Raw genomic sequence first — 53,463 nt, forward strand, 5'->3', positions numbered from 1 at the left:
AGAAAAGCAATATATTTCCATAGGAGAAGAATTAGAGATGTTAAGGTTATACATGAACCTCGAGAAAATGCGTTTTGAAGATGGGTTTGATTATGAAATAATTGTTGATGAAGCTATTGATGAAGATTATGATGAAATCCCCTCAATGCTGATCCAACCTTATGTAGAAAATGCGATATGGCATGGACTAATGAATAAAGAGACAAAAGGAAAGATAAGAATAGGTATAGCTTTAAGGGAAAGAGCACTGTATTGTACAATAGACGATAATGGAGTTGGTCGAGCAGCCGCAGCCAAGTTAAAAGCTCGTCGTAAAATAAAAAGTAAATCAGTAGGGATGCGAATTACCAAAGATCGTTTGAATATCTTAAACGAAGATTCCAATATAAATGTTATTATTGAAGATAAAAAAGATGAAAAGGGCCAAGCTACTGGAACTAAAGTAGAAATTCGAGTAGGCTATACCAATTAAAAATGACAAGATACCTCATCTTCATATTGTTAGTCTGTTTTTCTTTGTTCAGTTTTGGACAAGGAGAAGGTTTCTACCGCAACTATACGGTAGAAGATGGTTTACCAAGTTCGGAGGTTTATTTTTCTTTTCAAGATTCTAAGGGGTACATGTGGTTTGCTACAGATGGAGGAGTGTGTCGTTTCAATGGTTATGAGTTTGAAGTTTTTAATACTACAAATGGCTTAACCGATAATACGGTTTTTCGAATTACCGAAGATGCTAAAGGCAGAATATGGTTTGCGTCTTTTAATGGGCAATTTTGTTATTATTATAAAGGAAAAATTCATCAATATATCCATAATGATAAGCTAAAAAATATAAAAGGAATAGCGAGGTTAGCTTCTTTTTATGTTGATACAGAAGATAATATTTGGTTGGGGACTTTATACCACGGCATTCAAAAAATAGATGCTAATGGGGATGTTAAACAGATGATCGTTACTCGACCTGAAAAAAGTATTATAAATGAGCAAATAAAGGTCGATGAAGAATATATTGTAGGAAGTTTGTTTATGAGCAACGAAAAGAAAACTTATTTTGAGGGAAACTATACTATTGCTTCTATATTTTCAGAGACAGAAAAATGTAAAGAACAAAGGCTGGAGAGTATATTGGGTAATCGAGGTGTTTATCGAGTGGCGAGTCATAAAAATAGTATGGCATATCTGGAACGAAAAAATCTCGTTTGGACCAATGGGGAGCAAATTGCCACTAAAAAAATAAAGCAATTAGAACAAGATCAAGGGATTTATATAAAAGTTGAAGATTCAATAGCTTATATTGGGATTGAAAACCAGGGGATTTCAGAGTACCATTATCATGAAAACCAATTGGAGGAAAAGAGAACATTTCTTAAAGGCCTTTCTGTTTCTTATGTTTACAAAGATAATCAAGGAGGAATGTGGTTTTCAACATTATCTAATGGGGTTTATTATTTACCCCATAAAGCTGTTTTAAAACATCAACAATTAGTATCGTCAGTGTATGATCTTGAAGTTGATACCTTACAAGGACTAGTATATATAGCCTTAAGAAATGGGGAGCTTTATGAGATGGGGAGGACTACTTTTCTTATACATCAGTTATCACAAAATATATTAAATATTTTTTATGATTATAAAAGTCGGTCGCTAATATGGGGAAAGTTTGATGAAGATGGTTTGGAATTTTATAATCAAAAACGAGAGAAAAAAGATGTCAAATTGATCTCAGATTCTCCAGGTAGTTTTAAAGTTTTATTGCTTGAGAATGATACAATCTATCATGCCAATCATACAGGTTTCGATGTTTATCACCAAAGTGGAGAGGGTTTTTACTCTTCTTACAAAGAAAAAAGTAAAAATATTTGGTGTACTAGCTTGTTGATGGATGGAGATAATATTTGGATTGGTACAAATAAAGGGATACTGATTTATAAAAAAAAGGCAAAAACTATAATTTCAATTGAACATCAGCTATTGTCTTCTGTTTCTGTTACGTGTTTAGAAAGGTTCAATGCTACAACTTTTCTTGTTGGAACTAAAAGTAAAGGAGTGTTAGTGATGGAAAATGGGCAGTTGAAACGAATACTTAATGAAAGTATAGGTTTACCAAGTAATTTAATTCGAACAATTCATGTAGATAATCAACAAACAATTTGGTTGGGTTCTATAAGAGGAGTTTCTAAAGTAAGTTTAGATGTAAATAATACAGTAGAGATCTTTAATGTATCTGAGAAACATGGGCTAATTTCGGAAGAGATTACCGATATAGAATCGATAAAAGACTCTATATATGTTGGTACAACCAAAGGTCTAATGAAGATGAACAAAAGCGAACTAAAAGTAAATGATTTGCCTCCTTTGACTTATATAGAAGCTGTTTTAGTTAACGATCAGTCAAAGCCTAAAGACAGTTTAGCATTATTAACTTATACTGAAAATAATATATCAATAAAGTATGAAGGGGTAAACTACAGAAGTCAAGGTGCGGTTAATTATCAATACCGTTTACTAGGCGAAGGTTTAGATTCCAATTGGATAGCAACGCAATCTCGTTTGGCTAGATATACCTTACTGCCTCCAGGCGCATACGAGTTTGAAGTAAAAGCAGAAAATGAAGATGGATTTTGGAGCGAAACACAAAAAGCCTCATTTACGATTCACCCTCCTTTTTGGAGAACTTGGTGGTTTATATTGTTGCTAATTTTATCAGGAGGTTTAGCGGTCTATTCAATTGTTTATACCTACTTTAAAAGAAGAGAAAAGGAATTACTACAAGAACAGGAAAAAGTCGCCATTGAAAAAAAGTTGATGGAATTAGAATTAAAAGCATTACGTTCTCAGATGAATCCTCATTTTATTTTTAATATTCTGAATTCTATACAGCATTTTATGCTAAAAAATAATTTTAAAGAAACGAACCATTATTTAACACAATTTGCCAAATTAATACGAAAAGTTTTAAGTGTTTCTGAAAAAAAGTATATCACAATTGGGGAAGAATTAGAAATGTTGAAATTGTATATGAATTTAGAGCAAATGCGTTTTGAAAATGGATTTGATTATGAGATATTTGTAGGAAATGAAGTTGATGAGGATTATGATGAAATTCCATCAATGTTGATCCAGCCTTATGTAGAAAATGCAATATGGCATGGATTAATGAATAAAAAGGAGAGAGGAAAAATAAAAATAGAAATAGAATTAAAAGAAGATGTTCTTTTTTGCGTTATTGAAGATAATGGTGTAGGATTGAAAGAAGCCGAAAAAATAAAAAGTAAAAGAAAAAAGGTGAAACATAAATCTGTTGGAATGCGTATCACGAAAGACAGATTAAGTTTAATAAATGAGTTTGATGGCGTTAATGTTACGATTAACGATTTAAGTGATAACTCAACCACCCAAACAGGAACAAGAGTAAGGATAAGAATAAAAATATAATATATAGCTGAAAATGATAGGAGGAGTGATTATTGATGACGAAACAAAGTCAAGAGAAGTATTAAAGTTTTTATTAAATGAATTAGAAAAAGAAATTTTCATTCTTGGAGAAGCAAATTCTGTAAAAACGGGAGTTGAACTCATTCAAACGAAAAGGCCCCAAGTTGTTTTTTTAGATGTAGAGATGCTCGATGGAACAGGGTTTAACTTATTAGAAGAACTTTCTGAAATTAATTTTAAGTTAATCTTTATTACCGCATACGATAGCTATGCTATTCAAGCCTTTAAATATAGTGCTGTTGATTATATCCTAAAGCCAATTGATACAGAAGAGTTGGAGTCTGCTGTTGACAGAACAATTCAACTGATCGAAAAAGAGATTTCCAATAATTATCAAATTAAGGCCTTGCTCAACAACATTAGTCATGATACCAAAAAACAAGTAGCGATATCTAGTTCTAATAAGATTAATATTGTGAACGAAGACGAAGTCGTTTGTTTACTTGCCGATGGAAACTACACAGAAGTAATCGTAGATAATATTCCTAAAATTATTTCAACAAAACCCTTAAAGTATTTTAACAATGTCTTTGAAAACAATGGCGACTTCTTTAGAATTAGTAAGTCATGTATTGTCAATAAAAGATACATTAGAGCCTTTAATAAAGCTAAAAGTTCTATCGAGTTATACAATGAAATGGAGCTTGAAGTTTCTCGACGAAGAAAAAAAGATTTTATACAAGAACTCAATATGATCTAAATAAAACGATTAGATCACCTACTAAATAAGAGCTGGTTAAGGTGCTTAACTGTTGAAAATTTCGTTGATGTTGTGCTTAATCTTTGCCGAAATCCCATCAGTGTCTAAATCATTCGCATCTTTTCCAAATGGATCTTCTATTTCTTCAGCTAATACTTCCATACTTACAAGGATGTAAAACATAAAAATTGCAATCAGTGCAGTGTAATAACCAAAGTTGGTAATAAACCCTAAAGGAAGGGTAGAGACATAAATAAAAATAAACTTTTTTAAGAATAAACTGTAAGAGTAAGGTATAGGCGTATTTTTTATCCGTTCACAAGCACCTAAGATATCCGAAAATGTTTTGAGGTTTATATCAAAACTTAAAAATTCTTCTTGTGTAATCTCTCCATTGCTCTTTAGTTCATGAAACTTTTTATACAACCCATTAATAATATAATTTGGATGGTGTTCTAATTGCTTTAAGTCTACTTTTTCTTGCTCAGTTAAATGGAGTTCATCCAATTGTTTATTGTTTCTTAAATGCTCTTTAAATGAATAAGAAAAATTACTAATCATTCGTTCAAAATATTGGCGAGCTTCTTGGTTAGTGATAATAGAGTTAATTTTTATGGATAAATTCCTAGAGTTATTAATTAATTCACCCCATTTTTTACGACCTTCCCACCACCTGTCGTAAGCAGTATTTGTTCTAAAAACAAGTAGAAGAGATAAAACAAAACCAACCAATGAATAGACGGAAACCAAATCCTTAAAAATCTTGTGGTTGGTTAAATAGTTCATTTCAACATAAGTTAATATGGTCGTCAGAATCCCAACTACTATTAACTCTTTCCAAAGGATGCTTAAGGTATCACTCTTGTGAAATTGAAAAATGTGTTTAAACCAAAGTTTAGGGTTGTATTTTATCATGTCAGTTTTATGAAATTATAGCCAATTGCTGTTCATTTACAAATGCTATATTAAAAAAGGACAACACGATTAAATGTTGTCCTTTTTTATGATTTTAGTTGTTGTTACTTTAATAATTTGTCAATCGCAATGTGTAAATTGTCTCCTCTTAAATTCTTACCAATAATTACTCCATTTTCATCGATTAAATAACTCATTGGAATTGAGTTTACCTGATAAATTTTAGCAGCTTCACTGCTCCAGAATAAAAGGTCAGAAACATGATTGTCCCAAACCAAACCATCCTGAGCAATAGCATTGATCCAATTGGCTTTATTTCTATCCAAAGAAACACTGTAAACCTCAAAACCTTTTGCTGATTTAAATTTAGTTTTGTTGTATTTATTGTAGGCACTTACAACATTAGGATTTTCCCTTCTACATGGACCACACCAAGAAGCCCAAAAGTCAATAAGAACAATCTTTCCTCTTAAATCAGAAAGCTTTCTTACTTTCCCATTAGGATCTTTAAAAGCCAATTCAGGAGCTGTATCCCCAATATTTAATCCAACTTTAAGTGCTGTATGTTCTTTCGCTTTTTTCCACTTAGGTGGCCAAGGAAAGGCAAAGCTTCCTAAAGTCAAAAGAGCAATGATCGCTAAAATGCTTATTTTTTTCATCAAATTTTTAGTTTAAGTTATTTTAATAATAGAAATAGTTAACAAAGACTATTCCAATTATTTAGTCAGCAAGATAAGTAATTCCTTACTAAATTCTTCTAATATCAGCCCCCAAGTTATTTAAACGCAATTCAATATCTTCATATCCACGGTCAATTTGCTCAATGTTGCTGATGATACTCGTTCCCTCAGCAGATAACGCAGCAATCAATAGAGAAACCCCAGCTCTAATATCAGGAGAAGTCATGTTAATCCCTCTTAAAGCAGTCGAACGGTTTAGTCCTATCACATTGGCTCTATGTGGATCACAAAGAATAATTTGAGCTCCCATATCAATCAATTTATCAGTAAAGAATAAACGACTCTCAAACATTTTTTGGTGAATTAAAACACTTCCTTTAGCTTGTGTTGCTACTACCAAGATGATACTCAAAAGGTCAGGAGTAAAACCAGGCCATGGAGCATCAGCAATAGTCATTACAGATCCATCAATAAAAGTTTCTATTTCATAGTTTTCTTGAGAAGGAATATAAATGTCATCACCTCTACGTTCCAATTTAATCCCTAGTCTTTTGAAAACTTCAGGGATTTGACCTAAATTTTCATACGAGACATCTTTAATGGTAATTTCAGATTGTGTCATAGCTGCCAATCCTATAAAACTTCCAATTTCAATCATGTCTGGAAGGACTCTATGTTCACATCCTTTCAATTCTTTTACCCCTTCGATTGTCAATAAATTAGAACCTACACCTTTAATTTTTGCGCCCATGCTATTCAACATCTTACACAATTGCTGTAAATAAGGCTCACATGCAGCATTGTAAATCGTTGTTGTTCCTTCAGCCATTACAGCAGTCATCACAATATTGGCAGTTCCAGTTACAGAAGCCTCATCCAACAACATATAAGTTCCTTTCAGTTGTTTAGCTTCAGCTTTGAAAAAGTTCGTTTTACTATCGTAATTAAATTCAGCACCCAATTTTTGAAACCCTAAAAAGTGCGTGTCTAATCTTCTTCGTCCAATTTTATCTCCGCCAGGCTTAGGAATATACCCTTTTCCAAAACGAGCTAAAAGTGGTCCAACAATCATAATAGAACCTCTTAATCCTCCACCTTTCTCTTTAAATTCCTCTGTCAACATATAGTCAACATCAATTTCATCAGCTTGAAAGCTATACTTTCCTTTATCTAATTTCTCAACCTTTACACCTAGAGCCTGTAAAAGATTAATCAGTTTATTAACATCAATGATGTCAGGTAAATTACTAATGATTACTTTTTCAGGAGTTAATAAAACAGCATTCAAAACTTGTAATGCCTCATTTTTTGCTCCTTGAGGAGTAATTTCTCCCTTTAATTTATTTCCTCCGTGTATTTCAAAAGATCCCATAGTTGATGTGTTTACTTTCTTCTGTAGTTAGATTTGTTTTTCTTGTTTCTCTTACGATTGTTGCTCGTACTAATAGGGTTGCTAATATTATAGTTTTTCTTAAAGTGGCTCAATATTTCTTTAGTATCCGTTAATTCCTCTGGGTTAATCGTTAATTGTCCTTTAGAGTATTCTTCTAAATGTCTTACGATAACTTCATCATTTACCGTGTTTCTATTCCAAAGTAAATAAGAGGTCTTTAAAAGGTTAGCAATACGTTTAATTAAGAATGTTTTTTCTTCTCCATCTTCTAATTTCACTGCAGCGGCAATTAAGTCCTCCATAATCGCTCCATAATGCCCATATTTGATTTTTCGATGAGGGTAAGGAATTTTTTCTGGTTTCTTCTCAAAAAAATCTGCAGAAGGCTTTGGGTAAGGAGAATCCACATCTAATTGGAAATTAGACATGATAAATAAATGATCCCATAATTTATGATCATAATCCTCCACATCTTTTAGTTGAGGATTAACTTGCCCCATAACCGTAATAATAGCTTGAGCACATTTGTTTCTTTCTTCCTTATCAACAATAGTTAAGCAATGGTTAATCATATTTTGAACGTTCCTCCCATATTCAGGAATGGTCATTTGAGGGCGTTCAGTATTATATTCTAGTGAAGTGATGTTGTCCATATTGAAATTATAATCTCACCAAAGATAACAAAACAAGAATAGGAATGATAATTCTCTTTTTAAAACAATTAACGCCCTTTTGTTACTTTCGTTGCATTTCATATATAAAGGAATTACTATTTTTGTAGTATAAATAAAAAGGAAGATGTTACAAAAGAGACTATACAGTATATTTAAACATAAATGTCCTCGTTGCCATCAAGGTGAATTTTTTGAATCTAAAAACCCTTATAACCTCAAAAAGGCTGGGAATATTAGAGAGTCTTGTTCGCATTGTGGGTTAAAATATTCTCCTGAATTAGGGTTTTATTATGGAGCCATGTATGTTTCCTATGCTCTTGGTATAGCGATGTTTGTAGCTGTTTGGGTAGCTTTATTGGTTTTGTATCCATCTTATACACCAATGTTATTAATTTCTTTATTATTTGTTTCATTAATTATTTTAGGACCTTATCTTTATGCTTTATCTAAAATAATTTGGGCCAATTTGTTTTTTCACTATGAAGAAGAGTATGCTCAAAAAGAAATAAAGCAGACAAATGATACTACAGAAACTAAAGGATAATTACGGTTTTCTTTTTGAAGAACCCCTAATAGAAGAAATTGCAGAAATTGGCTTTCACCAATGTATGAAACGCGGTGAAAAATTAATGGAGTATGGGAGCTATATCAAGAATATGCCATTGCTGCTAGACGGTTCTATTAAGATTGTTAGAGAAGATGAAGATGGAGGGGAGCTGTTGCTTTATTTTATAGAAAAAGGTGATACATGTGCTTTTTCTCTTACTTGCTGTATGGGAAATAAAAAAAGCGAAATTAAAGCTGTTGTTGTTGAAGATGCCGAGATCATTTTAATTCCCGTTCAAAAAATGGAAGAATGGTTATGCAAATATCAAACATGGAAAAACTTTGTGTTTGAAAGCTATAACATGCGTTTAGAAGAAATGTTGCAAACAATAGATACGCTAGCATTTATGAAAATGGATGAGCGTTTGTATAAATTTCTAACGGATAAAGTCAAATTAATTGGATCAACCACCATCGAAAATACACACCAAGAAATCGCCTATAACTTACATACCTCAAGAGTAGTAGTGTCTCGTTTGTTGAAAAAACTAGAGAAGGAAGGGAAGATTAAATTATATCGAAATAAAATAGAAGTGCTTGATTTTTAGATCGGTTATAACTTGATTTTTCGAGATAGCGTAACTATTGTTACTTCATAGCTAAAATAGCTAAGATATCTTTGCTTTAACACAAAAAGAACTTGAAAAAAAGTATGCGTTTACTAAAAAAATATCTTCCTATTTTAACCTGGTTACCCAACTACACTAGAAAAGATTTTTTGGCCGATTTACCAGCTGGGTTAACAGTAGGAGTAATGTTAATACCACAAGGAATTGCTTATGCTTTAATAGCGAAGTTACCACCGATTTATGGGCTCTATGCAGCGTTGTTGCCACAAATTATTTATGCTATTTTCGGAACCTCTCGACAATTAGCAGTTGGACCAGTAGCAATGGACTCTTTAATTGTCGCAGCCGGAATAACTGCCATCGCAAATGTCTCGGAAGAGCAATACATTTTTATGGCTATTGCGCTAGCTTTTATGATGGGAGCGATTCAGTTTATTTTGGGAGTATTTAGATTAGGCTTCCTAGTGAGCTTTCTTTCTCGACCAGTCATTAGTGGGTTTACCTCTGCGGCAGCAATAATAATAGGACTCAATCAAGTCAAACATTTATTTGGAACAGAAATAGAACGAAGTAATCAAATACATATCTTGCTGTACAATACCCTCCAAAAAGTAACAGAAATAAACCTCCCTACATTTCTTATTGGAATCATTACAATTGTTTTAATTGTAGTAATCAAAAAAATAAATAAAAAAATACCTACAGCCCTAGTAGTAGTAGTCCTAGGGATAATAGTCGTACAATTTTTTGGTTTAGATGCTTATGGCGTAAAAATAGTAAAAGATATACCAGAAGGATTGCCTGGTTTTAGTATTCCTACCATTGATATGAAGTTTTTCTCAGAGCTATTTACGCTGGCTGCAACCTTGGCATTAATTGCTTTTATGGAAGCAATATCTGTAGCAAAGGCCGTTGAAGAACGACATGACGATTATAAAGTTGACCCCAATCAAGAACTGATTGCCTTAGGTTTAGGTAATATTGTTGGAGCGATGTTCCAATCTTATCCCACTACAGGAGGCTTTTCAAGAACGGCAGTCAACGATGAATCTGGTGCCAGAACTAATATGGCAGCTGTAATTTCGGCAGCTGTAGTAGCACTAACACTATTATTTTTAACTCCTTTATTTTATTATTTACCGAAAAGTGTTTTAGCAGCAATTATTATGGTTGCAGTCTATGGTTTAATCGATTTTAAATACCCAAAAGAACTTTGGAACTATAAGAAAGATGACTTGTTGATGTTAATCACAACATTTATAGTAACGTTAACAATCGGAATAAAAGAAGGTATTTTAATGGGAGTACTGTTATCATTAGTATTGTTAATTTATCGAAGTGCTAGACCACATATTGCACAATGCGAACAAATAGAAGGCACAAACTATTATAGAAATAAAAATAGATTTGATAATGTTAATCAAAATCCAGAAGTGTTAATCATTCGGTTAGATGGGCAGTTGTATTTTGCAAATATTGAATATTTTAAAGATCAATTATTTAAAATGATAGCAGCAAAAGGAAAAGACTTAAAAATTATCGTTTGGAATGCAGAAGCTGTCAACCATATTGATTCAAGTGCTGTGCTCATGCTTCGAAATTTAATTGCAGAATTGAGAGAAAAAGACTTGCTGTTTGCTGTAGCGGGAGCCAATGGCCCTGTTCGTGATATTCTTTTTAAAAGTGGCCTGGCAGAAGATATTACAAAAGAACTCATGTTTGCAGAAGTTCAAAAAGCCTTAGAGTGCATCGAATCGGACACACATGCCGATTTACAGAAAAAATGTAAGCAAATTGCTTTGCAACGTAATTAAAAGGAATAATCTTTGTTAAAGTTACTTTTCAAAACAAAAAAGTAAATTAATGAAGATACTTATACTGTGCTTATCGATGTGCTTTACCTTGGGACATTACGCTCAAGAACTGGAGCTAGAATTAGCAGAAATAAAAAAAATAGATCATTTATTAGATTCCGCTTCAAGGAATACAATGAAAAATCCTCAACTTGCAGTTGAATTAGCAGAAAGTATCAAACCGCAAGTATTAACCAACGATAGAATCGATCGCTTAGGATTTTGTTATAGAATTCTTGGCTCTGCAAATATTTATCTTGGAGATTATCCTGTTTCAAGGAAAAACTATACACAAGCATTAAACATTGCTATTCAGCAAAAAGATACGATCAATATCATTTTAGGATATAGTGGTATAGGGCTGAGTTATTTACAAGAGAAAAACTATTCAAAAGTAGATTCGGTATTTCATATCGTTTTGCCAATAGCTAAGGAGAGTCAAAATAATGATCAGATTCTTCGAATTTTAGAGGTATTGGGAATCAATAACTTTTATCAACATAAATTTGTAGCAGCAATAAATAACTATAACGATGCCCTAGGTCTTGCTATTCAAGATGGGGATTCTAGTCATTTCTCCAGAATATACCTCAATTTAGGGAATGTTTATGTAAAAGCGAATCAATTAGATTTAGCAGCAGAAACACTCATCAAAGGGAAAAACATAGCCGAACAAGAAAAAGAATCTTATTATAAAGCGCATTATTATTCAAGTTTAGGGGAACTCTACCGCCTTCAAAAATTAAATGAATTATCAACTCAATATTATGTTATGGCTATTGATACTTTTGTCACTTGCCAGAACCCATCTGGTGTAGCAAACGCTAGTGTAAGTTTAGCAATAGCATTGGAAGAGTCTGGAGAAGATCAACAAGCAAAGTACTATCTCCAAAAAGCATATCAATATGCTCATCAAATAAACTCGGTAGAAATATTGGCTTATTGTTTTATTTTAAAAGGAAAGCTAGCGTTGAATAATAACGAACATGATGAGGCTTTATTAGCATTAGATTCTGCTCAGGTATATGCCGATCAAATAGATGAGATAAGTATAGAAAAAGATTGGTATGAAGTAAAGTACCAGGTATTTGAACAGCAAAAGAAATATAAAGAATCCTTTGAAATATTTAAAAAGTACCAAAAAGCCAAAGACAGCTTAGCAAGTATTGAAAATGCTTCAAAAATTGAAGCCATTGGATTAAAAAAAACGTTAGCAATTTTAGCTAAAGAAAAGGAACTACAAAGTCAAAAATTACTGCTAACTAAACAAAGAGAAAAAGACTATAAAGTTCAGCTCTTGCTTAGTGTAATAATATTTGTATTGGTAACAGTTTTATTAATTGGTTTGTTCTTCTATCGTATAATTAGGCTTAAAAAAGCCAAAGAAATTGCTCAAAAAAATGAGGCATTAGAAAAATTGAATCATGAGTTAATCGCCTTGCAACTAAAAGAAACAGAAACCGCAAAAAAAGAGCTAGAGACAGAAGTTAATGAAAAAAATAACAGAATAAAATCATTAGTACATGCCATCAATGAGAAAAATACTTTGCTAGATGACTTGTCTAAAGAAGCTATTTTTTCAGAGAAAAAAGGAGCGTTAAAAAAGCTAAAGCGAATCATCGATTCAGAGGAAGAACGAGCTTTTTTTAATGAAGAAATTAATCAAATGAATGTTAAATTTCATCAAAAGCTAAAGGCTAAGTATCCACAACTATCAGACAAAGACTTAAAACTATCCTCAATGTTAAAAATGGGACTAAGTTCCAAAGAGATGGCAACACTATTGTCTATATCTAGTTCTAGTGTGGATGTTGCTAGATCAAGATTGCGAAAAAAAATGGGGATTTCTAAAGAGGAAAATATTACGGATTTTATGAATGGTATTTAGTTGATATGCAGTTGTTTATGTATGATTGTTAAGAAGATGTATAGAACAGTTATATACTATGTATAGCCCCAAATATTGGAGAATTAACAAGTGTGGGATTCTTTTGTTAAAGAATTTTTAAACACACATTATGAGAAAAATATTATTACCAATTTTAGCTGTATTTACTTTTCAAATATCAGCACAAACTAATTTAAATTTTGAGACGTGGTCTGGAAATGAACCGCAAGGATGGTACTCTTCAAATTCCTTAACATCTTCCAGTGGAGGAGCTCAAACTGTATTTAGAGAAACAACTAATCCTATTGAGGGGAGTTCATCCCTGAAGTTAGTAACTGGAGCTTGCCCAGACTGCCCAGACTTTTTACCTAACCAAACATTTGGATTGATAGATTGTTCGCTTCCTAACCCGTTTGGTGGTACCGTAGAACTTACTAGTCTTCAAGAATCTGGAGTTCCATATACGCTTAGACCTTTATCTATAGATTTTAAATATAAATCAATGCCACAAAATGGAGATGCTGCTGGTTTTCATATGGAGTTAACAAGGTATAACCCTGTTGCTGGTGAGTCTGAAACCGTCGGGGAAGCGTATTTTGAGACCAATTCAACAGTTAATAACTGGACACAAATTAATGTACCTATGGTATATTACTCTAATTTAACTCCAGATACGATGAATATTTTTATTGCTTCGAGTATAGGATCTATAATGGATTGCAGTTCAAGTATGTTTATACCAGGTATGCCATCGCCATACAATGATTGGGGACTACCTTATCCACAAACAGGAAGTGAGTTTCATGTCGATGAAATTGTAATTAACTTACCATCATGTGCTAGTTTATCAGCAACAACTTCAGGTACAAATGAAACCTCTTTTGGTGCAGCAGATGGAACGGCGTCTGTAAATGTAACAGGTGGAACAGCTCCATATACCTACCTATGGAATACTTTAGAGACTACATCTTCAATCGCCAACTTAGCTCCAGGAGCATATTTTGTAACAGTAACAGATGCTAATCAGTGCCAAAAAACAGTCAGCTATGTTGTTGCTCCAGCAGGATGTAATATCAATGTTGCAATGTCGGGAAATAATTCATCAACGAGTTCTATACATTCTGGAAATGGATCAGTTACAGCCTCTGTTTCAGGAGGAAATGGACCTTATGAATTTGTTTGGAATAATGGAACAGAAGAAGTTCAAACAGCAGCATCATCCATCAATAATTTACCTGTAGGAAGTTATGCTGTATTAGTTGTTGAACAAAATAATCCTAATTGTGCAGTATGGGGGCATTATACGGTTTTGGGACCTGGAGGCGCAACGGCTATAAAACAAAACGCTTCAGATTTGTTTACTTTTTACCCCAATCCAGCACAAGATTTTTTGAAAGTAAATATTGCAGAGCAAGGAGCAGTGGAGTATAGGATTATTGATGTTTTTGGGAAAGTACATAAAAATGGACAAATCCTAAATTCTGAAGAATATATTAATGTGGAAACATTAACAATTGGAACTTATTTAATTGAGGTAAATATAAAAGGTGAAATGATTTCAAAAATATTCATCAAACAATAAATTTTAAACCGACAAAGACTATATACTAAAGTTTTGTTAAGGTTAAAGAAAGTTAAAAAGACAATGTGTAAATTCACACATTGTCTTTTTCGTTTATATTACCCAAAATTTTGGATATGAAAGTATTGATAACTGGTGGATCAGGTCTTATTGGAAGTCGTTTGACAGAATTATTATTAGCGAATAACATCGAAGTCGTACATCTAACGCGTTCAGCACATTCAAAATTTGGGATTAAAACCTACGAGTGGGATTGGAAACAAAAGAAAATAGATGAAAACTGTTTTCAAGGTGTTACAGATATTGTTCATTTGGCTGGAGCAGGAATTGCTGATAAACCATGGACAATGCGTCGAAAGCATGAAATAATTCAAAGTCGTGTAAATACAGCAAAGTTGTTGTTTGATAAAGTAAAAGAATTACAAATACCAATCAAATCTTATATATCTGCTTCAGGTATTGGATATTATGGTGCGGTTAATTCAGATAAAGTTTTCTCAGAACAAGACCAGCCTCATGACGATTTTATCGCTAAGAGTTGTGTTTATTGGGAAAATAGTGCAGATTTATTTCAAGAGATTGGCGCAAGAGTCGTCAAATTAAGAACAGGTGTTGTTTTGGCAAAAGATAAAGGCGCATTAGCAAAAATGGATAAAACAGTAAAGTTAGGAATCGGAGCTCCAATTGGAACAGGAAAACAAGCTGTTCCTTGGATACATATTCACGATATTGCTAACCTTTATTATCAAGTATTGCAAAATAAAGAATACAAAGGGGTCTATAATGCTGTAGCACCAGAGTTTGCAGATAATGAAATGTTGACCAAAACAATTGCAAAAACATTGAATAAAAAAATGTTTTTACCCAATGTACCAGGTTTTGTGTTGAGAACAATATATGGAGAATTGTCGGATGTAGTGCTAAAAGGAAGTGCCGTTTCAGCAGAAAAACTGTTAAAATCGGGCTTTGAATTTCAATACCCAATTTTAACAGATGCCTTAGAAAATATTTATAAAAAATAGAACTTTTGTAAACGGCATTTTGGATTATGCTATCTTGCTAGAACAACTTTTCCTGTTACCCATTGTTTGCCAATAGGGTATCTCAATAAATAAATTCCAACAGGATAATCTCCTAAATATATTCTGGTGTTTCTAGCGCCATTAAATTCCACTTTTTGGAGGAGTTTACCACTTAGATCAGTGACATAAATAAACTCAATTTCCTCTGAAGTTTCAACCGTAACATAGTCTCGAGTTGGATTCGGATAAAACTTCCATTCAATTGTTTCAATACTATTTTCTCTCTGTGTAACACGAGATGAATCTCTTCTTGTTGAATCAGAATGGCCTAAGGTGTCAGCGTCAACATATACCTGTCCCTGATCTAATGTATAATTAACAACACTATCAGGATAGTTTAAAGGTAAATGTGGGGTGATTTCATCACATTCTGGATAGTAAACAGCCGTTTTGATGACGTTCGTTAAACGCTCCGTTAGTAATTGTACATCAAATTCGTCTACAGTTGGTTTGATATGAGCTACACCTATACCACTGTGATCCGTTAAAAAAAGATAAGTCCCATTAGTGCATAAAGCTAACGAACGCATTAAATATTCTCCAGATTTGTTAATTCCACTACCTGTTATAGGAACAATTTTAATCCCTTTTTTAGCCGCTTTTCTAGCTAATTTTTCTAAACGCTGAATGGTGTTTTCATCCGAATGAGCAGGAGCATCTAAAATCACAAATAAAAGTTTCGTTCTTGCATTTTCAGACCAACTGAGTTGATCGATTGCAACCGCTAATCCTTCATCTAGAGCCTCTGGCATATCTCCACCTCCTTTAGCATATTGATCGTCAATAAAAACTAAAGCCTCAGATAAAACATTGGTAAAGTCTTTATGTTTGGTCATATAATCTTCTGTTTTATCTCTATAAAAAACACTCCCATATTTAATGTTTACCCCTTTAAATAAATTTTGAGCTTTATACATGACTTGATTTAAGTCGCGTTTAATAAAGTTTATTTCATCCCCCATACTTCCTGTAGCATCAATTAGAAAAGCTATTTCCACTTCATTGGAAGTTGCGCCACAGTCAATATCAAGTTTAATCTTATTAATCCCTTTAGTAAAAAGTTTAGGTCTTTTTATTTCCTTAGTCAACCCTAAGTAAGAAACTTCGATTTTTCCAGTTTCTACTGTAATATCATTGAGCTTTCCCCATAGTTCAGCCTTTCCTGTGTTGTCAGAAATGGCTTCCCATATCACCGAATTTCCTTTGTCAAAAAGTTTTATTGTAGCTCCTACAACAGGATTTTTTTCTGTATTTAAAACTTGAACTGTAAACCTAGCTTGAGGATTCAATTTCCATACCTTTTGGTATTTTAATAAGTCCGATTTTAAATAGTCGTTCCACAATTGCCACTTTGCAAAATCATTAATTTCACCAGCAGTTAACCCTTTCCCTTTAGTAATGTTATGAACTTGAGCATTGTTATTGCTCAAATAAGCAACCTCTCCCATATAGCGAGTGTCCAGTTTATATTCTTTTTCTTCAAGAACTCGAGCTTTTTTTGAAGCATCTTTGTTAAGAGAAAAATCATTGACTTGATCCTCAGTGATTTTAATGACCTCTTCCTCCACTTCATAACCCGCATACATGACTTTTAAATGATAGGTTCCAGTGTCTTTAAAATCCATAGAATAATTTCCCTCTTCATCGGTTAATACCGAGTTGATAAGCTTGTTGTTGCTGTCGTACGCTTGTACGTTCCCAAATCGTACATTACTTGGTCGTTCAGATTCCATCACCATTACTTCTGCTTTTCCTCTTAGATTTTGAGCAAAAGTTATTGCAGAGAAAAGTGATGAAAAAAGTATCAGTTTTATTTTCATGATTTGATCGTTTTTTAGTGGTTAATATGGCACATTAACATTCAGGTTTAAATAACTGAAGCTAGTCCATGATTTTTGTTTAAAAATTCAATAACTGATACAAGTGATTTTTTAAGAAGTTCAATTTTTTTTAATTTTTTTTTGAACCAATTTATTTTTTTGCTGTACGGGAGGGGGAATTTCAAATAATTAAACGATGAAAAACCTTACACTTCAGATGCTAACGATTACCTTGTTAACCCTAATAAATATAGGTTGTGTCACGACAAATCCAGATAAGGAAGCTACCAAAAAAGAAAAAACAATAGAAGTTGTTGGTAGCTCAGAAATATTTATTCAACCCAACCAGATCGTGTTGAATATAGGTTTAAAATCGAGAAGCAATACCTTAAAAAATAAGTTGCTAAAGGTTTTAGAAAAGCATAATATTTCAGAGCATCAAATTACATTAAATACGATAAATAATAACTGGGATTGGTATTATTACTCCAATAGAGAGTATTTAAACTATGATGTGCAAATAGATAGTACGGTTAACTCAGAAAAACTAATGTATGATTTAAAACCTTTGGTTTATCGTGCTCATATTGTCCAAAAAAGACATACCCATATTCAAGACCATATTCAAAGAGTAAAAGAAGAAGCGATAAAAGCAGCAAAGTATAAAGCCTCCTATTTATTGGAAGCTGTTGGAGCAGAATTAGGTCAGGTAATTACAGTTCAAGAAATCGTTACACCAGTTGCTACTAGAGATAATTGGTGGAGTTATCAAAGAAGTTACCCAAGAGAAACCATATACAGTAATCGATCTTTTGATTCAGGAGAACAACCCGTTTCAAATATTTTACAAGAACAACTCAGGTACGAAGTGAAAGTCATTTTCGAAATTATATAAAACAGTGAATATTTTTTAAAACAAAAAACAATCAAATTATGAAAACAACAACAATTTTAATTGGTCTATTTTTAGGAATAGCATCTACAACATTTGCACAATATAATTCAGTAGCAGGGAAAAATAGAATTACTGAAAATGTAGAAGAGGAGTACTACGATAAAGACCTAGGAGAAAAAAGAAGTCGTATTGTGGAAAAAGAAGTAGAAAGTGATACTTATGGAAATGCTAAGGGAAATCAATATGATTTAGCAGTAGATGGAGCTTTTGAAGGACAGACAATCGCTGTTTTGGACTTTTGTGAAGATGGTTATTCTTTTGATACAGCAAAAGGAGCATTAGCAGAAAAAGGTTTTTCTGTATACCGATGGAGTAAAGCAGCTCCAAGCCCAAAAGAACTCCAGGAAGGATTGGATAAATCATGTCAATTGTGGATTGTTTCTGGTCGAAATAAGTATTTAAATGAAAAGCATTTAGCGATTATCAAAGACTTTTTTGAAAGTGGAAGAGGAGTTTACATCTGGGGAGATAACGATCCCTATTATGTAGACGCAAATTATATTGCTAAAGCATTAATCGGAGTGCAAATGACGGGGAATACCCATGGTGATCAAACCGTTAATTTACAGATGGAAGAAAAGAAAGCAGGAGTAATGCCCAACCATTTAATTACAACAGGATTACAAAATATTTATGAAGGAATAACTATAGCAACACTTCCCAATCATAAAGATTTAACCCCAATTATTTATGGGTCAGCAAATAACCTCGTTACTGCTGTATATGAGAAAGATGGGAAACGTTTAATCTTAGATGGAGGGTTTACACGTTTATTTATTAAATGGGATACCGCAGGAACAGGTCGTTATGTGAAAAATGCAGCAGCTTGGCTAGTGAATTACGAACGTTTTGGGGATGATGTTGTAGCCAATCAAAAATAAAAATTGATACCTAATTTTCTTTTTAGTTAATGGTAAAATAAAAAACAATGAAGACAATAATTGTAGTGTTAGCAATAATAATCACAACCAATACTTTTGGTCAAGCAATGGGTAATAGTGGTTACTTAAATGTATCTAATGAAGCGAAGTCGGTTTCCATAAACAACCAAAGGCTTAACCTAAATAACTTAAACGCCGATATCAATATAAAAGTAAAAGGGATGGCTAATTTAAAGGCTGATACTTATGTCGCTATTTTTAGTTTAAATCAAGTGGGAAAAACAGCCGAAGAAGTTAATAGTTTAATTGATGATAGAATTTCAAAATCAATTAAAGAGATTAAAGCATTACAAGGGGTAGAGACATTTATAGATATGGTTTCTTTTGTCCCTGTATATGAAGTGCAAGTAGAAAAGAAAGTTTTTAGTAAGAAAACTTATAATGAAGTACCGGCTGGTTTTGAAGTAAAAAAGAACCTTCATATTAAATATACTGATGGAAACTTATTAAATAACATTATTGCAATCCTATCCAAAAACGAAATCTACGATTTAGTTAAAGTAGATTATTTCTCTGAAGACATAGAAGCTACCAAAAAACAATTAATGGAAAAAGCTAAAACCATTTTGTTGGAAAAGATTAAAAATTATGAATCTATTTTAGGAGAAAGTATTGGAGATATTGAGAAACATATCGCAGATAATTATCGAGTTGTTGTTCCCACAGAAATGTATCAAACTTACCAAGCATATAATGGGTACAATTTATCAAATACGATAAAGAAGATAAATACGCATCAGAAGAGCACTTCTTATTTTTATCAACCCGTGACCGATAGAAGCTTTGATTTTGTAATCAATCCTACCATTTTTGAGCCCGTCACTCAAGTAATGTATGAAATAGATTTAAAAATAAATAGGGCTGAGTTTTTAAGGACAAAAAAACAGGAAGAAAAAGAAAAAATACAGTACGAAAGACGTCTAAAAGAACAAGAGCAAAACAAGTCTAGTGAATCTGCCAAATATTATATCGTAACACCGAATGGAGAGGTAAAAAACTTAACGCTTTAAAAACAGAGAATGATGAAACTCAAATCAATTTTAATGATCCTTTGTATAGGAAGTTACTCAATAGCTGGTTTTTACGGCCAATATAATGAAGCAGCTGCAAAAAATGTTATAATAGAAGAAGTTAAAGAAACGTATTTCGATAAAGATGCAGGTGAACAAAGAACAAGAACTGTAAAAAGAGAGGTTGCTATTGATACTTATGGAAATGCTAAAGGAAATCAGTATGATTTGGCAGTAGATGGAGCTTTTCAAGGGCAAACAATAGCCGTTTTACACTTTTGTGCTAGAGGGATGTTTGATTTCAAATTACCCCAACAAGCATTAGCAGAAAAAGGCTTTTCTGTCTACAGATGGATGAATCAAGCCCCTTCTTCAGAAGAGTTGAAAAAAGGGTTAGAAAAAGCCTGCCAGCTTTGGATTATTTCAGATACTAAACAAAACCTTAACGCAGAACATTTAAAGGTGATTAAAGACTTTTTTGAAAGTGGAAGAGGCGTTTATATCTGGGGAGATAATCAACCGTATTATGCCGATGCCAATTATGTTTCTAACGCATTAATTGGTGTGGAAATGCAAGGCGATACAAGAGGAGATCAAGTGGTTGGGTTACAAATGGAAGAGAAGCAAGCAGGGGTAACGCCTAACCATTTAATAACAACAGGAATCCAAAATATTTATGAAGGAATAACAGTTGCTACTTTGCCAGAGCATGAGGACTTGATGCCAATTATTTATGGTTCAGCTAATAATTTGGTAACTGCAGTTTATGAAAAAGATGGAAAACGCCTGATTTTAGATGGGGGCTTTACCCGGTTATACAAAAATTGGGACACAGCAGGGACTGGTCGCTATGTAAAAAATGCAGCAGCATGGCTAGTGAATTACGAACGTTTTGGGGATGCTGTTGTGACAAACCAAAAATAATTGAAAGACTATTGAACCAATCCATTTTTAATATGTATTAGAAAATAAAAAACGACGAATTATGAAAACTAAATCAATTTTAATAGCTCTTTTTACAGGAATCTTGTCAATATCAAGTGCTTATGGACAGTATAATAAAGCAGCAGCACAGAATGTCATCATGGAAGAAGTCGAAGAGGCTTATTACGATAAAGATCTTGGCGAGCAAAGAACGAGGGTTGTAAAAAAAGAAGTAGCGAGTGATACTTATGGAAATGCTAAAGGCAATCAATATGATTTAGCTGTTGATGGAGCGTTTGAGGGACAAACGATAGCCGTCTTACATTTTTATACTGGAGGAGGATTTAACTTTGAATTACCCAAAAAAGCACTGGCAGAAAAAGGCTTTTCAGTGTATAGATGGATGAACAAAGCTCCTTCACCTCAAGAGCTAAAGAAAGGGCTAGAAAAATCATGTCAATTGTGGATTATTTCAGATATGGGAAAGCACTTAAATGACGAACATTTAGCAGTGATTAAAGACTTTTTCGAAAGTGGAAAAGGCGTTTACATTTGGGGAGATAATCAACCATATTATGCCGATGCCAATTATGTATCTAAAGCATTAATTGGTGTCGAAATGCAAGGGAACACAATGGGAGACAAAACGGTTAACTTACAAATGGAAGAAAAGAAAGCAGGCGTAACACCTAATCATTTAATTACAACAGGGTTACAAAATATTTATGAAGGAATTACGATTGCAACGTTACCTGATCATAAAGATTTAACACCAATTATTTATGGTTCAGCAGATAATCTAGTAACAGCTGTTTATGAAAAAGATGGAAAGCGTTTGATTTTAGATGGAGGTTTTACCAGATTGTATAATAAATGGGATACCGCTGGGACAGGTCGCTATGTAAAAAATGCAGCAGCTTGGTTGGTGAATTACGAACGTTTTGGAGACGATGTTGTAGCCAATAAGGAATAAATAACTTAGGCTCAGCATAAGTTAAGTATGTATTTCAACTGTTTATTGGGTTTAAAGCAGTACCTTTGCGCAAAATAAAATAAAATGAGCGAAGCGATAAACAATGTAATTACTGTTGATTACAAATTATTTAAAGATACAGCAGAAGGAGAGATGATCGAGTCTACAGAAGGGAAACAACCATTAGTTTTCTTATCTGGAGTAGGGCAAATGATTCCTGAGTTTGAAGCAAATGTTGTCAACTTAGAAGTAGGAGCAACGTTCTCTTTTGGTATCAAAGCAGAAAACGCGTATGGAGTAAAATCTGATGATGCAATTATCGAATTGCCACAAGATATGTTTATGCAAGATGGTAAGTTAGTAGAGCAAGTTGTTGTTGGAAATATTTTACCATTAGAAGATCAAAATGGTCATGTACACCCAGCAAAAGTTGTTTCAATCAACGAGACAACAGTAACGATGGATGTAAATCACCCATTAGCAGGACAAGACTTACATTTTACAGGTTCTGTGGTTGAGGTAAGAGAAGCAACTCAAGACGAAATCCAACATGGACATGTTCATGGAGCAGGAGGAGTAGAGCATTAAGCTATTACCATTCAAAATAGTTAAAAACGCCGTCTTTTATAGATGGCGTTTTTTGTTTGGAATATCAATAATTCAACCCTCCCCAAAATCAATATGATAATGCTCGTCGTGTAAGGCATTAATCATTTTAGAAAGTCCTTTGACGACATAGATTCCACTAGCTTTTAATTTTTTACCATATTCGGTAGCAAACAACTCATCTTTGTATTCTATTTTGATGATTACTTTCTTAATTTTTAACCCTACTTTTTTAGCTTGTTGATTTAAAATCAAAATATGGCGGGCAATGAGGTTAAAATCAACTTTTACTGTGTTATCATTAGCGTATTCTCCTTGATCATTAAAGGCCAATAAATAATGCCTCGTTCCCAAACTATCTAGTTTATAATAGGGTTGCTTGTTTTGTATTAAAGGCATCATAAAGTCAACACTTAACCCCGTTTGATGTGTCCGATGAGGGTAGAGTTCTCCCCCTTTTTGATTGGCCGTTTCCATAATGAAAAAATGGCGGTTAGGGACCTCTTTTTCTAGTTGTTTATAGCTTTCTAATACTGTTGTTAGGACTTTGTTGTTGAGGTATGCACGACCACTTAAATAACTCCCTTTATCAAAATAGCTAAAATTAGTACCATAAAAAGGGAGCAGTTTACCATTGGTTAATTTTCCATTGGAAACACTTCCCGAAGATCTACTAGGTTTTTTGTTTCCTTTATTTTGTTGATAATATGAAAGTATAGCCGTGTCTTTTTCTGTGCCTAATGGCTTAGAAGGTGACTTTATCCCTTGTTTATTTGGGGCTTCTTGACTTTGACAAGCATAAAACAAAAAAACAGGGATAAAATACAACAAGAGTTTCATAAATAAAAAATAGGGTTGATTTATCCAAATACGTTTATCTTTGCCTATGAGTTACAAGATGGCTCATGTTTAAGGAAAAGAATTCATGAAAATCGCATTTAAAAAATACCAAGGTACAGGAAACGATTTCGTAATTATTGATAATAGGGAACAGCTCTTTGATAAAAACAATAGTGCCATTATCAAGCACATTTGCAATCGTAAATTTGGAATTGGTTCGGATGGTTTGATATTGATTGAAAATCATGAAAAATATGATTTTAATATGGTGTTTTTTAACCCAGATGGCTCGCAGAGTTTTTGTGGGAATGGAAGCCGATGTGCGGTCCAGTTTGCTTATGATACGGGAATTATAACTCAAGAACATACTGAGTTTATCTCAACAGATGGCTGGCATGAAGCGTTGGTTCTAGAGGACAAGCAAGTAAAACTAAAAATGCATGATGTTTCCAATATATCAAGAGGAAAAGCATTTGATTTTATGAATACAGGCTCTCCACATTATGTCACTTTTACTGAGCATCTCAAACAATTGGATATCGTAACTGAGGGAAGTAAAATCCGATATGCAGATGCTTATCAATCAATTGGAGGAACGAATGTCAACTTTATTGAGCAACAAGAAGACAATTATTACGTTAGAACCTATGAGCGAGGTGTGGAGAATGAAACACTGTCTTGCGGAACAGGAGTAACAGCTTGCGCACTGAGTATTGCTTTAAAAGATAATATAAAAGATGGAGAAGTGGATATTCATACCCAAGGAGGGCAGTTAACTGTAGCTTTAGAGCAAACAGAAGATGGATTTAAAAATATTTGGCTACAAGGACCCGCTACATTTGTTTTTAAAGGAGAGCTTTTCATTTAATTTATGCCAATTCTAACCAATATAGAACACTTAGCAGTAGAACAACACCTGGAGTCAGGCTTTTTTTTATGTTTAATTGCCACCAATAAAATTCCTCCTCATATCGCTATTATCGCAAACGGAAAATATTATTCTGTAAGTGTTAGAGGGGTAAAAATAGCAGTGGATTATCAGTCGTTATTAAAAACAATACACCACAAAAAGATCCCTAGTTTATTTATCCAATTAGCCATAGAACCAAATTTTCAAGCACTAAAAAAAGCCTATGGCCAATACCCGAAATTAACAGAAAAAGAATCCTGCCTGTTTCCTATTCGAGATTACTTTCAAAAAGAACAACTGACAACAGAAAATTGGGAGTTTGTATTTAATGCTGTGGATGATTTATTGTTTAAGAATATGGTTGTTCAAAGTTATCATTTGTTTATGGAAGACTTACTTAAAGCGAGAAGTTTTCGATTGAAAGAGTATACCAAAAGTGAAATCATTGCGTTAATAAAAGAGTTGAAAGCACTATGTTAAGTAACAATAGAATTACATTAAGAACATTGGAGCCAACAGATTTAGATTGTTTGTTGAAGTGGGAAAATGATGCAGATCATTGGCGGGTGAGTAATACTTTTGTTCCGTTTTCTCGTAAGTTAATGGAAGAATATATTTACAGTGCGCAAGATTTATTTGCAACCAAGCAAATTCGTTTTATAATCGAAGACAATGCTTCTAAAAAACAGTTGGGTTCTATCGACTTGTTTGATTTTGATCCTTTTCATTTGAGAGCTGGAGTGGGGGTTTTAATTGATAAAAAATATAGGAATAAAGGGGTCGGAAAAGATGCCTTAGAGTTGTTAAAAGAATATTGTTTTAAGCACTTGAATCTAAATCAAATTTATTGTTCCATAGCTGCATCTAACGAAGCCAGTATTCAGTTGTTTGAGCAAGGAGGGTTTATTCAAGGAGGAGTCAAAAAACAATGGCTCAATCAAGGCGGTTTTTGGGAGGATGAATTGTTTTTTCAGTGTTTAACTAAAAATCATTAACTTTAAAAAATATGAGAAAAATTATTGTTGTCATCGTATTTATTTTGGGAGTAAGCTTGTTTTTTTCTTCGTGTAGGAGAAATAATCAGGTCGTGCCTTATGTTGCTATTGATACCTATTTAAACTTAAACTTACCAGCCTATATTAATCTCAATGGAGTAGGAGGTTGGGCTTATGTTTCTGGAGGAAATAACGGTTTAATCGTGTATCGTCAAACACAAAATGTGTTTATGGTATATGATCGATATTGTACTTACAATATTGAAGAATCTTGTGGGGCTGGAGCTGTAGATTCAACCAATATAAGAATAGCATGTGATTGTGATGGAAGTCAATATCAACTTTTTGATGGAGCTGTTATTCAAGGTCCAGCAACTACAAATTTGCATCAATACCGCTCAGATTTTGATGAGATCAACAATACCTTACATATTTATAATTAATGAAACATATTCTACGTAACTGTTGTGCGCTGTTAATGTGTTGTTTGTCTTGGGCAAACTTATCTTTTTCACAAGAAAATATTTCTGCAGACTCTACCCTTTCAAATTATTATTATGAAGTCGGAATGGGCTTTGCAAATGTTGGGGAGTTGATTGTAAGGGGAATAGATGGCCAACAACTTTTTCCAGAAAGAGATCAATTGTCGATAGCGATATCTCAACATACCAAAGCAGATCGATATTTACGTTTAGGAATGGTTATGGGGTTTTATAAAGAAGTTGTTACAGGAGGAAAAAACAACTTGATTAATCCGTTTATGATTACTGCTGGAGTTGAAAAGAAAAAAATGAAAAATAGATGGGCATTCTCTTATGGAGCAGATTTATATTATCGAACAACCATTAAAGGGGTTAATGTAGGAGGACAATATTGGCAAGCTCAAAATCCAGGTTTTGGTATTGCAGGTTTGGTAAGTGCAGCCTATTTTATTCATCCCAATTTTTCACTTAGAACAGAAACAGAAATAGGTGCAGGAGTTCAACAAGACTTTAAAAATGGAGGGTTTGCAACTCAGAAAGTTTTGTCTCCCTCTTTGGTGCCTATTAAGACATTGAGTTTAGAAATGAAATATCATTTCTAGTACAATTCCTCTGATCTTCCAGCATCCAATCTTAGCAAGATAAAAATCATAATAGAAAAGCTTAAAATCGAAGATCCTCCTTTACTAAAAAAAGGAAGTGGAATACCAATAACAGGAGCTAGTCCAATAACCATGGCAATGTTAATCATAAAGTGAAAAAAGAGAATGCTGGCTACGCTATAGCCAAAAATACGTGTGTACTTACTTCGTTGTCGTTCAGCAATCATCACGATTCGAATTAAGAAAGAAACATAGAGGAGGATCAATACTGTATTTCCAATAAATCCCCATTCTTCAGACCAAGAACAAAAAATAAAATCTGTACTTTGTTCGGGTACATGTTTGTATTTTTCATTGCTTAAAGTTCCTTGTAAAAAACCTTTTCCAGAAACTTCTCCAGAGCCAATAGCTGATAAAGCTTGGTAAATGTTATAACCATCACCTCTTCTGTCTTCTTTTACACCAAACATGATTTGAAAACGAGAACGGTGACGACTTTTAAATACATTATCGTAACTCCAGTTGATGGTAAGTACAATTAATACCGCCCCAATCGTACTAATTATTATCGCAGGGTAATAGGATTTTCTATAGCGGGGTAATACAAAGAAACGAACCAATAATGCTGAGGCTGCTCCAACAGCGACGATTCCTATAGCTAAGGTATAGTTATTAGAGTAAAAAGCACTTGGTCGAGCGATTTCTTTATATTTTGAAGCAGAGTAAGCGCCTTGAGCAATCAAACGATTAATGTTTTCTTCGTTAATTTCTGCAGTTTCAAAAGAAGCAATATAGACTCCTAGAATACTAATAACCAAACCTAATAATCCAATCAATAAGATGTTTCCAGAAAGACCTTCTCGATACATCACAAAAATAAAAGAGAAAAAAACCAGTAACGTTCCTGCATCTGGTTGCAAAAGAATCAGCCCACCAGGAATAGCAAGGATCAGTACCACAGTAGCTTTTGTTCTGATATCTTGAAGTTTTACATTGATTTGACTCATATAATAGGCAATAGCCATAGCAGATGCAAACTTGGAGAATTCGGAAGGTTGAAGAGAAAAACTTCCGAGTTTAAACCACGAGCGAGCTCCATTGATCGGAGGCATAACCAACACTACCATCAGCATAAGCAGCACTACTCCGTAAGTCAAATAAGAGGATTTTTTTATTAAACTACTGTCCATTAGAAGAATAATTCCCCCAATAGTAGAAGATACAGCTATCCAAAATAATTGTTTCCCATACGGCTTGGTCCAAGTATAAATCGCTGGAAAGTTTTCGTCATAACTAGAAGAATAGATGGTCAATAACCCCATAAATGCCAATGCAAAATACATGATTAACAATGGAATATCTATCTTTTTTAATATGTTTTGTTCTCTAGCCATTAGTGTTTAAAATCAGAATCTTTTGTTAAGATAATAGCGTCTAAAATTCGTCGTTCTTTTTTCTTTCCTCGTTCAGATAATTGACCTTTTAGATATTTTTCAATCATAACACTTGCTATAGGAGCTGCCCAAGTTCCTCCCCAAGTTCCATACTCTACGTATACAGCAATGGCAATTTTTGGGTTTTCTTTAGGGGCAAATGCTATAAAGACAGAGTGATCATTAAAACTTTTGTTTTCCACTGTTCCTGTTTTTCCACACACAGCAATGCTATCAATTTGTGCTTGTCTAGCAGTACCACTCAAAACCACTTGTTCCATAGCATCTCTTACTGGCGTAAAGAATGCTGAATCAACTACAGTATAATGCCTTTCTTTAAAAATCTCTTTTTTGTCTCCGTGTTCTCCAATTTTTTTAACCAAGTGTGGAGTGTAATAATAGCCTTTGTTGGCTAAAATTGCCGCTAAATTAGCCATTTGAAGAGGAGAAACACCAATCTCTCCTTCCCCAATACTGTTGGAGTAAATTGTGCTAAATGCCCAACGATTCTGACCATACCACTTATCATAAAATGTTGTGTCGGGAATATTACCACTTTTTACTCCTGGTATATCCGAGTCAAATTTAGTTCCTAAACCAAAACTCATAATAGATTTCCTCCATTTGGTTAAACCTATCCTACTATCTTTAAATATAGAATTCGCTTCTCCTCGCATGATTAATCGTTTATACACTTGATAGAAATAAGGGTTGCATGAGTGCTTAATGGCTATACCAACATTAGAGGGGTGTTCGTGATTATGACAGCCAATGAGTGATTTGTTACAAGTAAATCCAGAATTTTCGGTGATTACCCCTTCTTGCATGGCCACAAGTGCTTGTACAAGCTTAAAGATAGAGCCTGGTCGATAATTGGAATTGTATACCCCTCTATTTAATAAGGGTTTAAGTGAGTCATTTTTACTCAATTCAGACCAAGTTTTAGCAAAGTCTCTCCCTACTAACCCACGAGGGGAGTAGGTTGGTGCTGAAACCATGGATAGAATTTCTCCAGAAGACGGTTCGATAGCTACAATACAGCCAATTTTATTTTGCATCAATTGTTCTCCATATTTTTGAAGTTGTAAGTCAATGCTACTGTAGAGTTTTTTCCCCTCTTCAGCATATTCTGTATTAAGCGCAGTAGTTTCGTTTCCTAATCGATCTCTAAGGTATTTTAAAGAACCACGTTTTCCTCGTAGTTCATATTCATAAGTTCGTTCAAGCCCTGTAATCCCAATATAGTCATCCATAAGGTAATAAGGTTCATCTTTTTGCTGGTCCTTGGCGTATTGTTCGGCACTGATTTTTCTGATATAACCTAAAATATGTCCTCCAACATCGTGAGGGTATCCGCGTTGTGTATTCTTTTTGGTCTCAAAGCCCTTGTAATGTTTTAACTTTGTGATAATGGCTCCATAATCTTCCTGAGAGACCCCCTCAATAAAGACTGAGGCTTTGTAGGGAGCGTAATTTCTAGCTTTTTTTAAACGTTTGTCAAAATCTGGTCTAGTAAGCCCTAAAACTTTACACAATTCAAGCGTATCTAGCTCACCTATTTTATTAGGGGTAACCCAGATATCGTAGACTTGATTAGCGATGACTAAAAGTTCTCCATTTCTGTCATAAATAAGTCCTCTAGAGGGTTTAATGACCTTTTGGCTATGTGTAATTTTTTCTGCTCGGTCTATCCATTTGTCGTCCAATACTTGAATGTATAATAAACGGGAAATAAATATTATTCCCATAAACAGCATAATCAATATCACTACCCATCGTCTACCTTGGTATGGATCCATATTATTGTTTTTTTATGGTTAAATATTGATACAGAGCGGAGAGAATAATTGCCGCTACAGTAGAGGCTAGTGCTTTTATAAAAACACTTAAAGTAGCTTGGTAGTTTAGCGATTCAAATGCAAAGTAGGTAAGGTGAAAACTCAATAATAATAACGAAGAGTATAAGATGTACTGTCCTGAAGGTAGTGATGTGACATTGGGAGAAAAGAATGATTCAAAACCTTCTCTTGGGGAAATAAGTCTAAGAATATAAGGTCTCAAAAAAGCAATAATAAGCATTGCAGAAGCATTAATTCCTAAGGTGTTATGGAAAGCATCGAGTATAATTCCAAATAGAAAACCAACCAATAATAGTCGAGGACCTCTCCAGCTTACAGGTAGAATTAGAATACTAGTTCCTAAAACAATAGGGTTGATATATGGATTAAGCGCTCCAAAACTTATTTGGTCAATAACCAAAACCTGAACCATTAATAGGCCGATAAAATGGAAAATATGTTGAATTGAATTACTCATTGATTTCCTCCGAATTTATCAGTTGTTTTAATTCTATTCTATTGATGTCGTCAACAATAAAAACACTATAAACATCATTGAAACCTTCAGTTAGTTGTACAGTGATTAATTGTGTTCCTTTACCAGGTATTTCTTCCGTTTTTTGAACCGTTCCAATTAACTCTCCTTTAGGGAAAAAACCATCTCCGCCTGTAGTAATAATCGTATCACCTGCTTGAACAGGGATAAAATCTGATATGTCATTTAAGGTGGCTGTTTGCCAATTGTCTGTTGATTCCCACGTTAGGAGACCAAATGACTGAGAAGATTGATGTCGAACAGCTAATTCAAATTTGGGATGAATAATAGGAAGTACAGTAGAGTAATGCTCACTGCAAGCAACAGTATACCCAAGAATACCTTTTGTTCCTATTACCCCCATATTCTTTGTTAAACCATTTGCTTTTCCCTTGTTGATCGTCAGAAAGTTATAACGTTTGTCTTTGGTTGACCGAATCACAGAAGCAGATTGAAAACGGTATTGTTGCAGGTAAACCGTGTCCTCTTTCAAAGAAAAATAGTTGCCAATAACATTCCCGCTTCCTTTTATTTTTTCTTGTAAAACTCTGTTTTGAACCCTTAATAATTCGATTTCCTTTTTTAAACTAAAATATTGTTCAATAGTATTAGAAGCATTATAGATTTCGCCTATAAACCGATTAGAAGAGTTGGCAAATTGGGAATGTTGATAAGGATTGTTTTTAGAAAAGATCAATATCATGCAGATCAACTGTAGTATCAAAAAGATAAAAACAGTACTATATTTTTGAAAAAACTTAAAAATATTTTGCATGGTTCTACTTCACTCTTTACACGGAAAAAGCCGTATTAATATACAGCTTTTGTCAACTTAAATTTAGGTTGTTCTTAATGTTTATTGTTTGATTAAGAACTGGTACTTATCAATGTTCTTTAATGCAATTCCTGTACCTCTCGCAACAGCTCTTAAAGGATCCTCAGCAATATGAACAGGAAGTTTAGTTTTTTCTGAAATACGTTTGTCCAATCCTCTCAACATTGAGCCTCCGCCAGCTAAGTATATCCCTGTTTTGTAAATGTCAGCAGATAACTCTGGAGGTGTCATTTCTAAGGCATTCATAATCGCCTCTTCAATTTTGGCTATGGACTTATCTAAACAGTGTGCAATTTCTTGGTAAGTCACATAAATTTCTTTTGGAATACCCGTCATCAAATCTCGTCCACGAACAGGGAAGTCTTCAGGTGGATTTTCTAACTCTGTTACAGCAGCACCAACTTCAATTTTAATTTGTTCAGCAGTTCGCTCACCAATTAAAATATTGTGTTGACGTCTCATGTATTCTTCGATATCTCCAGTAAAATCGTCACCAGCAACACGGATAGATTTGTCACAGACAATTCCTCCCAATGCAATGACTGCAATTTCAGAAGTTCCTCCACCTATATCAATAATCATGTTACCCATAGGTTCTTCAACATCCACTCCAATTCCAATTGCTGCAGCCATAGGTTCATGAATCAAATAAACTTCTTTTCCACCTGCATGCTCAGCAGAATCTTGAACGGCTCTTTTTTCTACTTCAGTAATACCTGAGGGGATACAGATTACCATTCTTAAAGAAGGTTGTATAATTTGACGTTTAGAGCTAATCATTTTGATCATTCCTCTAATCATGTGTTCAGCGGCATGGAAGTCGGCAATTACTCCATCGCGAAGCGGACGAACAGTTTTGATGTTTTCATGAGTTTTACCATGCATCTGTTGAGCTTTTCGTCCAATTCCAATTATTTTATTGGTGGTACGGTCTATTGCTACGATAGAGGGCTCGTCAACCACTACTTTATCGTTTTGGATAATCAGTGTGTTGGCTGTTCCTAAATCAATTGCTATTTCTTGTGTAAATACGTTAAATAATCCCATTATTTGTATTTATTGTGTTAGTTAGTGTTTAAAATGTCTTGTCCCAGTGAAAACCATAGCGATACTGTTTTCATTACAGTAATCAATAGATAGTTGATCTTTAATTGATCCACCTGGTTGAATAACAGCATTAATCCCCTCTTTTCCTGCAATCTCCACACAATCAGGGAATGGGAAAAAAGCATCTGAAGCCATAACAGCTTCTTTCAAGTCAAAACTAAAAGATTTAGCCTTATGAATAGCTTGGTTTAATGCATCTACCCTAGAAGTTTGACCTGTTCCGCTTGCTAATAATTGCTTGTTTTTGGCTAGAACAATTGTATTCGATTTCGTATGCTTAGAAATCTTACTAGCAAATTCTAAATCTGTCAATTGATTTTCAGAAGGTGCAAGCGTTGTTGCTTTTTGAAAGTCTTCCTTTCGATCAGTAATACTGTCTTTTTCTTGGTAAAGAACACCATTTAGTAGGGTTCTAATTTGTGTTTTTGGAAAGTCAATGTCTTTTTGAATCAATAAAATTCTATTCTTTTTGCTTTTTAATAATTCCAAAGCTTCCTCGTCAAAACTTGGAGCAATCACCACTTCACAAAATAGTTTGTTAACCTCTTCTGCTGTAGCAATATCAATCGTCTTGTTGGTGATTAAAATCCCACCAAAAGCAGAAACTGGGTCTCCTGCCAATGCCGCTAGATAGGCTTCTTTTACAGTTGGTCTGGTTGCTATTCCACAAGCATTATTGTGTTTTAGAATAGCGAAAGTTGGTTCCTCGTTTTTAAACTCTTGCATTAGAGATACAGCAGCATCTACATCCAGTAGGTTGTTGTAACTTAATTCTTTTCCATGTAGTTTGTCAAAAAGTTCTGAAAGATTACCGTAGAAAACCCCTTTTTGATGAGGGTTCTCCCCATATCTTAAAACGGTTGAATCGAGTATGCTTTCTTTTAGAACTTCATCGTTATTCCCGTTGAAATATTTAAAAATCTCTGTATCATAATGAGAAGAAACATTAAATGCAGCAGTAGCAAAGTGCTTTCTGATCTCTTCTGTCGTCTCTCCGTTTTGTTCTGTTAAAATTTGTAACAAATCCTCATACTGGTTTTTGGAAGAAACAATTACAACATCTTTGTAGTTTTTAGCGGCGGCTCTAATTAAAGAAATTCCTCCAATATCAATTTTTTCGATAATAGCTTCATGACTTGCGCCAGATGCAACAGTGTCTTCAAATGGATATAAATCAACAATGACTAAATCAATTTCAGGGATTTGATATTCCTCTAGTTGAGCAACGTCGTTATCCAAATCTCTTCGGCTCAAAATACCACCAAACACTTTAGGATGTAGGGTTTTTACTCTTCCTCCCAATATTGATGGGTAACTGGTTAAGTCTTCTACTCTAGAAACTGAACATCCTTGTGCCTCGATGTATTGCTGAGTACCTCCAGTTGAGAAGATTTCTACGTTTAATTGATCAAGTGTTTTTACGATTTTATCTAAGTTTTCTTTGTTAAAAACAGAGATTAATGCCTTTTTGATTTGTTTTTTTTGGCTCATTTTGATTTAGAAACTAGCGTTGTGATGATTGCAAGTTGTAAATATAAAAACTATTTCCTTAATAATAATGGGCGTTTTAGTGGTGTAGCTTTCATTGTTAACAACTAAAATCAAATGTTTATAATTAAAATATTTTATTCCAATTCTGAAAATCTATCATTGCTAAATTTTTATTAATCAAATTACAATTGTATATTCGCGGACTTAAAATTTTTTATATAGAATGGCAGTAATTGGAAAAATTAGAGAAAAGTCAACCTTACTGGTGATTTTCGTAGGTCTAGGATTACTATTGTTTATTATCCCTTTTGATAGAATATCTAGCTATTTTTATGGGACTGGTGAACAACCAATAGGTAGTATCGACGGGAAGCCAATGATGGATTCAGAGTGGCACTACAACTACAAAGTCGACAGTACTATTAGTGTGTATAGACAACAGTATATGCAGGCTGGTCAGGTGTTGGTTTTAGACGAACAACAAAACGATCAAATAAAGAACAGTGTTTGGAGCCAAATGGTTGTGGGAACGTTGTTTGGAAAACAATTAGCTGAAGTCAATTTAGGTGTAGGAAATAAAGAGCTGAATGATGTTTTGATTTATGGAGAGGAGCCTTCAAAGGTGATTCAAGATATGTTTACATTTAACGGAAAGTTCGAAAAAGATTCTGTAAAGCCAGGAATTGATAGAGTGTTAGTTGGTGGTAAAGGGGCGAAAGCATGGTTGTATAGCAATGTTGAGCAACCAATCAAAACACAACGCTTAAGAGATAAGTATACTAAAATGGCAAAATTTGGAGCTTATGCTACCAATCAAGAAGCAAAACGTAAATTTATTGAAAAAAATACAAAGGCATCTGTGAGGTATGCTTTTAAAGAGTTTAGTACAATTCCAGATTCTTTAGTAACAGTATCTGATGCTGATTTAAAAGCGTATTATGATGCGCACAAAAATGAAAAGAAATGGGAGCAAGAAACAGAAATCAGAACAATTGACTTTGTTACGTTTAAAGTGACGCCTTCTGAAGAAGATAAAGCTCAGGCTTTAGCAGAAATGGAACGTAAAAAACAAGCGTTTGCTAAAACGACGAATGATTCTTTGTTTGTGGCTAATAATGCTGAGACTGCAATTGGTGCTGCTCAACAAAGACAAAATCAAATACAATTAAATGTTGTTGATGTATTGCCGACTGAACCTTATAAACCAGGTAGTGGTAGTTTTTCTGTTACAACTGATGAGCAAATAACAGCAGCTCAAAAAGGAGCGGTTATTGGTCCTGTTGTTGAAGGAAATAAAATTCAATTGATTAAAGTGAGAGACGTTGTTACTAAAAACGAAGTAACAGTTCGTCATATTTTAGTTTCGGCAAAAGAAGGAGATGCTGATTTTGATAAGAAAAAAGCATTTGCTGATAGTTTATTGAGAGTCTTAAAGGCTGATCGTTCAAAATTTGTTGATTTTGTATACGAATACTCAGAAGATCCAGGTTCTAACACACCAGGTAAAGATGGAGAGTATACATTTGATAAAGACATTAACTTTGTTCAAGAGTATAAAGATTTTGGATTTAATAAACCTGTTGGAGCTTTAGAGATTGTTAAAACAACTTTTGGATTCCACATTATGGAGAATCTAAAAAGAGGAGACAATGAGTACAAAATGATCGCGATTGTTGATGCAAATGTAAAGCCAAGTAAAACGACAAGAGATATTGCTTATACTGAAGTTGTGGATGGATTTCATAAGCAAGCAAAAGCAGTTGGTTTTGAAAAAGCAGCTGAAGAGTTCAATAAAGAGGTTAAAACTGCTGAAAACGTAAGAGTAGAGAGTCCTTATATTGGAGAGCTAGGAAAGAATATGGAACTTGTAAAATGGAACTTTAACCACAGTGTTGGGAGTGTTTCTGATCCTGAATTCGTTAATGATGAATTATTGGCAGTAACTTCTCTTAAAAGTGAGGTTGGTGAGGGTGTACCATCTTTTGAGGGAATTAAAGAGCTAATGAGACCTTATGTTCTTAAAGAGAAAAAAGCGGAGTACCTTTTAGGAAAAGTAGGAAGTGCAACATCAGTTGATGATGTAGCGAAAGCAATGAATACATTAGCTCAACCAGCTGACATTGATTTGAGTATGAATAATCTGCCAGGTTTAGCTGGAGGTGTTGAGCCTGAAGTAATCGGAACTATTTTTGCTACAGAAGCTGGAACAACAACAAAGCCATTTAAAGGAAATAATGGAGTTTATGTTGTTGAGGTGACTTCAATAACAGCTGCTGCAATTGCTGAGAATCAAGATTATAGTGTAGAAAAGGGAACCTTATTAGGAGAGATTAGAGCAAATGTTGAGGCAAAATTAATCGAGTCACTAGCTAAAGCTGCTGACTTTAAGGATTGGAGAATGAAACAACAAATAATTAAAAATAATTAAACGTTGTTGATGTCATAAATTTTAAAAAGGAAGATTGGTTGTTCAATCTTCCTTTTTTTTTGAATAACTTTAAGCTGATTAAATTAAGAAGCATGCAGATACAAAATTATATAGGAGGAGCGCTAGTAAGTCCGAGTAGCGATTTGTTTTTAGATAACTATAATCCTGCTCAAGGTAAAGTGTATAGTTATATCCCTGATTCAGAAAAGGAAGATATAGAAAAAGCATATCAGGCAGCAAAAGAAGCTTTTCCATCATGGAGTAAAACAACAAGAGAGGAGCGTTTTAGAGTGATGATGAAAATAGCTGATCTCATCGAACAAAAACATGATGAATTAGCTTTAGCCGAATCTATAGATAATGGTAAGCCCGTTAAGTTGGCGCATCATGTAGATATCCCTAGAGCAGCGAGTAATATTCGTTTTTTTGCAACAGCAATTATGCATTATGCTTCTGAGAGTCATGATATGAATGGTGTAGCAATAAATTATACCTTGCGTAAACCTATAGGGGTTGTAGGGTGCATCTCACCATGGAACTTACCTTTGTATTTGTTTACTTGGAAAATCGCACCAGCATTAGCTGCTGGAAATACAGTTGTTGCTAAACCATCAGAGGTAACTCCAATGACCGCTTATTTGTTTTCTAAAATATGTATTGAAGCTGGATTGCCTGAGGGGGTTTTAAATATTGTTCATGGTTTGGGGACAAAAGTTGGAGCAGCGATAACCGAACATCCAGGAATTAAGGCAATATCATTTACAGGAGGAACAGCAACAGGAAAAGCGATCGCTAAAGTGGCCGCTCCTATGTTTAAAAAGTTGAGTTTGGAGCTAGGAGGGAAAAATCCGAATATCATCTTTGCAGATTGTGATTTTGAGAATGCCTTAAGAACTTCAGTCATGTCTTCATTTGCTAATCAAGGGCAAATTTGTTTATGTGGTTCTCGAATTTTTGTGCAACGACCGATTTACGAAAAGTTTAAAACGGCTTTCGTAGAAAAAGTTAAGAAACTGAAAGTTGGAGATCCTAATGATGCTTCAAGTAATTTAGGAGCTTTGGTTTCTAAAGAACATCTTCAAAAAGTTTTGGGGTATATTGAATTGGCCAAAGAAGAAGGAGGAATAGTTTTAGCAGGAGGAGAACAAATTCATTTAGAAGGGGAGTTAAAAGAGGGGAATTATTTAGCTCCAACCGTTATTGAAGGATTAGCGTTTAATTGTAGAACCAATCAAGAAGAAATATTTGGTCCAGTTGTCACGATTATGCCTTTTGACACCGAAGAAGAAGTATTAACTTATGCCAATAGTACACAATATGGTTTGGCTGCTACCGTTTGGACGCAAGATGTTACTAAAGCCAATCGAGTTGCTGCACAACTAGAGTCTGGAATCGTCTGGGTCAATTGTTGGTTAGTAAGAGATTTAAGAACGCCATTTGGAGGAGTTAAAAATAGTGGAGTAGGTCGAGAAGGTGGGTTTAATGCATTAAACTTTTTTACCGAACCGACTAATGTATGTATCAAACTTTAAAAAACTTATTGCGATAAAAAAGCACAAATTGTTAATAGATAATTTGATAAAGAACCACTTCAATAAGTAATTTTGTAAAAAAGAAAAACTATGTTTAAGAAAACAGCGAAAGAAACAATAGCTATTCAAACAAAGTTGGTAATGCCTAACGATACTAATCCAATGGATACCCTGTTTGGAGGGCGTTTGATGGCATGGATGGATGAAATAGCTAGTATTTCAGCGTTTAGACATTCAGGAAGAATATGTGTAACAGCATCGATAAATAACGTTTCGTTCGAACATCCAATTGTCGCGGGAGATTTTGTTACCTTAGAAGCTAAAGTTTCAAGAGCATTTAACTCTTCAATGGAAATTTTTGTAGATGTTTTTGTAGAAGATGCTATGGGAAAACGAAAGAAATGTAATGAGGCAATTTTTGTTTTTGTAGCTATAGATCAATTTAGAAATCCAATACAAATTCCAGATTTAGTTCCAGAGACAGAGTTAGAGAAAAAACGATTTGATTCAGCCCTAAGACGTAAACAATTAAGTTTGGTGTTAGCAGGAAGAATGAAACCTACTGAAGCAACAGAATTACAATCTATTTTTGAAACCGAATAACCCAATATCACTTATGAATTCAAAACAGTGTATTCAAATTTTTAATCAATCCATTCAAGATTATCACATTCATGATAATGTTGCTACTCCTATCACCAATCCTTTTGAAGAAAATACCATAGAAGCCTTATTGTATTTGAAGAATTGGGTAGATACAGTGCAGTGGCACTATGAAGATATTATTCGAGACCCAGAGATCGATCCAATAGCGGGGATGGAATTAAAAAGAAAAATTGATAAGTCTAATCAACATCGTACCGATTTGGTTGAACAGATTGATGATTTTTACATTGAGCAATTTAAGACAATAGAAGTGAAAGAGTCAGCAACATTAAATACAGAAAGTCCAGCTTGGGTGGTGGATCGTCTTTCTATTTTATGTTTAAAGATCTATCACATGCAAGAGCAAACAGAAAGAGCTGATGTTTCTGATCTACATAGACAACAATGTGAACATAAGTTGGCAGTTTTAAAAGAACAAGAAATCGATTTATCGAATTCTTTTGATCAGCTGTTAGAAGATTTTGCAAAAGGAGATAAAAAAATCAAAGTTTATCGTCAGATGAAGATGTATAACGATAATGACTTAAACCCAGTTTTATATAAAAATAAATAACTCATTATAAGATAATTATTAAGCGACAATCATTAATTTTGTAACATGGCACACACACAAACACCAGCAGTAATTTTATTGAAAGATGGTACCGTTTTTAAAGGCTTAGCTTGTGGTAAAATTGGAACTACAACAGGAGAAATAGCTTTTAACACAGGAATGACAGGGTATCAAGAAATTTTTACGGATCCATCGTATTCAGGGCAGATTGTTGTTATGGCAACAGCGCATATCGGAAACTATGGAGTAGAAGCTTCTGAAATTGAATCTGAAGGATGTAAAATAAAAGGATTGGTAACTAAAAAGTTTTCAACTGTCAATTCTCGTTATCGTGAAACAGATACATTGCAGAATTACTTAGAACACGATGATGTTGTGGGAATTATGGATGTAGATACAAGAGCATTGGTAAGGCATATTCGAGACAATGGAGCTCAAAATGCAATTATCTCATCAGAAACGACAGATATAGAAGAGTTAAAAGCGCAATTAGATCAGATTCCATCAATGAAAGGAATGGAATTGGCTTCTCAGGTTTCTACAAAAGAAACGTATACTGTAGGGGAAGTGTCAGCAAAATATAAAATTGCACTGTTAGATTTTGGAGTAAAGAAAAACATTATTCGTTCATTAGTAGAAAGAGATTGTTTTGTCAAAGTTTTTCCATACAACACTTCTTTCGAAGAACTTAAAAGTTTCTCTCCGGATGGAATTATGCTTTCCAATGGGCCTGGTGATCCAGAACCATTAACAGAAGTGATTGACACGGTAGGTCAATTAGTAGAAGCTGATTACCCAATTTTCGGAATTTGTTTAGGGCATCAAATTTTAGCAATAAGCCAAGGTTTAACTACAGAGAAGATGTACAATGGGCACAGAGGAATCAATCACCCTATCAAAAACTTAATTTCAGGGAAAAGTGAGATAACCTCTCAAAATCATGGGTTTGTGGTAAAAATGGAAGAAGCCATAGCCAATGAGAATATCACGATCACACATCAGCATTTAAATGACGATACATTGGCGGGGATAGCATTAAAAAATAAGAATGCATTCTCAGTACAATATCACCCAGAATCTTCTCCGGGGCCACACGATTCAAGGTATTTATTTGATCAGTTTATAGCAAATATTAATAAAAACTAAACCAAGAAAGCATTATGTCATATATCGCAAGAATACAAGCAAGACAAATTTTAGATTCAAGAGGTAATCCTACATTAGAGGTAGAAGTATATACTGATGCTGGTGTTGTAGGAAGAGCTGCTGTTCCTTCAGGAGCTTCAACAGGGACTCATGAGGCTGTTGAGTTAAGAGACAATGATAAAGGGGTTTACAAAGGAAAAGGAGTATTAAAAGCAATCGATAATGTCAATACCATTTTAAATGATGAGTTAAATGGAGGATATATTTTTGAGCAGAACCTAATTGACCGTGTAATGTTGTCGATAGACGGAACAGCTAACAAAGCTAAAATAGGAGCAAATGCTATTTTAGGGGTGTCTATGGCTGTAGCTAAAGCTGCTGCTCAAACAATTGGTCAGCCATTGTATCGATACATTGGAGGAGTGAGCGCCAACACTTTACCAGTTCCAATGATGAATATTTTAAATGGAGGTTCACATGCGGATAACAAAATAGATATTCAAGAGTTTATGGTGATGCCATTTGGAGCGAATACATTTAGTGAAGGCTTAAGAATGGGGACAGAAATTTTCCACACCTTAAAAGATGTATTAAAAAGTAAAGGGATGAGTACCAACGTTGGAGATGAAGGAGGGTTTGCTCCTAACTTAGGTTCCAATGAAGAAGCCATTGAGGTTGTTTTGCAAGCGATAGAGCAAGCAGGGTATAGACCTGGGGAAGATGTTTATATTGCATTAGATGCAGCAGCTTCAGAGTTCTATAATAATGAAGATAAAAAATATCATTTTGAGTCAACAGGAGATGTTTTGACTTCTGATGATATGGTTAATTTCTGGGCAGATTGGAAATCAAAATATCCAATTGTTTCAATCGAGGATGGGTTAGCAGAAGACGATTGGGCAGGTTGGAAGCAAATGACAGACCGTTTAGGCGATAAATTACAGATTGTGGGGGATGACCTATTCGTAACGAATGTAAATCGATTACAAGAGGGGATAAACACCAATACAGCCAATTCTATTCTAGTTAAAGTCAATCAGATTGGAACATTAACGGAAACAATAGATGCAGTTAATCTAGCAACGAGAAACGGATACACCTCAGTAATGAGTCACCGTTCGGGAGAAACAGAAGACACAACAATAGCAGATTTAGCGGTAGCCTTAAATACAGGGCAAATAAAAACAGGTTCAGCATCGCGTTCTGATCGTGTTGCTAAATACAATCAATTATTGAGAATAGAGCAAGAATTAAACAAAATGGCTTACTATCCAGGTAAGAATTTTAAGTTTTTGTAAACACCATTAAAGCGGCCTCGTAGCTCAACTGAATAGAGCACTGGATTTCGGCTCCAGCGGTTGCAGGTTTGAACCCTGCCGAGGTCACTAATTCTTCTGAAAGCCTTGTTATCAAAGAGATGACAAGGCTTTTTTTTGTAAAATGATTAAAAAACAAAATGTTGCTTATGTTTCATAAACCCCAGTAATAGCTGAGAGTGTAGATGGTTCGGTTGGTTTGAATCCTCTTGAGTTTTATTTTGTTAATCTTTTCTTAAATCGAATCAAAAGGGCTTTTGATGTTCATTAAACTTTCGTTTGCAATATGAGTATAGATTAAAGTCGTCTTAATACTATTATGCCCTAAAAGCTTTTGAATATGAGATATTCCAACTCCATCTTCCAGTAGATGAGTAGCAAAACTATGCCTTAAAGTGTGTGGGGTAGCGTTCTTTTTAATACCTGATCTTAGAAGTGCTTTTTTGAAAAACTTAGCAGAGCTACTAGCTGTATATTTTCCTCCTTTTTGTCCTTCAAATAAATATTCTTTGGGCTTATATTTCTGAAAATATTCTCTCAACAACTCCAATACTTTCGGAGATAAAATGGAATATCTGTCCTTTTTACCTTTTGCTTGTCTCACATACACAGTCATTCTATGAGAATCTATATCTTTAATTCTTAATTCCAGTAATTCTCCTATTCTTAGCCCGCTTCCATAAAGTAGGGCTAAAATCGCTTTATGTTTGATATTATAAGCCGAATCAATAATTAACTTTACTTCTTTCTTACTTAATACAACAGGTATTTTGTTTTCTCTTTGAGAAACTTTAAGATAATGGAATGGAATTTCACGATTGTAAATCTCTTTATAAAATAATTTTAAGCTACCTACTACTTGTCTTTGAGTAGAGGCTGATATTTTCTTGGTGTACACCAAATGAAAGATATAATCAAATAAATCTTTATCCTTTAGGTGTTGAAAAGACTTGTAATTAAAAAAACACATATACCATTTTTAGATGCATAAGGTAACTGCTTATAGTTTGCTTACTGTATCTTTTTATTTCAAGTATTCTTTTAAAATTTTCAAGCTGATTGTTTTTCATAAAAGTAAAATTAACCACCCAAGAAGGCTCCTAAGTTGTAGTTCTGTAAACTTACGAAAAACAAAGAAAAAGTATTGAATAACCTCTTTAAGGTTTGTTATCTTGGAGTTATTTAGTAACTTCCACATATAAACAAGTTAGCCACAAGTAAATGACACGATGGAATGGATTAAAATTATAGCACCTTTGTTTGGAGTCCTCCTTGGTTGGGGATTATCTGAAAAAGCTAAACTTTGGGCAGATATTAGAACCGATAAAAGAAAGGTTAAAAGACTTCTTTTTTACATTCTTGAACTCAGATTTCATTTTACTCGCGAATTAAATGTCCAAAAAGAAATCGACTCTTTTATTGATTCAGCAACTTCACGACTTAAATCAGAGTTTGGCGATGAAGTAGAATTGGGAATAGATATGTATAAACCATTCATAATGGAAATAGTAAAATCCAATTTTAGCGAAGACAAACAACTTGACTTTCTAGAAGAAAATATTGATTCCGTTATTGTTGATTTATCAGAAGTGTTTCCAGTTTTCGCATATGAGTTAAGTGGTCAGTACAGGATAAAAGAAAGACTAAATAAATCCGATAATTACCTTGCTGAATTAGAGGGGCTAACAGGAGGTATGCCATTTGACCTAAAAAATTGGTTGCAACCCAAATTAACAAAGGGTTTATTGAAAGACCTAGATGAAAATTTAAATAAGATTGCTTTAAAGATTGATAAAAAGACAGCTAAAGACGTGAAGGAAAAAATTGTAAAAATGGACAGTCGTGACAATTCTGATGTACAAGAGTTCTTGGAAGACTATATCGCAAAAGTAAAAGACAGTCTTAAATAAAAAATGGTATTGAAAGAAATCAACGATATAGACAAAGAGTTAACAAATCAATTTGAATTATTAGCGAACTTGACAAGAAACTTGAGTCTCAATGAGATTACCCAATTTAAACTAAAGAACGCAGGAAATGTAATTCCTTGGAACGACATTGTCTTTTCGGGAATTTACTTAATCGAGATAAAAAACAATAAGCAGTTTGACACTTATGAAGAGTGGATTGAAAACTTTAAAAGACAATGGGAAGATGAAAGATATTTAAGGAAATTCACCCCAAACTTGAAGAAGATGAGGATTAAAGCTCATTCAGAGCTAAAAGAATGGATGCCAATTTACATTGGTAAATCAAAAAACATTGGGAGTCGAATTCATGGACACATTTATAAGGAATTGCACAAAACAACATTCGCTCTGAAACTTATGGCACGAGAGAATTTACATGACCATATCTTCAGATTGAAGGTTTGCAAAGTGACAGTAAAAAATTATGATGCAATAGTTCCACGAATAGAATGGCAACTAAGAAATAGAATTAATCCTTTGATTGGAAAACAATAAAAAAACCAGTGGCTAACACGGTATATAGCAAATAGGGCGTTCGGTGATTTACGAAAGTTCTGTGGTTATTTGAAACACCGCCAAATCGTTGATTTGGCTTTTAAGAATGAATAAATTAAAAACAAAATACAACGCTTTGGCTCAGTGGAAACTTGAAAGTTTATCGCTTTCTACTGCCCTACTTGCCATATACTAAACGTTAGCTGCAAGCTGAAAAAAAATGACCATAGAAGAATTAAAAGTTCAAGCGAAAAAGAATAAACAAGAAGGTAATATTGAAACTGCCTTAGACTTATATTCTCAACTATGGGAAAAAGAAAAAAATGAGTGGAACGGATATTTTCTTGCTCAATGTTTAAGAAAAGCTGAAAATTTCGAAGAAGCAAGAAAGCTACATACTGAGCTTGAAAAGATTTACCCTACTTTTAAGCCTTTACAAAACGACAAACTTTGGCTTGACTACAGTGAAAAAATAAAGGATTGGAATAACCAGAATCTTGTTTCTGATGCAGAAGACATTCTTAAAAGAGCAGATAAATATGATAAATACACTTCAAGTGTTTTTACAAAAACTGTTCTTAATGTCATAAAACACTTATGTCATGAAAGTAACTACAGTTTTGCTTTTGATTGGTTATTAAAGCTTGACCAATCGGTAATCAGTAATTCTGTTTTTAATTTTCATGGACAGACATATCCTGCCGACAGAAAGGTTTTTTTTATTCGATATGCTGATATTCTTATCCATTTAGATAAGCATATAGATTATATTGAAATGTGTTTGAAGAACCTAAAAATGAAGCAGAAAAAACAAGTAGAGTTTAAAAAATTCATTATTGAAGACATAACATTTGAAGATTACATTTCAAGGGTCAAGTTAGCAAAACACATAAAAAATTTTCAAGAAGAATATCAATTAAGGTTAAAAACTAATCCGAAGCAAAACTATAATGAAAAGAAAATAACTTTAATAAGTGACCTAAGTCATTATCTATTTTGTCCCATCTCTTTTGCGATTAACGAAACTTACTCTGTTGAAGCAAATACAAGTTGGGAGAAGGATGAATGGCTTGGAGAGAAAAAACTTTTTATTGATAGACATAAAATATTCAGTAAGTCAAAAAGCTATGAAGACACTTTTAAGGATTGCGAAATAGAAATTAATCAACAATTAAAAGATGACTTCTATTACTTATTTAATTCTGTATTAAGAGTAAACAATGCAACCAACCCGAAACCAACTATTTATTCTAATGAGACAGGTGATTTGAAAGGAGCACCTGACTATGTAATGCAAGATACTGCTAAAACAAAGTTTGCAATAACCGAAAAATTTTCAAGCATTTACTCGGCTGATTCTAAGTCTCCATTTGAAAGTGATTTAGTTAAGCACTATGCTTTTATAGATGAGCTTGATAAAGCCAATTTGGATTTTGGGTATTTGATTACTTGGTATTGGCAACTTACGGACGTTGAAACCAATAGCGAAAATACTAAAAAGAAAATAGTTGTAACATCTTACAGGCTTACTAAGATTGAAAAAAGCCAAATTAATTCCGACAAACTATCAATGACATTAAACCAAGTAAATAGTTTCAAAAAGAACAAAGCAATGGATATTGACGGTGAAAGAATTTCTTTTCCAAATAAGTGTCTTAATTGTAGTGTGGTGGCATATTGCAACCATAAAACAGGCAATTTTAATAGAATTAAACTTCCCTATAATTTGAGTTTAAACAAAATTGAAAAAGAGCCCAAAATTGAACTTCATACAAGAGAAAATATAGATGAAGACACAGATGGTTTACCATTTTAAAATAGCCAGTAGCTAACAAGGTCTATAGCTAATAGGGTATTTAGAGATAAATTGAAAGTCCTGTTCTTTGAGCAGGCAACGCCAAAACAAAGTTTTGACGTTTATTGAAATAGAAATTAAAAGTAAAAACGTTTGTTTTTGACTAAGTGGTAAACCGAAAGTGAAGTACTCCGAACTTGCCCTATTGTCCATACACAGAACGTTACCTGCAAGCAAAAAAAATGAAATTGAATGAAAAAAAGTGAATTATTAATTAAAAGGCTGGCAGAAGAAACTATTTATTCTGCAAAAGGTCATTTTAAATCTTCTGACGTAAGAGGAAATTTAATAAACTTTACAATTTGGACGTGTGCTGTCCTCAGTGTTTTAGGTTTGGTTATAGAGGGGAATTTAATTAATAAATGGTTTTCAGCAATTGGGCTGATTGGAAGTATTGGTTTATTGATTTGGAATGAAGGGGAAAGTAAAGACTATAGAACAAAGCATAAAGAAATAGCAGAATTATATTTATCTATCCACAAAGAACTTAGAGATTTGTATTTTATGGATAAAGGAAATAAAGAAAAGTTAAAAGAAATTAGTGATAGAATAAAACTTTTAGACCAAAGTAAAAAACCTAACATTTCTATTTTAGCAAGAAAACTGAGTCAATTGGCTATAGAAAAAAATAAAGAAACTGATAACTGGTATAAATATGAATAATAAATTACAAAGGTTTGCTCAAAATGAATTAGTATTAGCAAGAAGTGCGGTGGAAAGACAAAGGATTAACTCTTCTTTATCTCAATTGGAGAAAGTAATTACTAACAAACTTCAAATCCAAAACTTAATTAGATTTGGGTCTTATACACGTAATACAATTTTACCAAGGAAATTTGACAATAAATCAGATGTTGATTTAATGGTAATATTCAACTCAAGATATACACCTGAAACATATAGAGGTCAAATTGCAAAAGCAATAAATACTGCTTACCCTAATTCATTATCTAAAAAAGATTTTCCTGCTGTGAAACTTGAATTAAATCACATAATGTTTGATATTGTCCCTGCTATTATAGAAAATAATTATTGGAGCGGTACAATATATTTAATCCCAGACAAAGGAAATAATTGGATAAAAACTGAACCGAACGATATTAATGATGATTTATCTCAAAAGAATCAATCTTATGGAGGAAACGTAATCCGCCAAGTAATTAGATTATGTAAACATTGGAATGCTAATGCAGGTTATCCTCTATCTTCATATTTAATGGAGAAAAAAATAATTAGTCTTTGGTACTGGGGAAATGAAAATACTTATGAAAGGTTTTTAAAAACATTAGACAGTATTGCAGGTCATTTACCTAAAGTAAGAAAATGCATAGATAATATCAGAAAATATGAAGGAGTTTTTTATGAACAAAATAAAATAGAACAATTGTATTGGTTACAAAAGCTTTTACCTGGTTTAAAGTAGCTAGCAGGTAACAAAGTATAAAAAATAATAAGAGTTAAATACCAAACCCAAAGTTGGTGCATATTAACAAAGTTCGCCAAATTTCCAATTTACGGTTAAACGAAAAGTAAGTACGTTTTGATTCCTTACTATTCTTATACTAAACGTAAAAAAATACACCTTCAATTTCTCGCAAATCTTCCTGTAAGCAGTTTGAACTTTGTCCTATTGAGGGATAATAATACAAAAAGTCTAATCCATTGACAATGGATAGTTTTTTATTCGGAATTCGGAACTCCAAGGTTCATAAGCGATAGCGAATAACCCTGCCGAGGTCACAAGTAAAGCCAATCCGTTTAGGCTTCTATTAAAAAGGCAGATTTCTAATAGAATTGTCAAATTCTATTACATCATTCAAGATATATGCTTTTTTTCTTAATTGATGCAGAGAGATAAATTTTCGATTAATTCGATACCTTTTTGTAATCCCATTATTAAGAACTAGATCTAACTTTCTTAACGGTTTAAAGTATTTGTTTACGCAATGAGGAAGTTGATAAAACTCACCTTTTCCATCTGCAACTATGAAAGGAAGCACTTGGAATCTATATTTAATTAATAGTCTATCCATTTCAATTGTGTAACATAAAGTTACTATATTTATTGAGTAATTAATACAACTGTGTCATATTAATGTGTTTTATGCGGTTGTTGTAAGTAATCAAAATGACGTTGGTGGAAAAATTATCGTTGCTCAAATTTTCCTAATGGGTGCTAAATCTGAGACTAATAGTTCAACCCAAAACGTGAATAGAATTCAGTTTGATGTTCTTATTCACATTAATCAAAAATAAATAACTGCTGCATTATGAATATCAAACTTTGGGACAAAGACAGTAAATGCATTTTGGGTAGACTGGAAGGAACAAACATTAAACTTCGGGATGAGGATAACAAATATATTTGGGGACGTCTAAATGGTCAAAAAATTGAATTATGGGATGAGAACAACAAATATATTTGGGGAAAACTTGTCGATAATAAAATCGAATTATGGGATGAGCAAAGTAATTACATCTGGGGACGAATTGAATAAAACTACTTACAACAAGCTGTAAACAAAATGGCGAACAATTACTCTACTTAAAAGCGCCACTTTGCCTAAAGCCAAAACGTTGTAAGTCATTTAGAAGAAAACCGCAAGAATCGGGTTTTATAGCAAAAAAACAATTTAGAATTTTGTCAAAAAATAAAACGATACATAAAATGAATTTTGATTTTGACGAAAAACAACGCAAAGAAATACTAAATACTGTTTCACAAAAAATAGAGCATTTTTACACTAATACTAAAGATTACAGTACTACACCAGAACTTAACTTACAAGAAATTAGAAATATTATAGAATCTGAAAATTTAGTTTCTGGAACCGAACCAAACAAAGCTATAGAACATATAATAAACGGACTTGAAAATTATTCTGTTCACACACCACATCCAAAATATTTTGGTTTATTTAATCCTCGAGCAAATTTTGCGGGAATTATTGCAGATTTTATAACCGCTTCTTATAATCCTCAATTAGCAGCTTGGAGTCACGCTCCTTTTGCCGTTGAAGTAGAAGCTCACGTAATTAATCAGTTTATTGAAAAATTTGGCTTAAATCCAAAAAAATCAGACGGAGTTTTTACAACTGGCGGAGCTGAAGCAAATTTAACTGCTGTATTATCTGCATTAAATAATAAATATCCTGATTTCGCTAAAAACGGAATGTTTGGTTTAGATAAAAAACCTGTTATTTTTTGTTCTCAAGAAGCACATCATTCTGTGCAAAAAGCAGCGAAAATTGTAGGCTTAGGATATGAATTTGTAAAAACAATTCCAACGACTAAAGATTTAAAAATAGACACTGATTTATTAGAAAAAGAAATCAAAAACCTAAATAATTCAACACATAGCCCATTAATGGTTATTGGTACAGCAGGAACAACAGGAACAGGAACAATAGACGACTTAGAAGAAATTTCAAAAATATGCAAAACACATAATATTTGGTTTCACGTTGATGCCGCTTATGGTGGAGGAGCAGTTTTAAGTTCAAATCTAAAACACATACTGAAAGGTATTTCTGCTTCCGATTCTATAACTTTTGACGCACATAAATGGATGTCTGTTCCTATGGGAACAAGCGTATTCTTGACTTCTCATCAAGAAATTCTAAACAAAACATTTAGAATTACCACAGAATATATGCCTAAAGAGGCAAATGAATTAGAAATTGTTGAACCATTCTCACATTCCATTCAATGGTCAAGACGATTTATAGGTTTAAAAGTCTATTTATCTTTATTATTTTACGGTTGGAATGGTTATGAAAAAGTAATCAATTATCAAGCTAAAATGGGAGAATATTTAAGAACTAAACTAACAGAAAATAATTGGATTATTAAGAACAGTACCGAATTACCAGTAGTCTGTTTTACACACCAAAAATTTGAATCGGATGCAAATTTCACAAAAACCATTTTAGACAACATTTTGGCTAAAGGAAATTCTTGGATATCGGTTTACCCAATAAAAAACGTTCCAACATTTAGAGCTTGTATTACAAATTACAATACAACCGAAACAGAAATAGACGAATTAATTGAAGAATTAAATAAGGAAAGAAAAGCATATCAAGATTAATTATGTCAAATAATACAAACACATATCATTATGCTAAAATAGCAGAAGCTATTGAATATTTAGATGAGCATTTTAAAGAGCAATCTACTCTAGATGATATTGCTGAACATTTAAATATGAGTTCTTTTCATTTTCAAAGATTGTTTAAAGATTGGGTTGGTGTACACCAAAAGATAGATATAATCAAATAAATCTTTATCCTTTAGGTGTTGAAAAGGCTTGTAATTAAAAAACACGTATACCATTTTTAGATGCATAAGGTAACTGCTTATAGTTTGCTTACTGTATCTTTTTATTTCAAGTCTTCTTTTAAAATTTCCAAGCTGATTGTTTTTCATAAAAGTAAAGATTAACCACCCAAGAAGGCTCCTAAGTTGTAATTCTATAAACTTAAGAAAAACAAAGAAAAAGTATTGAATAACCTCTTTGAGGGTTGTTATCTTGGAGTTATTTTGTAACTTCCACATATAAACAAGTTACCACACATTAAAAAACATCGCAGTATAAAATTGTAACAAACAATATTTAAAATAAAACAAGATGGCAAAGACAACAGACCAAATTAAACAAATTGTAAATTTAGGTGGAGGAGTAAGCATTGATGCAGATAGTAAGACAACTGACCAATTGAAGCAAATTGCGGCTTTAGCCGTAAAATCAGGAGCAACAATAATTCTCAAGAATTCAGACAGTAAGACAACTAGTCAATTAAAGCAAATTGCAGAACTAGCTCCAGGGAAAGTTATTTTTGAATTATAACTCAATGACAAATTCAGAAGCATATATCGCAGAATTGAATTCGAACTTCTTTTTTAAGGAATTTACTTTTAGCTCAAATAAGTTTAAGATAGATGAGAAAGGGCAAGAACTTGAATTAGCTGATAATGTCGTCTGGCTTGATGATTTATTGTTAATTACTCAAATAAAGGAAAGAAATAAGTCGAGTGATTCAAATGCTGAAAATTGGTTCAAAAGTAAAGTTCTTAGAAAGGCAGTAAAACAGATTAAGGATACTATTTCTTATTTTGAGTTGTATAAGGATATTTCTATTCCTAATGAAAAAGGTCATGTTTTAAATGTAAGTGAGGCTAGAATAATTGAACCAATTAAACAGGTAATTTATGCTCCAAATAACTCTTTTCCTGAATCACTTAGATTTCAAAAGTTTTATAAAAGTAAGGAAGTTGGGCTTATACACCTTTTTCATATTGAGGACTATCTATGGATATGTAAGTATTTGATAACCCCTTTCGAAATAAAAGAGTATTTGAATTTTAGAAAAGTCCTGTTTATAAAGCATGAAAAAAAACTAAATAATCTTCCTGAACAATATGTGCTTGGTCATTATTTAGAAACATTAGACGTTTCAGTTTTAAACATGAATTTCATTGAAAACCTGAAGAATTTAGTGCATGACGAAAGTGAATTTGATATTTCATTTATAATTGAAAACTTCAAAGATAAAATACGGATTGATTCTGCAAGTCTTGATTATTACGCCATAATTAAAGAATTAGCAAAACTAAATAGAGCAGATTTGCGTGAATTTAAGAAACGATATTTGCTAGCAATTGAAAAGTCAAAAGCACAAGATTTTACTTTACCATATCGTATTACAAGTTTAAATAGTAAATGTGGATTTGTATTTGTTCCATTAGAATATGACCGTAAAGAAAAATGGAGAAATGCCATTATCAACTTTACAGAAGCTCATAAATATGACCAGAAATTGGATAAATGTGTTGGCATGATTGTTTACCAACATCCGAGAGAGAAATACTTTGATGTAAATTGGTGTTACACTGAGTCTAAATGGGAATATAACGAAGAATTCGAAAAGTTATTGACAGAAAATTATCCTTTCCGAAAAGTAAAAATGGAAAAGACATATAGGTATTATGTAGATGAAAAATAAATAACGTGTGGTAACAATGTATAAATTTCATAGCCGAGATAGTAGTAAATTCAAGGGCTGTAGCTCGCTTCAACTTTCGTGTAACTTGACAGGGAAGTACAACGCAATCGGCTACTCAATTTATACGAACCGTTATATGCAAGGTAAAACCAACGAATGGCAATCCTTTATCCAAAATATGAAACGATAAAAAAAATGAAAGTTCCACCTACTGAAGGGGAACTTAAAATGATTGACTTTCTTCTTGAAAATCTTAATGATGAATATGAAATCTACTTTCAACCATTTTTAAATGGGGACTGTCCCGATATTATATTAATGCGAAAAGGTGGTGGAGTTTTAATCATTGAAGTAAAAGATTGGGAACTTGAAAGCTATCACCTTGATTTCCGCAAAAGATGGTTTGTAAACTACAATAATGCTTTAATAAAATCACCAATTTCTCAAGTTCTTAAATACAAGGAAAATATGTACGACCTGCATATTCAAAACCTTGTAGAACTTAAATTGAGAGATTATAGATATTGGTATATTGTTAATTGTGCAATATTCTTCTACAAAGAAAACCATAAGGATATTCGAGATTTTTTACTTACCCCATTTGAATTACAGAAAGAGTTTTTAGATGAAAAAAACGCTAAAAAAGAAGCTTATGACCAATTGGAAAAGTCCGAAGAGAAGTATCTAACGTTTCTAAGTAAGAACATTGAATTAATAGGTAAAGACAACCTTAATTCAAAAGATTTAAATGAGCTTTTATATAGAAAATGGGTCAGCAGAAAGTCTTTCAAATTCACTGATGACCTTTATGACAGTTTTAAAAGATATTTAAAACCTTCATTTCACTCACTTGATGATGGAAGGAATTTTAAGTACACGAAAAAACAAATAGAACTTTCAACAAGTAAACAAGGAGAGCAAAAAATAAAAGGAATTGTCGGTGCAGGAAAAACTTTAGTTCTTGCAAAAAGAGCGGTAAATGCACACAAACGGACAAACGAAAAAGTTTTAGTTCTAACGTATAATATTTCTCTCAAAAACTACATCCACGACAAAATCAGTAGCGTAAGGGAAGAATTTTATTGGGAAAATTTTCATATTCTTAATTATCACGACTTTTTCAATTCAATGATGAATAATCTTGGAATTGAGTTTGATATTCCTGAAGATTTCGACAATTGGGAGAATTGGCAAAAAGAACAATTCTTTAATGATAAGTATTATGGAAACATTGACCTGTTTAAAGATTTTCAAAACCAAATTGAAAAATACTCTACAATATTAATTGATGAAGTTCAAGATTACAGAACTGTTTGGTTAAGATTAATCAAAAAGTATTTTTTAGCAGATAATGGAGAATTTGTTGTATTTGGAGATAGTAAACAAGACATCTACAACCGAGTTTCATTAGTAGAAAACAAAAAGGTGCTTGTTATTCCTGACAGTCCAGGAAGATGGGCAGAACTAAATCAATCGTTTAGATTAACACCAATCATTACCGCATTTGCTTCTGACTTTCAGAAGAAGTTTTTAGCTGATAAGCATATCCCTGATGAATTTGAAAATGTAGATTTTCAATCTGCCCTTTTTGATAAGGTTCATTACACCTATTTCGGAACTCTTGATTTTAAGGCTTTAGCTGATTTCATAAGTTCATACTCAACAAAATTAGGAAGTCACCCAAATGATGTTTGTGTACTTTCATTATCAATAGAAACCATACGAGAAATTGATTTCCATTTTAGAAAAGCAACGAATGAGAA

The 53,463-nt window shown here is 33.3% G+C and carries 51 protein-coding genes and 1 tRNA gene; 38 read left to right on the forward strand and 14 right to left on the reverse strand.

Annotation, left to right across the window (positions count from 1 at the left end; all coding sequences use genetic code 11):
- The 3 genes from N4A35_01475 to N4A35_01485 form a co-directional block, all read left to right on the forward strand.
- Positions 1–472 (forward strand): sensor histidine kinase (locus N4A35_01475; GenBank protein ID MCT4580061.1); only part of this gene is annotated, 472 nt, incomplete at its 5' end.
- A gap of 2 nt (positions 473–474) precedes the next feature.
- Positions 475–3,435, forward strand: coding sequence for a histidine kinase (locus tag N4A35_01480; GenBank protein ID MCT4580062.1), 2,961 nt, complete (start codon positions 475–477; stop codon positions 3,433–3,435).
- 13 nt (positions 3,436–3,448) lie between these two features.
- Positions 3,449–4,195 (forward strand): response regulator transcription factor, encoded by a 747-nt coding sequence (locus N4A35_01485; GenBank protein ID MCT4580063.1) that lies wholly within the window; start codon positions 3,449–3,451, stop codon positions 4,193–4,195.
- 45 nt (positions 4,196–4,240) lie between these two features.
- On the opposite strand, the gene N4A35_01490 is transcribed toward N4A35_01485, so the two are convergent.
- The 4 genes from N4A35_01490 to N4A35_01505 all read right to left on the reverse strand — a co-directional run bounded on the left by N4A35_01490 (position 4,241) and on the right by N4A35_01505 (position 7,836).
- Entirely contained in the window at positions 4,241–5,110 is an 870-nt protein-coding gene (locus N4A35_01490; protein ID MCT4580064.1) for a hypothetical protein, read from the reverse strand.
- A 104-nt stretch (positions 5,111–5,214) separates the two neighbouring features.
- Positions 5,215–5,769 (reverse strand): TlpA family protein disulfide reductase, encoded by a 555-nt coding sequence (locus N4A35_01495; GenBank protein MCT4580065.1) that lies wholly within the window; start codon positions 5,767–5,769, stop codon positions 5,215–5,217.
- An 88-nt stretch (positions 5,770–5,857) separates the two neighbouring features.
- Positions 5,858–7,162 carry a UDP-N-acetylglucosamine 1-carboxyvinyltransferase gene (murA, locus tag N4A35_01500; protein MCT4580066.1) on the reverse strand — a complete coding sequence of 435 codons (1,305 nt, stop codon included), beginning with the start codon at positions 7,160–7,162 and terminating at the stop codon, positions 5,858–5,860.
- Between the two features lie 11 nt (positions 7,163–7,173).
- Positions 7,174–7,836: a DUF4290 domain-containing protein gene (locus N4A35_01505; protein ID MCT4580067.1), complete on the reverse strand. Its 663-nt coding sequence runs from the start codon at positions 7,834–7,836 to the stop codon at positions 7,174–7,176.
- Between the two features lie 145 nt (positions 7,837–7,981).
- Here N4A35_01505 and N4A35_01510 point away from each other — a divergent pair, with 145 nt between their 5' ends.
- From N4A35_01510 to N4A35_01535, 6 genes are all read left to right on the forward strand, one after another.
- Entirely contained in the window at positions 7,982–8,401 is a 420-nt protein-coding gene (locus N4A35_01510) for a DUF983 domain-containing protein (GenBank protein MCT4580068.1), read from the forward strand.
- Complete coding sequence (locus tag N4A35_01515) at positions 8,379–9,011, forward strand: Crp/Fnr family transcriptional regulator (protein MCT4580069.1); 633 nt, start codon at positions 8,379–8,381, stop codon at positions 9,009–9,011. Before N4A35_01510 ends, N4A35_01515 begins: the two co-directional genes overlap by 23 nt.
- 104 nt (positions 9,012–9,115) lie before the next feature.
- Complete coding sequence (gene sulP, locus N4A35_01520) at positions 9,116–10,846, forward strand: sulfate permease (protein ID MCT4580070.1); 1,731 nt, start codon at positions 9,116–9,118, stop codon at positions 10,844–10,846.
- A gap of 49 nt (positions 10,847–10,895) precedes the next feature.
- The gene (locus tag N4A35_01525) at positions 10,896–12,773 is read left to right on the forward strand and encodes a hypothetical protein (protein MCT4580071.1); all 1,878 of its coding nucleotides are present in this window, start codon (positions 10,896–10,898) and stop codon (positions 12,771–12,773) included.
- A gap of 130 nt (positions 12,774–12,903) precedes the next feature.
- A complete protein-coding gene (locus tag N4A35_01530) occupies positions 12,904–14,355 on the forward strand; it encodes a T9SS type A sorting domain-containing protein (GenBank protein MCT4580072.1) in 1,452 nt (483 codons plus the stop codon).
- A gap of 116 nt (positions 14,356–14,471) precedes the next feature.
- Entirely contained in the window at positions 14,472–15,377 is a 906-nt protein-coding gene (locus tag N4A35_01535; GenBank protein MCT4580073.1) for a TIGR01777 family oxidoreductase, read from the forward strand.
- 29 nt (positions 15,378–15,406) lie between these two features.
- Here N4A35_01535 and N4A35_01540 read toward each other — a convergent pair whose 3' ends face one another.
- Complete coding sequence (locus N4A35_01540) at positions 15,407–17,257, reverse strand: T9SS type A sorting domain-containing protein (GenBank protein MCT4580074.1); 1,851 nt, start codon at positions 17,255–17,257, stop codon at positions 15,407–15,409.
- Between the two features lie 196 nt (positions 17,258–17,453).
- Between N4A35_01540 and N4A35_01545 the strand changes: the two genes are divergently transcribed.
- From N4A35_01545 to N4A35_01570, 6 genes are all read left to right on the forward strand, one after another.
- Positions 17,454–18,152: an SIMPL domain-containing protein gene (locus tag N4A35_01545; protein ID MCT4580075.1), complete on the forward strand. Its 699-nt coding sequence runs from the start codon at positions 17,454–17,456 to the stop codon at positions 18,150–18,152.
- A 38-nt stretch (positions 18,153–18,190) separates the two neighbouring features.
- Positions 18,191–19,093, forward strand: a complete 903-nt coding sequence (locus N4A35_01550; GenBank protein ID MCT4580076.1) for a hypothetical protein — start codon at positions 18,191–18,193, stop codon at positions 19,091–19,093.
- Between the two features lie 47 nt (positions 19,094–19,140).
- Complete coding sequence (locus tag N4A35_01555; protein ID MCT4580077.1) at positions 19,141–20,163, forward strand: SIMPL domain-containing protein; 1,023 nt, start codon at positions 19,141–19,143, stop codon at positions 20,161–20,163.
- A 9-nt stretch (positions 20,164–20,172) separates the two neighbouring features.
- Positions 20,173–21,087 (forward strand): hypothetical protein, encoded by a 915-nt coding sequence (locus N4A35_01560; GenBank protein MCT4580078.1) that lies wholly within the window; start codon positions 20,173–20,175, stop codon positions 21,085–21,087.
- A 61-nt stretch (positions 21,088–21,148) separates the two neighbouring features.
- On the forward strand, positions 21,149–22,060 hold the full coding sequence (locus N4A35_01565) for a hypothetical protein (GenBank protein ID MCT4580079.1): 912 nt from the start codon (positions 21,149–21,151) through the stop codon (positions 22,058–22,060).
- Between the two features lie 84 nt (positions 22,061–22,144).
- Complete coding sequence (locus N4A35_01570; protein MCT4580080.1) at positions 22,145–22,648, forward strand: peptidylprolyl isomerase; 504 nt, start codon at positions 22,145–22,147, stop codon at positions 22,646–22,648.
- A gap of 72 nt (positions 22,649–22,720) precedes the next feature.
- On the opposite strand, the gene N4A35_01575 is transcribed toward N4A35_01570, so the two are convergent.
- Entirely contained in the window at positions 22,721–23,506 is a 786-nt protein-coding gene (locus N4A35_01575) for a penicillin-insensitive murein endopeptidase (GenBank protein ID MCT4580081.1), read from the reverse strand.
- A gap of 85 nt (positions 23,507–23,591) precedes the next feature.
- On the opposite strand from N4A35_01575, the gene dapF reads away from it, so the two are divergent.
- The 5 genes from dapF to N4A35_01600 are packed head-to-tail and all read left to right on the forward strand — an operon-like array spanning position 23,592 to position 26,495.
- Entirely contained in the window at positions 23,592–24,374 is a 783-nt protein-coding gene (dapF, locus tag N4A35_01580) for a diaminopimelate epimerase (protein MCT4580082.1), read from the forward strand.
- A gap of 3 nt (positions 24,375–24,377) precedes the next feature.
- The gene (locus N4A35_01585) at positions 24,378–24,896 is read left to right on the forward strand and encodes a hypothetical protein (GenBank protein MCT4580083.1); all 519 of its coding nucleotides are present in this window, start codon (positions 24,378–24,380) and stop codon (positions 24,894–24,896) included.
- Entirely contained in the window at positions 24,890–25,411 is a 522-nt protein-coding gene (locus N4A35_01590) for a GNAT family N-acetyltransferase (protein MCT4580084.1), read from the forward strand. Before N4A35_01585 ends, N4A35_01590 begins: the two co-directional genes overlap by 7 nt.
- An 11-nt stretch (positions 25,412–25,422) precedes the next feature.
- Positions 25,423–25,854, forward strand: coding sequence for a Rieske 2Fe-2S domain-containing protein (locus N4A35_01595; protein ID MCT4580085.1), 432 nt, complete (start codon positions 25,423–25,425; stop codon positions 25,852–25,854).
- Positions 25,854–26,495 carry a hypothetical protein gene (locus tag N4A35_01600; GenBank protein ID MCT4580086.1) on the forward strand — a complete coding sequence of 214 codons (642 nt, stop codon included), beginning with the start codon at positions 25,854–25,856 and terminating at the stop codon, positions 26,493–26,495. Before N4A35_01595 ends, N4A35_01600 begins: the two co-directional genes overlap by 1 nt.
- Here N4A35_01600 and rodA read toward each other — a convergent pair.
- The 6 genes from rodA to purH form a co-directional block, all read right to left on the reverse strand.
- Positions 26,492–27,889 carry a rod shape-determining protein RodA gene (rodA, locus tag N4A35_01605; GenBank protein MCT4580087.1) on the reverse strand — a complete coding sequence of 466 codons (1,398 nt, stop codon included), beginning with the start codon at positions 27,887–27,889 and terminating at the stop codon, positions 26,492–26,494. The genes N4A35_01600 and rodA overlap by 4 nt on opposite strands.
- Entirely contained in the window at positions 27,889–29,727 is a 1,839-nt protein-coding gene (locus tag N4A35_01610; GenBank protein MCT4580088.1) for a penicillin-binding transpeptidase domain-containing protein, read from the reverse strand. Before N4A35_01610 ends, rodA begins: the two co-directional genes overlap by 1 nt.
- A 1-nt stretch (position 29,728) precedes the next feature.
- Positions 29,729–30,244, reverse strand: coding sequence for a hypothetical protein (locus tag N4A35_01615; protein ID MCT4580089.1), 516 nt, complete (start codon positions 30,242–30,244; stop codon positions 29,729–29,731).
- The gene (locus N4A35_01620) at positions 30,237–31,004 is read right to left on the reverse strand and encodes a rod shape-determining protein MreC (protein ID MCT4580090.1); all 768 of its coding nucleotides are present in this window, start codon (positions 31,002–31,004) and stop codon (positions 30,237–30,239) included. The genes N4A35_01615 and N4A35_01620 overlap by 8 nt, the downstream gene beginning before the upstream one ends.
- Before the next feature lie 153 nt (positions 31,005–31,157).
- Positions 31,158–32,183: a rod shape-determining protein gene (locus N4A35_01625; GenBank protein ID MCT4580091.1), complete on the reverse strand. Its 1,026-nt coding sequence runs from the start codon at positions 32,181–32,183 to the stop codon at positions 31,158–31,160.
- 21 nt (positions 32,184–32,204) lie between these two features.
- Positions 32,205–33,734, reverse strand: coding sequence for a bifunctional phosphoribosylaminoimidazolecarboxamide formyltransferase/IMP cyclohydrolase (gene purH / locus N4A35_01630; protein MCT4580092.1), 1,530 nt, complete (start codon positions 33,732–33,734; stop codon positions 32,205–32,207).
- A 223-nt stretch (positions 33,735–33,957) separates the two neighbouring features.
- On the opposite strand from purH, the gene N4A35_01635 reads away from it, so the two are divergent.
- From N4A35_01635 to N4A35_01665, 7 genes are all read left to right on the forward strand, one after another.
- Complete coding sequence (locus N4A35_01635; GenBank protein MCT4580093.1) at positions 33,958–36,162, forward strand: peptidylprolyl isomerase; 2,205 nt, start codon at positions 33,958–33,960, stop codon at positions 36,160–36,162.
- Positions 36,163–36,254: 92 nt separating this feature from the next.
- Positions 36,255–37,694 (forward strand): aldehyde dehydrogenase, encoded by a 1,440-nt coding sequence (locus N4A35_01640; protein ID MCT4580094.1) that lies wholly within the window; start codon positions 36,255–36,257, stop codon positions 37,692–37,694.
- A gap of 90 nt (positions 37,695–37,784) precedes the next feature.
- A complete protein-coding gene (locus N4A35_01645; GenBank protein MCT4580095.1) occupies positions 37,785–38,297 on the forward strand; it encodes an acyl-CoA thioesterase in 513 nt (170 codons plus the stop codon).
- A gap of 13 nt (positions 38,298–38,310) precedes the next feature.
- Entirely contained in the window at positions 38,311–38,913 is a 603-nt protein-coding gene (locus tag N4A35_01650; GenBank protein MCT4580096.1) for a DUF4254 domain-containing protein, read from the forward strand.
- 45 nt (positions 38,914–38,958) lie between these two features.
- The gene (carA, locus tag N4A35_01655; GenBank protein MCT4580097.1) at positions 38,959–40,059 is read left to right on the forward strand and encodes a glutamine-hydrolyzing carbamoyl-phosphate synthase small subunit; all 1,101 of its coding nucleotides are present in this window, start codon (positions 38,959–38,961) and stop codon (positions 40,057–40,059) included.
- 14 nt (positions 40,060–40,073) lie between these two features.
- Positions 40,074–41,357, forward strand: coding sequence for a phosphopyruvate hydratase (eno, locus tag N4A35_01660; GenBank protein ID MCT4580098.1), 1,284 nt, complete (start codon positions 40,074–40,076; stop codon positions 41,355–41,357).
- A 13-nt stretch (positions 41,358–41,370) separates the two neighbouring features.
- Positions 41,371–41,444: transfer RNA gene (locus N4A35_01665), tRNA-Arg, on the forward strand.
- Positions 41,445–41,610: 166 nt separating this feature from the next.
- Here N4A35_01665 and N4A35_01670 read toward each other — a convergent pair.
- Positions 41,611–42,345, reverse strand: a complete 735-nt coding sequence (locus N4A35_01670; protein MCT4580099.1) for a site-specific integrase — start codon at positions 42,343–42,345, stop codon at positions 41,611–41,613.
- A 259-nt stretch (positions 42,346–42,604) separates the two neighbouring features.
- Here N4A35_01670 and N4A35_01675 point away from each other — a divergent pair, with 259 nt between their 5' ends.
- The 5 genes from N4A35_01675 (at position 42,605) to N4A35_01695 (ending at position 47,118) form a co-directional block, all read left to right on the forward strand.
- Positions 42,605–43,285, forward strand: a complete 681-nt coding sequence (locus N4A35_01675; GenBank protein MCT4580100.1) for a hypothetical protein — start codon at positions 42,605–42,607, stop codon at positions 43,283–43,285.
- A gap of 3 nt (positions 43,286–43,288) precedes the next feature.
- Positions 43,289–43,840 carry a hypothetical protein gene (locus N4A35_01680; protein ID MCT4580101.1) on the forward strand — a complete coding sequence of 184 codons (552 nt, stop codon included), beginning with the start codon at positions 43,289–43,291 and terminating at the stop codon, positions 43,838–43,840.
- A 220-nt stretch (positions 43,841–44,060) separates the two neighbouring features.
- The gene (locus N4A35_01685) at positions 44,061–45,656 is read left to right on the forward strand and encodes a tetratricopeptide repeat protein (GenBank protein MCT4580102.1); all 1,596 of its coding nucleotides are present in this window, start codon (positions 44,061–44,063) and stop codon (positions 45,654–45,656) included.
- Positions 45,657–45,887: 231 nt separating this feature from the next.
- Positions 45,888–46,358, forward strand: coding sequence for a hypothetical protein (locus tag N4A35_01690; GenBank protein MCT4580103.1), 471 nt, complete (start codon positions 45,888–45,890; stop codon positions 46,356–46,358).
- A complete protein-coding gene (locus tag N4A35_01695; GenBank protein ID MCT4580104.1) occupies positions 46,351–47,118 on the forward strand; it encodes a hypothetical protein in 768 nt (255 codons plus the stop codon). Before N4A35_01690 ends, N4A35_01695 begins: the two co-directional genes overlap by 8 nt.
- Before the next feature lie 346 nt (positions 47,119–47,464).
- On the opposite strand, the gene N4A35_01700 is transcribed toward N4A35_01695, so the two are convergent.
- Positions 47,465–47,728 (reverse strand): hypothetical protein, encoded by a 264-nt coding sequence (locus N4A35_01700; protein MCT4580105.1) that lies wholly within the window; start codon positions 47,726–47,728, stop codon positions 47,465–47,467.
- A gap of 237 nt (positions 47,729–47,965) precedes the next feature.
- On the opposite strand from N4A35_01700, the gene N4A35_01705 reads away from it, so the two are divergent.
- From N4A35_01705 to N4A35_01730, 6 genes are all read left to right on the forward strand, one after another.
- Positions 47,966–48,193 (forward strand): hypothetical protein, encoded by a 228-nt coding sequence (locus N4A35_01705; GenBank protein MCT4580106.1) that lies wholly within the window; start codon positions 47,966–47,968, stop codon positions 48,191–48,193.
- 170 nt (positions 48,194–48,363) lie between these two features.
- Positions 48,364–49,785 (forward strand): aminotransferase class V-fold PLP-dependent enzyme, encoded by a 1,422-nt coding sequence (locus N4A35_01710; protein ID MCT4580107.1) that lies wholly within the window; start codon positions 48,364–48,366, stop codon positions 49,783–49,785.
- A 2-nt stretch (positions 49,786–49,787) separates the two neighbouring features.
- Positions 49,788–49,976: an AraC family transcriptional regulator gene (locus N4A35_01715; protein ID MCT4580108.1), complete on the forward strand. Its 189-nt coding sequence runs from the start codon at positions 49,788–49,790 to the stop codon at positions 49,974–49,976.
- Positions 49,977–50,325: 349 nt separating this feature from the next.
- On the forward strand, positions 50,326–50,544 hold the full coding sequence (locus N4A35_01720) for a hypothetical protein (protein MCT4580109.1): 219 nt from the start codon (positions 50,326–50,328) through the stop codon (positions 50,542–50,544).
- A 4-nt stretch (positions 50,545–50,548) separates the two neighbouring features.
- On the forward strand, positions 50,549–51,700 hold the full coding sequence (locus tag N4A35_01725) for a hypothetical protein (GenBank protein ID MCT4580110.1): 1,152 nt from the start codon (positions 50,549–50,551) through the stop codon (positions 51,698–51,700).
- A gap of 156 nt (positions 51,701–51,856) precedes the next feature.
- Positions 51,857–53,463, forward strand: a 1,607-nt coding sequence (locus N4A35_01730) for an AAA family ATPase (protein MCT4580111.1), incomplete at its 3' end; no start/stop codon positions are given.

It is taken from the genome of Flavobacteriales bacterium (assembly GCA_025210295.1).
GTDB lineage: Bacteria > Bacteroidota > Bacteroidia > Flavobacteriales_D > Parvicellaceae > S010-51.

Bases quoted from the DNA above. Each gene is read 5' to 3' on its own strand.
- N4A35_01480 (MCT4580062.1), top strand. From the start codon at position 475: ATGACAAGATACCTCATCTTCATATTGTTAGTCTGTTTTTCTTTGTTC.
- N4A35_01485 (MCT4580063.1), top strand. From the start codon at position 3,449: ATGATAGGAGGAGTGATTATTGATGACGAAACAAAGTCAAGAGAAGTA.
- N4A35_01490 (MCT4580064.1), bottom strand. From the start codon at position 5,110: ATGATAAAATACAACCCTAAACTTTGGTTTAAACACATTTTTCAATTT.
- N4A35_01495 (MCT4580065.1), bottom strand. From the start codon at position 5,769: ATGAAAAAAATAAGCATTTTAGCGATCATTGCTCTTTTGACTTTAGGA.
- murA (MCT4580066.1), bottom strand. From the start codon at position 7,162: ATGGGATCTTTTGAAATACACGGAGGAAATAAATTAAAGGGAGAAATT.
- N4A35_01505 (MCT4580067.1), bottom strand. From the start codon at position 7,836: ATGGACAACATCACTTCACTAGAATATAATACTGAACGCCCTCAAATG.
- N4A35_01510 (MCT4580068.1), top strand. From the start codon at position 7,982: ATGTTACAAAAGAGACTATACAGTATATTTAAACATAAATGTCCTCGT.
- sulP (MCT4580070.1), top strand. From the start codon at position 9,116: ATGCGTTTACTAAAAAAATATCTTCCTATTTTAACCTGGTTACCCAAC.
- N4A35_01525 (MCT4580071.1), top strand. From the start codon at position 10,896: ATGAAGATACTTATACTGTGCTTATCGATGTGCTTTACCTTGGGACAT.
- N4A35_01530 (MCT4580072.1), top strand. From the start codon at position 12,904: ATGAGAAAAATATTATTACCAATTTTAGCTGTATTTACTTTTCAAATA.
- N4A35_01535 (MCT4580073.1), top strand. From the start codon at position 14,472: ATGAAAGTATTGATAACTGGTGGATCAGGTCTTATTGGAAGTCGTTTG.
- N4A35_01540 (MCT4580074.1), bottom strand. From the start codon at position 17,257: ATGAAAATAAAACTGATACTTTTTTCATCACTTTTCTCTGCAATAACT.
- N4A35_01545 (MCT4580075.1), top strand. From the start codon at position 17,454: ATGAAAAACCTTACACTTCAGATGCTAACGATTACCTTGTTAACCCTA.
- N4A35_01550 (MCT4580076.1), top strand. From the start codon at position 18,191: ATGAAAACAACAACAATTTTAATTGGTCTATTTTTAGGAATAGCATCT.
- N4A35_01555 (MCT4580077.1), top strand. From the start codon at position 19,141: ATGAAGACAATAATTGTAGTGTTAGCAATAATAATCACAACCAATACT.
- N4A35_01560 (MCT4580078.1), top strand. From the start codon at position 20,173: ATGATGAAACTCAAATCAATTTTAATGATCCTTTGTATAGGAAGTTAC.
- N4A35_01565 (MCT4580079.1), top strand. From the start codon at position 21,149: ATGAAAACTAAATCAATTTTAATAGCTCTTTTTACAGGAATCTTGTCA.
- N4A35_01570 (MCT4580080.1), top strand. From the start codon at position 22,145: ATGAGCGAAGCGATAAACAATGTAATTACTGTTGATTACAAATTATTT.
- N4A35_01575 (MCT4580081.1), bottom strand. From the start codon at position 23,506: ATGAAACTCTTGTTGTATTTTATCCCTGTTTTTTTGTTTTATGCTTGT.
- dapF (MCT4580082.1), top strand. From the start codon at position 23,592: ATGAAAATCGCATTTAAAAAATACCAAGGTACAGGAAACGATTTCGTA.
- N4A35_01585 (MCT4580083.1), top strand. From the start codon at position 24,378: ATGCCAATTCTAACCAATATAGAACACTTAGCAGTAGAACAACACCTG.
- N4A35_01590 (MCT4580084.1), top strand. From the start codon at position 24,890: ATGTTAAGTAACAATAGAATTACATTAAGAACATTGGAGCCAACAGAT.
- N4A35_01595 (MCT4580085.1), top strand. From the start codon at position 25,423: ATGAGAAAAATTATTGTTGTCATCGTATTTATTTTGGGAGTAAGCTTG.
- N4A35_01600 (MCT4580086.1), top strand. From the start codon at position 25,854: ATGAAACATATTCTACGTAACTGTTGTGCGCTGTTAATGTGTTGTTTG.
- rodA (MCT4580087.1), bottom strand. From the start codon at position 27,889: ATGGCTAGAGAACAAAACATATTAAAAAAGATAGATATTCCATTGTTA.
- N4A35_01610 (MCT4580088.1), bottom strand. From the start codon at position 29,727: ATGGATCCATACCAAGGTAGACGATGGGTAGTGATATTGATTATGCTG.
- N4A35_01615 (MCT4580089.1), bottom strand. From the start codon at position 30,244: ATGAGTAATTCAATTCAACATATTTTCCATTTTATCGGCCTATTAATG.
- N4A35_01620 (MCT4580090.1), bottom strand. From the start codon at position 31,004: ATGATATTGATCTTTTCTAAAAACAATCCTTATCAACATTCCCAATTT.
- N4A35_01625 (MCT4580091.1), bottom strand. From the start codon at position 32,183: ATGGGATTATTTAACGTATTTACACAAGAAATAGCAATTGATTTAGGA.
- purH (MCT4580092.1), bottom strand. From the start codon at position 33,734: ATGAGCCAAAAAAAACAAATCAAAAAGGCATTAATCTCTGTTTTTAAC.
- N4A35_01635 (MCT4580093.1), top strand. From the start codon at position 33,958: ATGGCAGTAATTGGAAAAATTAGAGAAAAGTCAACCTTACTGGTGATT.
- N4A35_01640 (MCT4580094.1), top strand. From the start codon at position 36,255: ATGCAGATACAAAATTATATAGGAGGAGCGCTAGTAAGTCCGAGTAGC.
- N4A35_01645 (MCT4580095.1), top strand. From the start codon at position 37,785: ATGTTTAAGAAAACAGCGAAAGAAACAATAGCTATTCAAACAAAGTTG.
- N4A35_01650 (MCT4580096.1), top strand. From the start codon at position 38,311: ATGAATTCAAAACAGTGTATTCAAATTTTTAATCAATCCATTCAAGAT.
- carA (MCT4580097.1), top strand. From the start codon at position 38,959: ATGGCACACACACAAACACCAGCAGTAATTTTATTGAAAGATGGTACC.
- eno (MCT4580098.1), top strand. From the start codon at position 40,074: ATGTCATATATCGCAAGAATACAAGCAAGACAAATTTTAGATTCAAGA.
- N4A35_01670 (MCT4580099.1), bottom strand. From the start codon at position 42,345: ATGTGTTTTTTTAATTACAAGTCTTTTCAACACCTAAAGGATAAAGAT.
- N4A35_01675 (MCT4580100.1), top strand. From the start codon at position 42,605: ATGGAATGGATTAAAATTATAGCACCTTTGTTTGGAGTCCTCCTTGGT.
- N4A35_01680 (MCT4580101.1), top strand. From the start codon at position 43,289: ATGGTATTGAAAGAAATCAACGATATAGACAAAGAGTTAACAAATCAA.
- N4A35_01685 (MCT4580102.1), top strand. From the start codon at position 44,061: ATGACCATAGAAGAATTAAAAGTTCAAGCGAAAAAGAATAAACAAGAA.
- N4A35_01690 (MCT4580103.1), top strand. From the start codon at position 45,888: ATGAAAAAAAGTGAATTATTAATTAAAAGGCTGGCAGAAGAAACTATT.
- N4A35_01695 (MCT4580104.1), top strand. From the start codon at position 46,351: ATGAATAATAAATTACAAAGGTTTGCTCAAAATGAATTAGTATTAGCA.
- N4A35_01700 (MCT4580105.1), bottom strand. From the start codon at position 47,728: ATGGATAGACTATTAATTAAATATAGATTCCAAGTGCTTCCTTTCATA.
- N4A35_01705 (MCT4580106.1), top strand. From the start codon at position 47,966: ATGAATATCAAACTTTGGGACAAAGACAGTAAATGCATTTTGGGTAGA.
- N4A35_01710 (MCT4580107.1), top strand. From the start codon at position 48,364: ATGAATTTTGATTTTGACGAAAAACAACGCAAAGAAATACTAAATACT.
- N4A35_01715 (MCT4580108.1), top strand. From the start codon at position 49,788: ATGTCAAATAATACAAACACATATCATTATGCTAAAATAGCAGAAGCT.
- N4A35_01720 (MCT4580109.1), top strand. From the start codon at position 50,326: ATGGCAAAGACAACAGACCAAATTAAACAAATTGTAAATTTAGGTGGA.
- N4A35_01725 (MCT4580110.1), top strand. From the start codon at position 50,549: ATGACAAATTCAGAAGCATATATCGCAGAATTGAATTCGAACTTCTTT.